Here is a 56,345-nt window from a genome sequence, read left to right as displayed (position 1 = left end):
TCAAAACAGGCGATGAGAGAATCTTCCACACATTCAAGATTTGCAAAAGAGAAAAACTCTCCTTTTGTATTTTGTGAGTTAAAGTCCAACAAAAGCCCATTTTCTAAAATCCCCAAAAATACTTCATTGTCAAAGCGTCCAACTTTATAGAGTTTTAAGCATCCTTTGCATAAGAAAAACAAAGAGGAAACGCGCGTTTGCTCATAAAGCACCATTTCTTTGGCGACAAAATGCTTGAAAGTTGTAATTTGGCTTAAAAGCATTAAATCCTCTTTGGCTAAAGCATTAAAAGGAGCGTAGGATTCCAAAGTATTAAAGGTTGGCAAAAATCACCCCATCAATGCCGCATTCTGCAGTTTTTTCAATTTCTTGTTCCTCTTGAATACAAAGTAAAATTTTTGCGTCAAAGAGATAGGTTTCTGCGAGTTTTTGCAAAGTTTTTGCAAGGTGGATTTCCCTGCAAAGCAAGAATCGCACATTTAAATTAACCAAAAATAAGGCTTCTTTGGTATTTCTAACAAAACTTGCATAAGCCAAAGTATTGCTATTACAAAAACGCGCAAGAGCTAAGGTTTGTGTAAAAGAATCGCAAGAAAGCAACAAAAAATCAGAGGGCAGAGAATGGGTGATTTGCTCTTGAGAAGAAATGCGGACGAGATTTAGGGGGTGAATACAAGGGTGATTCAAAATCAGCATTTTTTATCCTTTAAGCAAGTTTGGCACATTCTTTGGAGCAATAATATTTACCATCTTTAATAATTACTTCTTCGTTTGAAACATAAGTTCCGCATTGTGTGCATTCAAGCATAATAGAATCTTGCGTTGATTTGAAGTCATTTTTTGTTGGTTTTTGTTGGTTTTTGCGAAAGAAAAGTAAATACACGCCAACTAAGAATAAAATTAATAAAAAAAATTTTAACATTTTAAATTCTCTCCTAAAATGACAAGATAATGCAACAAGTCCCTTTGAAAATGAGTATATTTTAAGCCTTTTGGAATCTCATTTTCAAAGTTTGAGCCCTTATAGAGTAAGATAGTCGTTTCTTGCGAAATGTGCTTGCTGCACTTTTCTAAAAATTTTTTTATGTTAAAAGTTGCCCTTGAAGTAATCAGATTCGGCTTGATTTCTAACTCTAGCGATTCTATCTTTTTGCGTTGAATTGTAAAGTTTTTTAGGTTTAAATTCGCTTTAATATTTTGCAAAAAAGCAGCTTTTTTGGCGTTGGGTTCACAGAGAATCGTAGGAACCCCAAGCGCGATTCCAAGAGGAATGCTTGGGAAGCCGTTGCCGCTTCCAACATCTAATAGGTTGGTTTTTGTGTGTAGATTCAACTCTTCTAAACTCAAAGGATAGAGAGAATCTTGAATATTTTTTTGAATGCTTTGAATGTCCTTTGCTCCGCTTAAATTATGAATCGTATTCCAATGTAAAAGCAGATTCGCATAAGATTTTAAGAGAGCAATTTGTGAGGTTTGCAGATTTTTCATTGCATCTTTCCTATGTAGAATCTATAATATCAACATTCCATCGCCGTAGGAATAAAAGCGGTAATTTCGTGCTATTGCCTCTTTGTAGAGTCGCTGCATTGTATCTAAGCTTACAAAAGAAGCAACAAGCATTAAAAGAGTGGTTTTTGGTAGATGAAAGTTTGTTAAAAGCGCATTTGTTTTGCGAGGTTTGTTTTGGGGGTGTAAAAACAAATCACATTCGCCACGAAGCTTTCCATTTCTAGCAAACTCCTCAATCACGCGTGTGGCAGTCGTTCCAATAGCGGTAATATGAGAGGCTTGATAGATTTTATCTGCGGAATCTTGCGAGATAAAAAAATATTCTTTATGCATTTTGTGTTCTAAAATATTCTCGCTTTGCACGCCTACAAAAGTCCCAGCACCCACGTGCAATGTTATTTCTGTGTTTTGAAAGTTTTGCTTTAGATTCTTATAGGATTCTTCGCTAAAATGTAAGGACGCAGTTGGAGCGGCAATTGCTCCTAAATGTTTGGCAAAAACGCTCTGATAATCCTTTTTGTCTGCTTGCGTATCTTGTCGCTTAAGATAGGGAGGCAAAGGAATATGTCCAAAGTGTTCTAAAAATTCAAAAAACTCTTCACGATTCAAAGGAGATTCTAAGGTTTTGGAAAAAGATTGTAGATAATTTTGCAAGTTTTTTTGTGGAATCCTGAAAAATTCTGCTTCTTTAAATCCTGCGCCAAGCGTAGAATCTTGATTGTCTTTTAGGATTCTAGCAAAAATTCCTCCCTCAAAGGCAACTAAAAGCCCGACTTTCAAACGCCCTTTAAATTGCATTAGATAGACATTGGGTGTTATTTCTTTGTGGAAGAGTGCTTCAATTTTTGCACCTTTTGTGTTAGGGTTTTTAGAATCTTGCACAACTTTTGTGCCATAGAGCCTTGCGGGTAAAACCTTGGTATTATTAAAAACAAGCAAGGTATCTTGTGGTAGAAAGTTTGCAAAATCTTTGAAAGTTGTATGTGTTATTTTATCGCTTGCGCGTTCATAAACTAGCAATTTTGCCTCTTCCTTTGGGACAATAGGGTAGGTTGCAATGCGCTCTTTGGGTAAGATATAATCATAGCTTTTAAGTTGCAATTCACGCATTTATTCTCCTGCCTCATCGTCTTTTTCTTGTGATTCTTTGTAGGGATTTACCATTTTGGCAATCATAATAGACAATCCATAAAGCAAAACAAGTGGAATCGCCATTAAAAATTGTGAAAGCACATCAGGAGGAGTGAGAATCGCCGCAAGAACAAAGATAAAAACAATGGCATATTTGAAATATTCTTTTAATGTCCTATCGGTAATGAGCCCAATTTTTGCTAGGAAAAATGTAATCACAGGGAGTTCAAAAGAGATTCCAAAGCCAACCATTAATTTAGCAAAAAAGCTGACATATTCTCCTATGCTTGGAAGTGCGGTAAAAAGTTGGGAGCCAAAGTTGATTAAATATCCAAAGCCAATGGGAAAGGCAATGTAATAGGCAAAAGCACAGCCACACAGAAAGAAAAATGTTCCAAAAATCACAAAAGGAAGCACGAGTTTTTTTTCATTATCGTATAAGCCGGGCGCGACAAATGCCCAAATTTGCCAAAAAATTACAGGCAAAGCAAAGATAAATCCACTAAAAAACGCTACCTTAATAGCGGTAAAAAATGCTTCCCCAACTTGTGTAAAAATTACACTTTCGCGTCCCTTTGGAAGTGCGGAGCTAAGAGGAGCAACCATCCAATCTAGGATAAATTCCCAAAAATAAAAGGAGGCAAGGAAAGTAACAAGAAGTGCAAGAGTAATACGAATCAGACACTTTCGCAAATCCTGAATGTGAGGTTTTAAATCTTCAAACATTTTCATTCCTTGTTGTTTGGGTTTGTGATTGTTCTTCTGCTAAATTTGCACCAAATCTCAAAGTCGTCTTGTCAAGCTTATTGGGTTGGATTTCTTTGCTTTGAGAATGCGATGATTTTTCTAGGGTAGAATCTTTAGTGGTGGTTTGGTTTGTTTGTGGATTCTCCTTGGTGGTTTGTGAGGGTGAGGAATTTGGTTCAAGGTCTAAGTTGAGGTCTTTTAGCTCCAAATCTTTGCTTAGGGTTTGGACTTCTTGCGTAATGCTGTTTTTGTAGGCTAGGGCTTCTTCTTTGATTTTATTAAGATTGACTTCGCGCTCTAAATTTTCTTTTGCGTCGTCCATCGTTTTTTTGACTGCCCTAAGGAATTTTGCCATATCTACCAACGCTTTGGGTAATTTTTCTGGTCCTAAAAAAATAATTGCTACGACTGCAATCATCAAAATTTCAAAAAATCCCATTCCAAACATTGCGAAACCTTACCTTTTGCGAGTTTTTTGCTTGAAGTTTGCGATTTTATCCAATTTTGGAATAAAGTGTGCTTAGAGAAAGGTAGAATCCTATTTGAAAAAGGCAGACAATGAAGCAAAAAATTATCAAAAAAGCGTGTATCTTTGGCTATCTTGCGTGTGTGGCAGTATTTTTTGGTGGGTGCATTTCCCCTAAAACGGACGCATTTTTATTAGGTGCTGGAATCGGTGCTGGAGTGACAGCGTATTTTATGAAAGGTGGAGAGATTGCGGGATATAGTGCGCGCTCTTTGCAAAGTGCTGGAGAAAGTGGCAGTGCGCAATCTTTGCCTGATTCCTCTATTCCTTCGGATTTAGAATGGTATTATTTAGAAAAAGAAATTTTTTCTGATATGCAATTACAAAATCAAAGCAAAAGCTTCAGTATATTTTAGATTCTAAAAAGCACAAGGTATGGAATCGCAGGGATTAAGATTTTATTTAGTTTGGTTTATGCTAAAATATGGATTTGTGCTAATTGAGAGTGAATTGCCATCGTGGTGTATGCTACGATTTCTATGAAGCCTCACAAGCCCTTGCAATAACGCAGGCTACGAATTGCAAGGTGAGGTTAAAAGACAATGGTTTTATTGTTATAAACAAAAATCTTTTCTTCTAATGCGAGATTGAGTGCCTTAGCTAGCACGATTTTCTCTACATCGCGTCCGCTTTTTTGCATATCTTTCCAACTCATTGCGTGATTGACTTTTGTAATGTCTTGATAGATAATGGGTCCTTCATCTAGTGCGTTATTTACAAAATGCGCCGTTGCTCCAATGATTTTCACTCCGCGCTCGTAAGCTTGTTTATAGGGATTTGCCCCGATAAATGCAGGAAGAAAGCTATGATGAATATTGATAATCTTGCCCTCAAATCTTTTGACAAAATTTGGGCTTAAAATACGCATATATTTTGCAAGCACGATATAATCACTAGGGAATCTTTCTAGTACTTTTAAGACTTTCGTTTCGTGTTCCTCACGAGTTAGATTTTCGCTGGGAATGCAGATAAAAGGCAAATTAAACTTTTGGCATAAAGGTTCTAAAAGCGTGTAATTAGACACAACGGCCAAAATGTCTGCATTCAACTCGCCGCTATCGTAGCGAATCAGTAAGTCTCCTAAACAATGATTTTCTTTTGTGCATAATATCACGATTTTTTTTCGCTTTGCCTCAAAGACTTCTATATTTGCTTGTGGAGAAAGTAGGGCACGGATTGCTTTTTGCAACGATTTTATGGAGCAATCCCCCTCCATTTCAGAGCGCATAAAAAAGAGATTATTCTCCTTATCTACAAATTCATCATTTTTTAAAATATTTAGATTAAATTCAAAAATTACGCGTGTAATCTCTGCAATTAAGCCTTTTTGGTCTGGTGTTTTGATTTTTAGTATCATTTGCATTAGTTGCCCTTTAGCCAAATTTTGGATAATTGCTCTAATGCGAGCGCAATTCCATTTTGCACACCAAGTGCGATATTGTCCCCAAAGATTTTTTCCAAATAGATTTCAATTTTATCTTTTTCCTCTTTGTGCCACTTGGGATTTTGAATGTTGGCTTTTATGAAAAGTAACTCTTGCGCGTCATAAAGGCTGCCGATTTTATCAATTAACTTAAATTTTAATGCATTGTTGGCACTTAGGATTCTGCCTTGTGCGAAGTTTGGCTCTTCTTGTAGTGAAATTTTGCGTGCAAGGGTAACTTCTTGGACAAACATTTTATATTGTTCTTCAACTAAATCTTTTAACATAGCTTCTTCTTGAGGATTCCACTTTCTCATAAAAGTTCCTGCTTCTTTATAGATTCCAGCTTTGAGGGTTTGTGGCTTAATCCCGAGTTTTTCTGCAAGTTCGCTGATGTCTGCGCCATTGATGATGACACCAATAGAACCTAAAAGCGCGCCACGATTTGCTACGATAGAATCCGCCCAAACACCCGCTAAATAGCTTCCACTTGCCATTGTTCCTTGTGCATAGGCAACCACAGGGATTTTTGTGTGAATGCGTTTGATGGCTTCGGAAATTTCTACGCTTGGAGCAATTGCTCCTCCGGGCGAATCAATGACAAGTAAGATTCCTTGAATCTTTGGGTTTTGCTCTATTTTTTCTAATTCTTCTAAAAAAGTATCACTTTGCAAAATTGTGCCATAGAGATTGATTCTTGCGACATTTGCATCTTGCTTTGGCAAATCATCTTTTGGTGTGAAAATCAATCCAACCACGAGCAAAAAGATGAATACTTTTAAATATTTTGTAATAAAATCTAAAATTTTAGTGAATAAATGAAATATTTTCATAAAATACCTTAAAATGAAAAATCAAAGCCTAAATTATAGCATAGCCAAAAATATTAAGTGTAAATTTGCTAAGATTTTGGCTTCAAAATTGATGATTGAGGTTTAATTCTAATGGACGCAATGCAAAAGATTCGTAATTTTTCTATTATTGCACACATTGACCATGGTAAATCTACTTTGGCAGATTGTTTGATTCAGGCTTGTGGCGCAATTAGTGCGCGTGAGATGAGTGCCCAAGTAATGGATACAATGGAGATTGAAAAAGAGAGAGGAATCACAATCAAGGCGCAAAGTGTGCGTTTAAACTATAATTATAAAGGTGAAAATTATATTTTAAATTTGATTGATACGCCCGGACATGTGGATTTTAGCTATGAAGTTTCGCGTTCTCTTGCTTCAAGTGATGGCGCATTATTGGTAGTAGATGCAAGTCAAGGAGTAGAGGCGCAAACAATCGCAAATGTTTATATTGCTTTGGAAAATAATCTTGAAATTATCCCCGTGCTTAATAAAATTGATTTACCTGCGGCAAATGTGGAACGCGTGAGAAATGAGATTGAACAGACAATTGGACTAGATTGCACAAACGCTTTGCAAGTGAGTGCAAAGGCAAATCTTGGAATCACAGAATTGCTCAATAGCATTGTGGAGAAAATCCCTGCGCCAAGCGGTGATTCTAATGCACCCACAAAGGCATTGATTTATGATTCTTGGTTTGATAATTATCTTGGCGCACTTGCTCTTGTAAGGGTTTTTGACGGAAGTATCAAGGTCGGGCAGAATCTTTATATTATGGGAAGCGATAAGAATCACGAAGTTTTGGGGCTTATGTATCCGCACCCTTTGCGTCAAGAAAAAACAAAGGTGATTCAAAGTGGGGAGATTGGAATCGTGATTTTGGGGCTTAAGAATGTAACAGACATTGCTGTAGGGGATACAATGACAGATTTTAAGGAGCGCACAAAAGAGCCTGTGGCTGGGTTTGAACCCGCAAAACCTTTTGTGTTTGCAGGGATTTATCCGATTGATACAGACAAGTTTGAGGATTTGCGCGACGCACTAGACAAGCTAAAATTGAACGATTCTAGTTTGACTTATGAACCTGAAACTTCTGTTGCATTAGGGTTTGGATTCCGCATAGGTTTTTTGGGCTTGTTGCATATGGAAGTCATCAAAGAAAGATTGGAGCGCGAATTCGGGCTTGATTTGATTGCTACTGCTCCTACGGTTGTGTATGAGGTAAGCAAGACAGACGGAGAGATTGTTTATATTCAAAATCCTAGTGAATTGCCACCAGAGCAAAAGATTGCAGGGATTAAAGAACCTTATGTAAGAGCTACAATTATCGTTCCGAGTGAGTTTTTGGGTAATATGATTACGCTTTTGAACAAGCGACGTGGAATCCAAAAGAAAATGGAATATTTGCAAGAAACGCGTGTTTTGCTAGAATATTGGATTCCGACAAATGAAATCGTAATGGATTTTTATGATAAATTAAAATCCTGCACAAAAGGCTATGCGAGCTTTGATTATGAGCCTATTGGCTATCAAGAGGGAGATTTGGCAAAGCTTGATATTCGCGTCGCAAATGAGATTGTAGATGCGCTTAGTATCATCGTGCCAAAGTCTAAAGCCTACGAGAGGGGTAAAGAGTTAGTAGAGGCAATGAAAGAGATTATCCCTCGGCAATTATTTGAAGTAGCAATTCAGGCGAGTGTGGGCAATAAAATCATTGCACGCGAAACCGTCAAATCTATGGGTAAGAATGTTACTGCTAAATGTTATGGAGGAGATATTACGCGTAAGCGCAAATTGCTTGAAAAGCAAAAGGAAGGAAAAAAGCGTATGAAAGCAATTGGCAAAGTTGCTCTCCCACAAGAAGCATTTTTGGCTGTGTTGAAAATTGATTGATTTAATTTATTGTCTAAGATAAGATTCCACAAGCGGAATCTTATGGGAGATGGCTAGTTGGACTGCTCTTTTGGAGATTCTAGTGATTCGGTTTGTTGTAGAATTTGCTCCATATTCTCTTCTATTTTGACCGCAACAAAAATCATAACATAGAGTGAGCGTTTTGTATATTCTGTAAAAGCACTTTGTGCAGGGTCGCAGACTTCGCTGCAAATCAAATAATGTTTTTGTCCAATTTGAATAATTTTTTTGAAATTTTTTAGACTTTTGAAATCAAATGTATCACTTAAATTATAATTTTCAAAGTTGAAATCTGGTTTTGTGGTGGCTAAAATATTTTTTGCACTATCAAATGCAACACTGAATATTTCACTTTTTTCAGAAAGAATCGCAGATTCTTTAGGTAGGGAATTATCCAAGAATACTTGAATCTTTTCTAAATCTAGCACAAAAAGCAAGCCACCTAAGAATTTATTGTTATCTCCCTTAATTGCATCATAAAAAAGAATAGTTTTTTTGTTGTTATAGAATGCCGTTGGTTCATAGTTAGAAACAATGAGATTATTGAGATTGCTACTATTGAAACGGTCAATAATTCCGAGTTTTTTTGCATTGAATTGAATATCATCTAATGCGTTTTGTAAAGTATTACCCTCTTTGTCAAAAAGGATAATGTTATAAAAATTACTAAAATTTGTTTTTAAACGTTCTAAAAGTGTCTTGGTGCTTGCAAGCGTTTCAGGTGTAAGATTGCCTTGCATATGCTCATCTAAGTAGTTTTTAAATTCTATACCATGTTTTATCCATCTAGAATCTTTAACACATTCTCTAAAAAGGCTATCTGTAATTAATGCAAAATATTTGGAATAATAGTCAATCACATTAAAGAGGGCATTATAGATTCCTTTTTGTAGTTCTTCCGTTGATTGGACGCAAAGTGTGTTCATTTCTTCGCTTAAGATTCTAATATTATTTAAAATTGGATTGAGTGCATAAGAATGGCTTTTTGAGGCAATAATCTCACCATTGATAACAACATCTCCTAATTCTTCATTAATGTTTTCACTTTCTGCAATGACAATGTCTAAATCTTTTGTAACAAGCAAAGAATTTTCTAGTAAAAGAGGGTCAATTTTGTGGTTGGTTTGTTTTTTGGTATCAAATGCAACATAAAGCGGCACGATTCTACAAATGCGCCATTGCTCTGTAATGCTTGTAAAACCTTGTATGTTATTGATTTCTTGCAACGCAACCATACAAGCCTTAGAGCGATATTCTAAAAAAGTGTAATCTTTGTGTTCGGTTAAACTTAACAATTGTCCATTGGGAAACATACGCGTATTATCAGAAAATAAAATATGATTTTTTTGATTAATAATCACAAGATTAGATTGTGGTAAGCGATAGGGAAAACGTTCTAAAATCGTTTTAAATTCTTCTTGGACATCTACCACAAAAGTAAGCACCATAATAGGTGCTTGTTCTTTGTTTTGGCGCAAAGGAATGACGAAGAAGAATTCTGTTCTTTCTTCTTTCTCTTTTTCTTTGGTATCATAAAAATCAACTTTTTGATAAAACTCCCCATATTTTTCTATGTTGCGTGCTTCAAGAATAGGGGATAGTTTTGTAGCATAAGCAATAGCGTATTTTTTGCCTAAATCAATTGTTTGCAAAAGTGTGCCATCATTGTGATAAATCATAATATCTTTATAAACTGCGCTGCTAGTAGCAAATCTTTTAAGATATGCAACAATTGTTTCTAAAGCAACTTTGCATTGTTCTGGATTTTTATCTTTGTGGGATTCAAAGTTTAGACATAAATCTAGTAAATATTTACTTTCTGCGAGCGTAGAGATGTCTTCGTGGCGATTGTGAAAATAAAGCTTAAAGATTTCCGCAATGATTTTTGCAGAAGTGTTTGCTTCTTCATAGGAATTAAAAAAGGTTTGTTCTAAGATAGTTTCAATAAGCCTATCTTGAAGATTCTCAAACTTTTCTTGTGTCGTCTCCATATAATCAAAAAGATTTTCCGCAATATCTAATGAGCTAATTTTGCCTGTCAAAGTTGTTTTGCTAAGTAAGGTATTAAAAGATGAAAATTGCGATTGATAACGTTGCACCATAGGCATATAGTTGCTAAGAAGATTGATTGTTGAAGACTCCATATTAAATCCTGTATAAAAAATAGATTCTGCTATTATAGCAAATTTAAAATAAAAAGAATCAGGGTAAATGACACAAAAGATTTTTTGTGAGTTTAAAACTCTTTTTCTAGTTTTACGCCTTGAAAAAACTGCAAGAGATTATAGAATCTAGCAGCTGTAAGTTGTGATAAACTCAAAAGGATGCGGACGCGCTTCCCAAGGCCAAATTTCAGTTTCAAATTTATATTGTTTGTAGGTTTGAATAAACTCTTCACTAAAAACTTGCCCAACTTTGTAAAATTCCTTATCTAAAAGCATTTCTTCAATTGCACTTCTTAGGGTATGTGGAAGTTGCTTGATGCCTTTTTCACGAATCTCATCTAAAGTAAGCTCAAAAAGATTGACTTCCATTGGTTTGCCCGGGTCTATTTGATTGATAATACCATCTAGCCCCCCCATTAAAAGTGCAGCAAAAGCTAAGTAAGGGTTGCTTGAGCTATCTGGGAAACGAAATTCCATTCTCTTCGCTTTTTCTCCACTATTATAGGGAATCCGAATGCTCGCACTGCGATTCTGTGCAGAATAAGTAAGAATACTAGGTGCTTCAAAGCCGGGAATCAAGCGTTTATAGGAATTTGTTGAAGCATTTGTAAAAGCCGCAATGCTTCTTGCGTGCTTTAAAACACCGCCTAAAAAGTGCATTGCCATTTCGCTTAAACCCTCATAGGCATTTCCTGCAAAAAGATTCTTGCCTTTTTTCCAAATGCTAATATGCGTGTGCATACCGCTCCCATTGTCCCCATAAAGTGGTTTTGGCATAAAAGTAGCTGTTTTGCCATTCAGATGAGCAACCATTTTTACAACATATTTAAGCTTTTGAACATTATCTGCTGCTTCTAACATATCACCAAATTTAACTCCTACCTCTCCTTGTCCTTGCGCAACTTCGTGATGCACGATAAAAGTTTCTAGTCCTACTTGATTGAGCACCTTGACAATCTCTGCACGCAAATCTACCATAGAATCTACAGGAGCAACAGGGAAATAACCTCCTTTTGTGCCAGGACGATGTCCAAGATTGACTCCTTCGTATTCTTTAGAGCGATTCCATTCTCCTTCTTCTGTGTCAATTTCATAGTATTGACAATTCACAGAATCTTTCATCTTGATAGAATCAAAAATGAAAAATTCATTTTCTGGACCAAAATATGCCACATCACCGATTCCACTTTCGTTTAGATGTTTCATTGCGCGTTTGATGATACTGCGTGGGCATTTTTCATAGGGTTTGTTTTTGTAGATATCCCATACATCACAAAATACTACTATTGTCGTGTCGGCGGTGAAAGGGTCAATAAAATAACGCACGGGGTCTGGGATTAGAATCATATCCGACTGATGAACGGGTTGCCACGCAGGAAAGGAGCTTCCATCAAAGGGAATCCCCTCAAAGCTACTTTCATCAATAGAGCTTGCACTAAAGGAAAAATGATGCCAAATCCCCTTAATATCTGTAACGCGGAAGTCAATAAACTCAACTTCATTTTCCTTGCAAAAATCAAAAAACTGCTTAATAGCCTTTTTATCAACAGCCGGCTTTTCCATAAAATACCTTTTAAGAATGAAATTTTCGCGCAATTCTACAAAGTTTTTGTTTAATTGCGATTGAAGAGAATTAAAACTTAACTTTTTAAAAAACTTTAAGATGATATTAATTTTCATTATTCTATAATTCCGCTTTAAGATATTGACATTGATTACCAATTTTAAAGAAAGCAGAGTGGAAAAATTTATATTTAAAGAGGGTCAGGAATTTTCCATTACACCTCAAGACTTGCAGGTTTTTAGTGATTATTTTTCTATTATTCATCACACAAAGGGTAGAATCCGTTTGCGTGCAGATGCGAAATTGAAAAAATATGTGGAAAATAGTGCGGTAGATTTTCAGGCATTTTTGAAATTTTTAGAAAAAACTCCATTGATATCCACCATCAAGCTTAATGAATTAATTGGCTCATTGACGATTCAATATGACGCACATTTGCTAAATCCAAAGGTTTTTGAGGATTTAATGCAGGGTGAAAAACTAGAAGAGATTGCGCAAATAATCAATTATCATCTTCAAAGGAGATTAAATGAGGGCTGAAAATTTACTTTTGGCTTTAAACGATGAATACAAAGCTTATAGCTTTTATGCGTCTGTAAGCTCTTATGGGCAAGTCTTTGCTCATCTCCAAAATGCCGAACAAACGCATATTAACGCTTTGAGTTGGCATTTGCAAAATTTAGGTGTTGTAATTCCACAGAATCCTTACAATGCGGAGAGTTTTGCAAGTTTTTCTAGCATAGAGGAAATTTTACAGACTGCACTTATAAACGAAAATAAAAATGTAGAACTTTACAATACTCTTATTGCAAATGAGAAGGATTCGGAAGTGTTAGACACCTTTTATCGTCTCCAAGCTGCAAGCTTTAATAACCATATTCCCGCACTTATTCATACATTTGAGCAGGTTCAAGGTGTTGCACGAGATTCTACACAAAATCTCCAAAGCACACTTAAAGCCTTAAGTGAGGGTAAAGCACTCTTAAATGAGGCAGGTGAAATGGTTAATAAAATGCAAAATGGAGCTCTAAGTCAAATGGAGTTAGAAAGTTTTTTGCATAAATTCAACTATTCTCTCATTGGCGGGGTCATTGTTGGAGCATTGGGGGCGAGTTTATTAAACGAATTTTTAAATCAAAACAAGGAGTAAAAATGGCATTACCATTTGTTGCGGGGCTAGCAGTCGGGGCAGGAGTTGCGCTTCTCTTTACGCAGCGCAGAAAAATCAAAGAATCTTTTGAAAATCACACAATAAATGCAGATTTGCAAAAAGGCTTAGATAAAGGGAGAGAGGTTTCCCATAAGGCATTGCAATGTGTGCAAAGCACCCTTGAAAAAACCGCACAGAATTTAAAGGATAAGATAGACTCCAAAGAGGATTCTAAGGATTCTACGCAAACCACATAAGGAGTTTTTGAAATGATTATTAATACAGGTATGCCTCGCTCTATTACTGGACACGCATTAAGTGGTGGAGTAATTGCTTTGATATTGAGTGGAGCTTATGAGATTCTTAAGGTTCAAAAAGGAGAAATTAGCCAAAAAGAAGCTCTTAAGAATACGGCTGTTGCAACTTTGGAGGGTGGAATCATCACGGCTTGTGGAATCGCAGCAGCAAATTCTTTGGGAAACACACAATTACCATTGAAAAGTTTGCTAGAAGCCACAACATTGGTTGCTATTGGAGTAGTGAGTATTTATGGAATCCAAGCACTTGCAAATCCAAAAAAAGAATCTTAAAACTGAATCATAATTTATAAAAGGAGTTCTTAAATGTCTCAACCAAATCCAAATAATCCCTATATCAATTCTTTTGACACAAGAAATACACAAAACAATGCGCAATACGGAATCCCAAACTCTCAAAACCAAAACAATCCTTATACTACAACAGGATTTCTTGGAAATGAGAATACGCAAAAAGATTTTCTAAAAGGCGCACTTATTGGTGCAGTTGCAACCTTTATCTTAACTAATGAGAATGCACAAAAAGCGATTTTTAAAGGTTTTGCCAAGGTAAGTAGCTTGTTTGAAAGCGGAATAGAGGAGTTAAAAGAACGTTATGAGGACGCAAAGGCGGAAGTCAATGATGTTGAAATGGACACCTAAAGAGCATTAGGCAAAGCAATGCAACTTATTTTATTGCACGCAACCCAAACAAGAGCACGTTTTAAATATCATTGCAAATCTAGTTTCAGGGTGGATTCTCTAAAATTGCGTCTTTTGCTTGAATCTTGCGCAGAGATTTCCAATGCCCGTGTAAATGCAATTTTGGGCAATGTGATTGTGGTTTTCAGGGGTGAGTTAGAGGAGATTACAAGTCTAGTGCAAACAGCCTTGGAACAAGCAAAGGTAGAATCGCAAGGAGTCAATAAAAAAGAAAGCTATTTGGCTTTGCGTGATGAGATTCCGAGTTCTGCTGAAGTGGCGCGAGCGGGAAGCGCGTTTTTAATTTCTCCTTTTTTACAGAATCCCAAATTTCAATTAGGATTCTCTGCGATTGCCTCCGCTCCTTTGCTTTTTAGTGGAATTAAAGAAACCTTAACACACGGCATTAATTCGCGCACATTGGAAGCTATGGCGGTAGCCATTTCATTGTATTTAAAAGATTTCAAGACAGCAAACTCTACGAATTTTATGTTAGCACTTGGAGAATACATTGAAGAGATGACAATGTACAAAAGTGATGATTTGCTAAAAGAGCTTGCAAAGCAAAAGAGTGGGGAAGCTTGGGTAGAGAGAATCCAAGATGGCGAAAATGTGCTTTTGCAAGTCTCAAGTGAGGAACTGAAAGTTAGTGATATTGTTGTGATTGGTGCAGGAGATACAATTTTGGTAGATGGACACATCACACAAGGGAAAGCATTGATAAATCAAATTTCTATGACAGGTGAAGCAACTCCTACCCCTAAAGATTATGGAGATAAAGTGCTCTCTGGCACGATTGTGCAAGAGGGACAAATTAAGGTTTGGGCGGAATCTGTGGGGGAACAAACTGCAATGGCGCGTATAAAAACCTATATTAAAGAAACACTTGTGCAAAAATCCTCTCAAGAATTGAATGCTTCTAAAATGGCGGATTCTTTAGTGCCTATTACGCTTGGTTTATCCTTGCTTTCTTATTTTTTTACTCAAGACCTTATGCGCAGTGCGAGTGTGTTGCAAGCCGATTATTCTTGCGCATTGAAGCTTACAACCCCCGTTGCGTTTAAATCTGCTATTTCCAATGCGGGCAAGGAGGGAATTATTATCAAAGGTGCAAAAAGCTTGGAATCTTTGCAACTTGCAGAGGTGTTTGTATTTGACAAAACAGGCACTTTAACTAAAGGTGATTTAGAAGTGCTAGATGTAGTTTCTTTTGAGGAATCTTGGGATAAAGAAGCGGTATTGAATCTCGCCGCAAGTATTGAGGAGCATTATTTTCACCCTGTTGCAAAAGCAGTTGTAAAAGCAGCAAGAGAAAAGCATTTTAGGCATTTTCATCACGATGAAGTAACCTTTATCGTCGCGCATGGCGTCAAAAGTGAAATTAGTGGAAAATGCGTTATTATCGGCTCTAGACATTTTTTAGAAGACGATGAGGGAATCGTATTTGATTTTTATGAACAAAGAATCTCCAAACACTTAAAAAATGGTGAAATGCCTTTATTTATAGGTTACGACAAGAAGCTTTTAGGCGTTATTTTACTAAAGGATACTTTAAGAGAAAATGCTAAAAAAGCTTTATCGCGCCTGCGTGAAAGTGGCATTAAGGAAATCATTATGCTTACAGGAGATACACATCAAAAAGCCAAGCAAATTGCTTTAGAGTTGGGGATTGACCGCTATTATGCAGAAGTTTTGCCCACCCAAAAGGCTGAAATTTTAGAGGACATTATGCAAGAGGGCAAAAAAGTTGCTTTTGTCGGCGATGGAATTAACGACGCACCCGCTCTAATACGCGCAGATGTTGGAATAGGTATGCACAAAGGAGCAGATATTGCCAAAGCAAGTGCGGATATTGTGCTCTTGCGTGATGATATTGAAGTGGTGGCGGAGGCAAGGGAGCTTGCAGTGGCAGCCTTAAAGAAAGTGCATAGAGGATTTAAAATTGCTGTGAGTGTTAATTCGTTGATTCTAGCTTTAGCAAGTCTTGGGAAGCTTAGTCCGATTCAAACCGCCTTTATGCACAATGGAACAACGATTGCGCTTTTGCTAAACGCATTGCGACGCATTAAAATTTAAAGGATTATAAATGCAGATTTTATTACTTTTAACCACTTTTGCAAGCGGAATCCTAACAGCAAAAACATTACAAAATGCACAATTAAAAAGAAAAAAATACCAACAACACAAGATGAAATCAAAGACAAAAGGACAAATATGAAAGAAAAGATAGCAACGCAAAAAGAATCACAAACAAGCAAGCCTCTTGGAAAACGGAATCCAAAATTTACAAAAAGCTATATGGAAATGAAGAGAGAAATGGCGAAAATAGGTATGACAACGACTTTATTACTGACAAGCGGGAGTGCATTGTTTGTGAAAAATAGAGTAGCAAAGGCAGTGCATATAGGGGCAGGTGTGGCTTTGGTAGGGTTTTGTATTTGGCACGCTTCACTTTATCCCAAAGAACATAATAAGACAAATTAAAATTTCTATAATGTTGGCTTATAGCAAGCAATCCTCCAAAGAAAATTTCGTCTTTAGATTCCATTACTAAAAGATAATTTAGCAGAATTTATCACAAAAAAGACAAGATTTTGCTAAAGTTTTACTTTTGATTCGTTAAAACTTAAGGAAAACAATGCAAGAAACGATAGATTTGATTGCGAAATATGGCTATGCAATTTTATTTTTATACTCTCTTGGCGGTGGATTTGTCGCTCTTATTGGTGCAAGTGTTTTGAGTTTTGCAGGCAAAATGGATTTAAGCCTTAGCATTTTGGTTGCTTGTGTGGCAAATTTTTTGGGAGATTGGTTACTTTTTTATCTTGCGCGTTATCAAAAGGCAATGATGCAGCCTTATCTTGCGTCTCATCGGCGTAAATTGGCATTGGTGCATTTGCTTATGCGTAAATACGGCTCTCTTATTTTGATTTTCAAAAAATACATTTATGGCTTAAAAACGCTTGTGCCACTTGCGATTGCGCTAACCCCTTATTCTTTGATGAAGTTCAACCTTTATAATGCCATAGGTGCGGTGATTTGGAGTATTAGTCTAGGAATCGCTGGATATTTTTCAGGAGGAATTTTAATCAAAGGATTTGAGATGATAGGAGAGTATCCCGCTCTTGCCCCCGCGTTTATTGTTGTGTTGCTAGGTGGGCTTTGGCTTTGGCTAAGTCGTGCGACAAAAAGGATTTAAATGAAGATTCAAGAGTTATTAAACAAGCGCGTTTTGATTCTTGATGGCGCAATGGGGACGGAAATCCAAAAAAGAGAGATTCCAACTTGGGGAGAAAATAAAAGAGGTGAGAAGTTAGAGGGTTGTTCAGAAGCTCTAAACCTCTATGCTCCCGAAGTGATTACGGGGATTCATTCAAGCTATTTGCAAGCGGGAGCAAATATTCTTAAAACAAATACTTTTGGGGTAATGCCTTGGGTTTTGGCAGAATATGGATTGGAATCCCAATGCAAAGAGATTGCGGCTTTGGGTGTTTTGCTTGCAAAGTCTTGTATCAAAGCGCACAAGGCACTAGAGAATCAACAAAATGCGCTATTTGTCGCGGCTTCTTTGGGTCCTGGCACAAAGTTGCCAAGCTTAGGACATATTGATTATGACACAATGTTTAGCGGGTATTGTGAATGCGTGGAGGGTTTTAAGGAAGCGGGCGCAGATGTGATTTTGCTAGAGACTGCGCAAGACCCTTTGCAGATTAAAGCTGCATTGCACGCGTGTAAGGCGATTGCCCCTAAGATTCCTATAATGGTGTCTGTTACGATTGAGACCAATGGCGCAATGCTGATTGGCACAGACATTACGACACTTTTCCATATTTTAGAGCCTTTCTCTTTGCTTTCTTTGGGAATGAATTGTGGGCTTGGACCCGATTTGGCGCGACAACATTTGCTTGCTTTAAGTGAAGTGTGTAAATTTCCTCTCTCTATCCATACAAACGCTGGACTTCCACAGAATCGTGGAGGAATCACTTATTATCCTATGGAAGCAGAGGAGTTTAGTGAGATTCAAAAGAGTTTTTTAGAAATTGCGGGCGTTGCTTTGCTTGGGGGTTGTTGTGGGACAACACCAAAACATATTAGGCTTTTGGTGGAGAAAACAAAAAATGCGATTCCATTGCCACCAAAAGCTGAATATAAACCAAGCATTGCTTCGCTTTTTGGCGCAGTAGAGCTTCATCAAACGCCTGCTCCCTTGCTGATTGGCGAACGTTCTAATGCCACTGGTTCTAAGGCGTTTCGTGAATTGTTGCTCGCAGAGGATTATGAAGGGGCATTGGGTGTAGGAAGTGCGCAAGTGCGGAGTGGTGCGCATTGTTTAGATGTGAGCGTGGCATTTGCCGGGAGGGAAGAGGGCAAGGATATGCGAGAGTTGATTTCGCGCTATGCCACAAAGATTCCACTTCCTTTAATGCCTGATTCTACGCAAGTCAATGCGTTAGAGACTGCATTGAAGCTTATCGGCGGACGCGCAATGATTAATTCTGCGAATTTGGAGGAGGGAGTTGAAAAATTTGATAAAGTTGCGAGTTTAGCAAAGAAATTTGGTGCGGTTTTGGTGTGTTTGAGCATTGACGAGCAAGGAATGTGTAAAACTTTTGAGCGCAAAGTGGCGTGTGCGCAAAGAATGATGGAACGCGCAAGGAATGTGCATCATCTGCGCGAAGAAGATATTATTTTTGACCCGCTTACCTTTACGATTGGGAGCGGAGACGCAGAATATTTTACCGCAGGGATAGAGACACTAGAGGCGATAAGAGAACTCCGCGAACTCTATCCAAAAGCCGGAAGCACTCTAGGGCTTTCTAATATTTCTTTTGGTTTAAGCAAGGAGGGGAGGATTTGCTTAAACTCTGTTTTTCTTTATCACGCGGTTGTAAAGGGCTTAAGTAGTGCAATCGTGAATGTTGCGCATTTGATTCCTTATGCGCAAATGGACAAGGAGGATATTCAAATTTGTGAGAATTTGATTTTTAATTCTTCACGCACAAGCGAGCCTCTGTATGCGTTTATCAAGCATTTTGAAAAGAAAGCAGGAATGCGGATTCAAAACAGCAAAGAAGAAGAAAATCTAAGCGAAGAAGAGAGAATCGCAAAATATCTTATCAATGGGGATTTGAATGCGATGCAAGAGCTTTTGCCGCAAGTAAAAGAAAGAATCGCACCAGAAAAAATTATCAATACAATTCTTATTGACGCAATGAAGATTGTGGGTGAGAAGTTCGGCAAGGGCGAAATGCAGCTTCCTTTTGTGCTTCAGAGCGCGGAAGTGATGAAAAAAAGTGTGGATTATCTGAATGCTTTTTTGCCCAAAAAACAAAGTTCCCATAAAACTACGATTGTGATTGGGACGGTCAAGGGTGATGTGCATGATGTAGGTAAAAACCTTGTAGATATTATCCTTACCAACAATGGTTTTAATGTGATAAATATCGGAATCAAAGCGGAATTAGAAAGGTTTATAGAAGTGATAGAATCCCAAAAGGTAGATTGTATCGGTATGAGTGGTTTGCTTGTAAAATCTACCCTAGTGATGAAAGAGAATTTAGAGGAGCTTAAAAGACGTGGAATCACGATTCCTGTTATGCTTGGTGGTGCGGCACTTAATCGCAATTTTGTGGAGGAATATTGCAAGCCAAATTATGACGGAATCCTGTTTTATTGTAAAGACGCTTTTGATAGTGTGGCGGCAATGCAGAAAATCCAAAGTGGAGATTTGAGTGATTTGAGTTTGCCAAGTGATAAGGCGCGTTTGCGAGGAGAAAAGGTAGATAAGGCAAGCAATCAAGAAGTGCGTTTGGCAAAAAAACTCGCCAAAGATTCCACAAAATCCACAGATTCCGCTTGCGATTCTGTGTCAAAGCCTACAAAGTGCGAATTAAACTTTGATTATCTAAGTTATCAAGCACCCTTTTTTGGGCGCAAGTCGTTGCAGCTAAAAGAAAGCGAATTAGAAGAAGTCTTTGCGTTTGTGGATAAAGACTTGCTTTTTAAACATCGTTGGGGATATAGCAAGCTTAAAAAAGAGGAATATTTGGAGCTAAAGCGGAAAGAATTAGAGCCTTTGTTTGAAAGCCTTAAACAAGAATTGCTAGAACAAAGAATCTTTGAGCCTATTGTGCTTTATGGGTATTTTCACACGCGCACCAAAGAGCCTAAAGATTTGGAGGAGGGTTTGATTTTGGAGTTAAGCCCGGATTGTGCCTTTAAGGAATCGGAGATATTTTTGTTTCCACGAAGTCGCAAAAAGCCTTATTTGTGTTTAAGCGATTATTTTAATCCAAAGGGTGATATTTGTGCTTTACATTTGGTCTCAAGCGGGCATAATCTTGCGCCTTTTGAAAAGAAACTTTATGAGGAATCGCAATACCATAAATATTACTTGGTGCATGCTTTGGGAATGGATTTGGCAGAAGCATTGGCGGATTTCGTGCATATGCGCGTGCGTAAGGAGCTCGGGCTAGATTCTAAATGTGGAGAACGATATTCCTTTGGCTATCCTGCGTGTCCAGATTTGGCATTAAGTGAGGGGTTGTTTAGACTGCTCAATCCGCAAGAATTTGGCATTACTCTAAGTCAAACTTACCAAATGACGCCAGAAGCGACAACTTCCGCTCTGATTGTGCCACATTCTGAAGCAAAATATTTTGCGCTTTGATTGTGCGTCCTTTTTGGTTTAGACGATAGATTGCCACGAAAATTTTGCAAATTTTCTCGCAAGGATATATTGCCTCGTCCTTGCGAGGTGAAGCCAAAGCAATCCAAAATCTCGCAAAGACAAAAAGCTAACCACATAGAATCCAAAAATCCGTTAATTTAAGTATAATTTAAGTATAATTTAAGTATAATTTAAGTATAATTTAAGTAATCTCACGCCTTTAACAATCAAGGAGTCAAAATGAAATTTTTAAAACTTAGTTTAGCGGCGTGTGTCGCGGTATGTGGAATCGCAAGTTCTGCAAGTGCGCAGGATTTGGAAGAAGCAATCAAAGGAGTAGATGTCAGCGGAATGTTGCGTTATCGTTACAGAGACGACAGATACACCGACAGAAACTATGTCAAAGACAACTCGGATAAGGGAGCTGCAAGACATCAATGGCGTGCAGATGTGTTATTTAAAGTGCCGGTTGCAGATTATGTTGCAATGAATCTAGGTGTGCGCTATCATAACCCAGAACAAAATGTAAATCACGGAAACACTTATCCCGGTCTAGATAAGGGCTTAGGTTCAGGAAAAGATAGTAGCTTTGGTGTGGGAGATTTCAATGTCGTGATTACTCCAGATTTCACCAATACAACAATTAAAGCAGGGAAAATGATTCTTACCACTCCTCTAAACGACCCATTAGATGATAGAGGAACAGGGATTTTGGCGATGAATTCAGACATCAATCATTGGACATTTGTCGGAGGTGCGTTTGATTCTTGGAGTATTGATGATTTTCAACCGGGCTATGTTGGTGCAGCAGCAGGCAACAATACCGGAGGTTCTATCACTAAGCCACTCTATACGCTTGCAGCATTAGGAAACTACGAAACAAGTGTGGGAAATGTGGAAGCGCAAGTTTGGGGATTTAAAATTGAGGATATTTTAGATAGCGGAATGTTCTTACAATTAGGCTTTAATAACAGCCTTTTTCATATCACAGGACAATATGCGTTTGCAAACTTGGATAATGATAGAAATCATATTCTTGCAAATCCAGCAGTTTATGGCGACAGAGTGCGTGGCGGAGCAGACCTTTATACTTTAGAAGCAGGAGTGCGATTCCACGATTACAATGTGCCACTTGCATTAAAGCTAGGCTATATGGGTAATACACAAGATTCTTATGCAGTATCTTTGGATAATGAGGGAAGCTTTAATAAAGTAGGGCAAACTTGGTTTGAAAACAATGCCACAGGTATAAGCATCTCTACACTTCCAATTGAGGGACAATCAATGCCTAACAATCATCAAGGCAATTCGCTTAGTGTTTTCTATGGTAGCTTGAATTATGATATTTTGGATAATCTTAATGTTGGGATTGAATATGTCAATGGGACAAACGAGCTAAAATATAGTGCGACAAACAGAGGCGATATTGATTTCCAAGAAATCACTCCTGTGGTGCGCTGGCAATATAACAAAAACTTAGCTCTTAGTGCGTATTATGCAATGCTCACGACTGATAGGGATAAAAATGTAACGCCAAAGCATTCTGATGAGAATGGAAATAGTATTTTTGGTGATAGAGATTCTGAAGACAGAAACCGCTTGCAAGTGGAAGTGCGCTATACTTTCTAAAACCTGCCGAGATTCTATTTTCATAGAATCTCGCAATTCTACATACCTCACAACTCAATAAATCAAACCCTAATAACAGAATCTTATCTCTTAAAACTCGCCTTTAGAATTTCTATGTTAAAATTAATACTTTATTATTTTTTTGATTTAGGTTATTTATGAGTTTTGTAAAAGTTTTTTTAAGAATTTTGGTTGTTCTTGGGATTGTTTTTGGAATCGGAATAGTAGTTTTTGTGATTCAAATTTATTCTGAAATTCGCAACGATACAGACAAGATTATTAACTATCAGCCACCTATTGCCACGCAGATTTTTGATAGACAAGAGCGATTGGTTGCAAATCTTTTTGACAAAGAATTTAGATTTTATGCGACTTTTGAGGAGATTCCACCGCGCATTGTGGAGGCTCTTTTGGCAATTGAGGACACTTTGTTCTTTGAGCACCCAGGCGTGAATATTGACGCAATCATTCGCGCAATGCTTAAAAATATTAAAAATGCGCGCTATGCAGAGGGCGGAAGCACAATCACGCAGCAACTTATCAAGAATCTTGCCTTGACGCGTGAAAAAACAATCGAGCGTAAAATAAAAGAATTTCTTTTAGCCTTGCGTTTGGAGACAATTCTAACCAAAGAAAAAATTTTGGAAGTTTATTTGAATCATACTTATTTTGGGCACGGATTTTATGGAATCAAAACCGCAGCACTTGGATATTTTCGTAAAAGTATGGAGGATTTGACGCTAAAAGAAATTGCAATGCTCGTTTCTTTACCACGTGCGCCAAGTTTTTATGACCCAACAAAAAATTATGATTTTTCTTTGGGGAGAGCAAATAATGTTTTGCAAAGAATGTATGAAGTGGGGTGGATTTCACAAGAAGTGCTAGATTTGTCTTTGAGTGAGCAACCCAAGGTCTATAACGACACATTGACAAAAAATGTTGCCCCTTATGTGGTAGATGAAGTGCAACGGCAGTTAGTCGGGTTGGAGGATTTAAAAACTGCCGGATATAAGATTTATTTAAACATTGATTTGGATTATCAGGAGATTGCGCAAGAAGCATTGTATTTTGGGTATGAGCAGATTCTATCGCGACACAAAGAAGATGAGGCGTTAAAGGAAAAACTCAATGGTGCTTTTGTGGTGTTGGAGAATAAAACAGGGAAGGTTCTAGCACTTGTGGGAGGGGTGGATTATCAAAAAAGTAATTTTTCACGCGCGACACAAAGCAAACGACAAATTGGCAGTAGTGTCAAGCCCTTTTTGTATCTTAGTGCGATTAATTCCGGCTTGGCTCAAAATTATCAGATTCCTGATATTGCCCGCACTTATGAATATAGGGTGGGTAATGTGCGTAAAAAATGGCAACCAAAAAATTATGGAAGTTCTCTAAGCGGTTTTATTTCGCTTAAAACTGCTTTGACGAAATCACTGAATCTTGCGACGATTAATCTTGTGGAGGAAGTGGGATTTGATAGAATCTATCGGGAGATTTTGGATTATGGGTTTGAAAATGTGCCAAAAGACTTGACGATTTCTTTAGGGAGTTTTGGAGCTTCTCCGCTTGAAATGGCAAAAAATTTTATGGTGTTTTCAAACTATGGAAAAGTCATCACACCAATGTTGATTGATAGAATCGTGGATATGCAAGGAGATGTTGCTTATTTTAGCGGAGAGGAACGCGAATTAAGCAAACCCAAACAAAGCTTTTTGATTGTGGATATTTTGCGAAATGCGATTAATCAAGGCACAGGTAAGCGTGCCAAAGTAGAAGGTATTGAGCTAGCAGGTAAAACAGGCACGACAAACGATAATGTAGATGCGTGGTTTTGTGGATTTTCTCCTAGCATTGAAGCCATTGTTTGGTATGGCAAAGACGACAATACACCGATGGGATATAGCGAAACGGGAGGTGTCGCTCCGGCACCCGCCTTTTCTTATTTCTTTGACAAAATCTTAGAAATTGACCCCGGATTGGAACGCAAATTTATGATTCCACAAGGTGTGCAAAGTCAGATTGTAGAGGGAGAGAGAGTTTATTATACTGATGAATCGCCGATTAAATATCAACCAAAAGTTAATCACGACACGATTATTTTTTAGTATGAATTTGGCTATGAGCTTGAAAATTCATTGAAAGGAATCTTCATTTGAAACAATTTTTTAGATATTTTTTACCTTATGTTAAAAACTATAAATTATATTTATTTTATTCTATTGTTGGCACGATTCTAGTCGCAGGTGCAAGTGCTGCAAGTGCTTATCTTGTGAAGCCTGTATTAGACGATATTTTTATCAAAAAAGACACGACAATGCTTCAGATTCTACCTTTTTTGGTTGTGTTGGCGTATTTTGCCAAAGGTGCTGGAGCGTGGATTCAAAGCTATTATATGAATTTCGTAGGGCAAAACATCGTGCGTCAGCTAAAAGAGACTCTTTTAGAAAAAATTTTGACTTTTGAAATGGATTTTTTTAATCGCTATCGCAAAGGAGAGTTAATCTCACGCGTTATGAATGATGTTAGTGCAATACAAAATGCGATTTCAAGCTATCTAGTGGAGGGTGTTAAGCACGGGCTAACTATTCTTGGATTGGTTGGGGTGGTGATTTATCAAAGTCCGGAATTGGCGTTTTATGGTCTTGTCGTAATGCCTTTGGCTCTTTATCCTATATCACGAATCGCAAAAAGTATGCGAAAAAACTCTAAAAAATTGCAAGAAAAAAGTGCAGATTTGTCCTCTAAATTGATTGAGATTTTTAATAATATGGAGCTTATCAAGGCAAGCGCAGGTGAAAAAATGGAATGTCAGCAGTTTGCAAATTACAATAAAGAATGGTTTAAAATTTCAATGAAAACCGTGAAAGTCTCTGAACTCACTTCCCCTTTAATGGAGACTTTAGGCGCGATTGCGATTGCAGTTGTCATTGTAATTGGTGGGCATAAAGTCATTGAGGATGAGATTTCCACAGGGGCGTTTTTTTCTTTTGTTACGGCGCTTTTTATGCTTTATACTCCTTTTAAGGCTTTAAATAATCTTTATGGTAAATTTCAAATTGCCTTTGCTGCGAGTGATAGGATTCTTGAAATGTTGAATCGTCGCGCAAGAATTCAAGATGGCACAAAGGAGCTTACAACACAAATACAAAAGATTGCGTTTAAAGATGTGGATTTGTTTTATCAAGAGAAACAAGCCTTGCATAATATTAATTTGGAAGTCAAACGAGGAGAAAGCATTGCATTAGTCGGAAGCAGCGGTGGAGGAAAAAGTTCGCTTGTGAATTTGCTTTTGCGACTTTATGAGCCAAACTCTGGAGAGATTTGTATTAATGATGCAAATATTCAAGATTTTACACAAGCAAGTTTGCGTGCTAAAATAGCAATTGTAACACAAAGGATTTTTATCTTTAATGATAGCATTGCGCAAAATATTGCTTATGGGAGTGAAATTGAAGAAGAAAAAGTCAAACTTGCTTTGGAGCAAGCAAGGATTTTGGAATATGTAGAATCCTTGCCCGATGGAATCCATACAATCTTAAATGAGTTTGGTGCAAATTTAAGTGGCGGACAACGTCAAAGAATCGCAATTGCACGCGCACTTTATAAAAACCCAGAAATTCTTATCCTAGATGAAGCCACGAGCGCACTAGATAACAAAACGGAAGAAGAGTTTAGGGAAGCCTTGAGAGGATTATTAGAGGATAGAATTGTGATTATCATTGCACATAGATTTTCTACGGTTTCTCTAGCGCAAAAAATTTATTTTTTCAAAAATGGAAAGATTATCGCCAATGGAACGCAAGCAGAATTATTTGAAAAATGTGAATCCTTTAGAGAATATTACAAAAGTATCTAAAACTTTTATCCGCTTTATGTTATAATAGCGGAAATTTTTAAATTTAAGGTTTTGGAAATGTCAAATTTGTCCAATGTTGATCAAATAACCAATCTGCACAGAAACAACGAATTGCAGCTCCTATGCTTTCGGCTTGAAAAAGATAAAGATTTGTATGCGGTGAATGTATTTAAGATTCGTGAAGTTGTCAAATATCGTGGGGAAATTACGGTGGTCTCTCACGAGGGAAGTTCCTTAGTAGAGGGATTGATTACGATTCGTGAGCTTACGATTCCTTTGATTGATTTGCGTAAATGGTTTTATTATGATTCAAGAGATAAATCAAAAAATCTTGAACCCTATGCGATTAGACGCACTGCAGGTGATGATGAAGTGATTATGATTTGCGAGTTTTCTAAATGGACGGTAGGAGTTAGAATCTACGAAGCAGATAGAATTTTAAACAAAAAATGGACAGAAATTGAACAGAGTGCAGGGATTGGAAATTCTGGTTTAAATAGCAAGTTAGTCAGTAGGACGCGTTATTTTGATGGACGCTTAGTGCAAGTGGTAGATATTGAAAAAATGCTTGTAGATGTATTCCCGTGGATTGAAACCGAAAAGAATGATGAGATGAATAAGATTAAACAAATCATCACAAACAAAGAAGTTTTACTCGCAGATGATTCACCAAGTGTTATTAAGACAATGCAAAATATTCTTAAGAAAATTGGCGTTGCGTATAAATCTTTTGTCAATGGGCAGAAATTGCTTGATTATGTTTTTACCGAAGGGACAGATGTTTCTAAAATTGGAATTATCATCACAGACTTAGAAATGCCAGAAGCAAGTGGATTTGAAGTCATTAAACAAATCAAAGCAAATCCATTGACTTCCAAGATTCCTGTGGTTGTAAATTCCTCCATGAGTGGAAGTAGCAACGAGGATATGGCGCGCTCACTCAATGCAGATGAGTTTATTTCAAAGTCAAATCCGGTAGAAGTAGAGGACGCCCTACGAAGATTTATGCTAAAATAGTCATCTAACCTTTCGTAAGCCCTTTTTGGCTTATTTCTTTCTGCGCCACAAATATCCGATTAGAAAAATTTAGGCAAGGAATCTTGCAGGGCAAAATCTTTAAAAGGTAAGACTTGATAGGGTGTGCCTAGGTTTTCGCCTGATTCTTTATGGTTAAGCGATAGGATTAAGAAAGAATCGCAAAATTCACGTTCTTTGGTAATTTTGTGCAAACGAGATTCCAAAATATGGTGTTGAACAAAAGGCATACAAAGAATCCCAAGTGATAAATTAGGCAGATAGAAGTCTAATTTATCTGTATAAAATATTTCCTCTTTGAAATGATAAAGTAGCTCTAAAAAAACCATATTTTCAAACAATAATGCAAAATTGCGCTCATAGGAAATCGTATTTTTCAATGTGAAATCCCAAAAATATAATTTTTTGGGCGCAGATTCGTGCTCAAACTTGGTAAGCCAAAATAGTATTTTGCTTTCATTTAAGATTTTACAATATTCATAAAATCTATCTTTAGACAATTTTCCTTCTTTTTTAAGTTTGGTAAAAATTTGATGAATGGAAGCTTTTTGTCCTAAATGTAGAATGAGATTTTGCAAAATCCAAAAATTAATAGAATCTCCCGCGAGTATTTTTAGAAATTCTCCCTTTTTGTATTCGTTAAGATATTCCGCTTCTAGTAGATTTCCAAATTTTAAATAAGAATTTAAACTTTCATCAATAGGAGTTTTGTGAATCTTTGTAAATTCTTGAAAGGTGATGGGTGGAATCTCTACAAGATTGTAATTGAGATTTGTCAAAGGGGATTGCGAAATGATTGTGATTTGGGGTGTGGGAATGGAATCTAAAAGAGTAGGAGAAAAAAGAGAGGGGCTGAAATGGTCTAAGATAAAAATATCAATAGTTTCTTTTTGGAGAAAATCTAGAAGAGATTCTGAAATTTTACATTGGTTAAGATGAGAATCATTAAGGTTTAGATACATTTTTTTGGACGAGCTAAATTCTGCTTTAGCATAATGGTTAAGGATAATTTCTGTCTTTCCAATGCCCTTAGCACCATAAACACAAGTTTTATTATCCAATGTTAATGGCAGATGACGATGGATTTTGCTTAAATTTTTAGGATAGGATTCTAATATTTTTGCTAATTCCATACATTGCCCTTTTGATGTGATAGTAAAATTATATCGCAACCTCAATGAATTGAATCCATTTGCTTGTGGTATAATCCCTTGAAATAAAAGGATAGAAATGAAAGCAAAAGTTTTACTGCTTGAAGATGATATGGTGTTGCAAGAAATTATCGCGGAATGCTTAGAGGAAGAGGGATACGCAGTGGTGTGCTGTAGTGATGGCACAGAGGCTATGGACAAGGTCTATGAAGAACATTTTGATATTTTATTGCTTGATGTGATGGTTTCTGGACAAAATGGATTTGAAGCTTTGCGCTCTATTCGTCAAAGCGGCAAAGAGATTCCGGCAATTTTTATCACTGCTCTTAATTCTCTTAAGGAGCTTGAAGTTGGTTTCAAAAGCGGCTGTGATGATTATTTGCGTAAGCCTTTTGAGCTTTCTGAGTTGCTCCTTAGAATGGAAGCACAATTAAAACATTGTAAAAAGTTAGATATTTTTGAATTTGGTAATGGATATTGTTTTGATTGTGCGGAGGAGATTTTGTATTATCAAGGAAACATCGTTAATCTCCCCACCAAAGAAAGAGAATTGTTAAAGATTTTGTTGCAAAATGAGGGGCATTTTGTGGGTTTGGAACAAATTTATTCTGCACTTTGGAATTATGACAAAGAGCCAAGTGAGCTAAGTTTGCGTGTGTATATTAAGAATCTGCGTAGAATCATTGGCAAAGATAATATTCTCACAAGGCGCGGTGAGGGATATTGTTACCAACCTAGCAATATGAGAGAATAATGGAAGCAAGGAAAACAGCATTAAAGATTTTGGCACTTTATATCTCTACAAGTTTTGTTTTTTTAAGCATTGTTTTTTATGGTTGGTATCAGAAAGAAAAGGTTGCGATTTTGGAATCTAAGGCGATTGTATTGCGCGAAAATGCGCATACTTTGGCAATTAATTTTTATGAGAGATTGCAAGTGGATACGGGAAATATGCAAGATTTGCTGCATAGAATCGCAAAAGAATTTCAGATTCCTTTTATGGTTGTAACGCATAAGGGAGAAGTGGTTTTTAGTTCTTTATCCCGAGAAAAAAGCGAAGAGGAAGTTCAAGCAATTTGGCATACAAACGATTTAGATTTAATAAAGAGTAATCATCACGGCAGAATCGTTGTTGTAGAGGACAAAATCTATCTCATCACGCAAAGGGTAGGGGGGAGATTTTGGTATTTGTTTCATCAGAGAATGAAAGAAAAAGAGATTCAAAATCTTCATCAATTTAACCCACAAACAAAAAAGTTTTATTTAGTGCTTTTCTCTAATGGAATCAAAATAGAGATTTATAGGCTTTTGGGGCTGATGTTTGGAATCTTTTTGCTAGTATTAATTGCGATGAGCGTGATAGGATATTTTTTGGTATTGCTTAGCTTGAAGCCTTTGCGCAAAAAAATCCAATCTTTGGACGCGTTTATTAAGGATTCTACGCATGAGATTAATACGCCTTTGAGTGTGATTTTGATGAGTATTGAAAGAATTAAACCTAATGAATTGACGCCCTCACAATATCAAAAGTTTGAACGCATTAAGTTTGCGGCGCAAACATTGGGGAGAATCTATCAGGATTTGTTATTTTATAATTTTGATGAGGCAAGGGAATTAAAGCTTGAAATGATTGAAATGTCGCAATTAATAGACGAACGCATCGCATATTTTCAAGATTTTTTCAAGAAAAAAAATATTCAAATCGCAAAGAAAATTGAATTGCAAGACGCAAAAAGCTTACTAGAAGCGAATCGCAGTCATATTATTAGAGTGATAGATAATCTGCTAGATAATGCACTTAAATATACGGCAAATGGGGGATTGGTGAAAATCAAATTAACCCAAAAGAGTTTAAGCGTTCAAGACAATGGTTGTGGAATCAAAAAAGAGGATTTGGATAAGGTGTTTGAGCGTTATTATCGCAGCAATCGGAATCAGGGAGGATTTGGCATCGGGCTTGCCCTTGTGAAGCAAATTTGTCAAATCTATCATATTCAGATTGTTTGCAAGAGCCAAGAGGGAGAGGGAAGCGAATTTATTTTAAGCTGGAAATGAATCATTTTAGCTAAAATTTTATTTTCAAAGAAGATAAGATGTTAAAATATTATCAACATACGCACAATTTGCGCACGACTTATTTGTTTGGAATCCCGTTCTTTAGAAGGATTCGAAAGGTATATGGCGAGTCTGCAGGGGGGTATTTGTCCGCTATATTTATAAGTTTTTAAATTTTACATATTATAGGACACAGAGTGTTTTAGAGCCAAGTTTGCAAATCACTTTGATTAATTCGGAGTGGCAAAGAAGAATAATGAAGTTTTTGCTTGAATGCGAGGATTCTACACAGAAACTGCTTGCGTTTTGCAAAAACTTAGATGAAAAGAGTATAGAAAATGTGTTTAAGATTCTCTCAAGACTTAAAACGCACGAGGATATTACTACACTTACCCAGAAGAACGAGAGATTCGCCATAAGCTAAAAGAGGAATTTCACCCCCAAATCTTTGAGCTAAAAAAGGGCATTTTTGCCTATAATGGCTATTTCTTGCCTATTTATCACTTTGAAGTAGGGGTGTTTTATCACAAGCATAGCTTAAAAGAGGCGTTCTCTAAAGAAACTCTGCAAAGGATTAGACAAAAGGACATTATAGATGTCGGTGGTTTCATTGGCGATAGCGCCATTATTTTTGAGAGAGAATTTACAGAAAGAAATATTTATAGTTTTGAGCCTACGAGCAAGAATTACGCACTAATGCAGGAAACTTTAAGGTTAAATGATAGTAAAAGAATTATCCCCATTCATCAAGGGCTTGGAATAAAAAGCGAAAATCTAAAAATAAGATTTTTTGGCAGTGCTTCACATATTGATTTGCGGGGTCAAAGCGAGGATTTAGAGAGTATCTCTATTACAACATTAGATGAGTTTGTGCGAGAAAATAAGCTAGAAGTGGGGTTTATTAAGGTTGATATTGAGGGCTTTGAGCAAGAGTTTTTAAAGGGGGCTAGAGAGACGATAGAATCGCAAAAACCAGCAATGTTGCTTAGTATTTATCATAATGGAAGCGACTTTTTTGACATTAAGCCGATGATAGAGTCGTGGGATTTGGGGTATCAATTTAAGATTATAAAGCCCATAGATTATACGATAAGCATAGAAGCTGCATTGTTTTGTGAAGCGGTGTAGATTGTGGAATCTTAACCTAATATTTGTGTTTTTGTCGCATTTTTGCGTTTCTCGCTGCGCCATTATGGGTGTGAGTGGTGGTGTGTGGTAGGTATCTCCACCTCGTCATTGTGAGGAGCAACGCGACGAAGCAATCCATAATCTTGACAATGAAAAAATATTCAACTGCGAGATTCCAAATTATAGATTGCCACGACTTGATAAAACAAATCTCACAATGACAAATCCTAAACTTTGCTTTAACCTAGCATTATAGATTCCCGCAATTCTGCTCAACGCGGAATCCCGCAAGGGTAACTTGAAGTAAATAGAATCCTAAAGTCTAGGGTCGGCGATTTTTCCGATAATTGCGCTTTTTGCTGCGACAGCGGAATTTGCAAGATAAACTTCGGAATTACGCGCACCCATTCTACCGACAAAATTGCGATTCGTTGTAGAAACACAACGTTCATTGTCTCCTAGAATCCCCATATATCCACCTAAGCACGCACCGCAGGTTGGATTTGAAATCAGCGCACCCGCTTCTAACAGAATATCAATGTAGCCTAATTTATGGGCTTCTTTATAGATTTGTTGCGTGCCGGGTGTGATAATAAGGCGAACATCAGAATGCACCTTGTTGCCTTTTAAAATCTCACTTGCGATTCTTAAATCACTTAAGCGTCCATTCGTGCAACTACCGATAAAAACTTGGTCAATTTTCAAATTATCTTTGACTGCTTCAGAAATGCTTTTGCCATTACTTGGGAGATAAGGGTAGGCGATTACAGGTTCTAGCTTGCTAATATCAATGGTGAGAATGCGCGTATAATGTGCGTCAGGGTCAGAGAAAAATTCTTTTGGTTTGGCGCGTAAATTTGGACGATTCGCCAAAAATTCACGCGTAATGGAATCAGGAGCAATGATTCCATTTTTTGCCCCCGCTTCAATCGCCATATTGCAAAGTGAAAAGCGGTCGTCCATACTCAAATATGCGATTCCATCTCCGCAAAATTCAAGCGTTTGATAGAGCGCACCATCTACGCCAATTTGACGAATAACCTCCAAAATTAAATCTTTGCCATAGATATAGGGCGCAGGCTTGCCGACAAATTCAACCTTGATAGCACTTGGGACTTTAAACCAATTTCTCCCTGTAATCATCGCATAAGCCAAATCTGTGCTTCCCATTCCTGTGCTAAATGCCCCTAAAGCCCCGTGTGTGCAAGTATGAGAATCTGCACCGATGATGACATCGCCACTGACAACCAAGCCTTTTTCAGGCAATAACGCGTGTTCAATCCCCATATCTTTTTCGTCAAAATAATGCTTTAATTGATGTTTTTTAGCGAAATCACGACTAATGCGTGCCTGATTTGCGCTTGCAATGTCCTTTGTGGGAATGAAATGGTCCATTACAATGCAAAATCCATCGGGATTTGCAAGCTTTTGCGCTCCGCTTTGCTCATAAGCTTTAATAGAAAGTGGTGTTGTAATGTCATTGCCAATCACCATATCAATGGGAGAATCCACAATTTCTCCTGCATAAACTGCTTTTCCTATGTGGTCTGAAAAGATTTTTTCTGTAATCGTCTGCCCCATTTTGAACTCCTTTATCTAAGATTGAATTTGTGTTTTAAAAAATTTCTGAATCTCCAAAATTTCTAATTTTTGTGCATAAAAACTATTGGGATTTGCGACTAAATAAGCACTAATTTCCATAATTGTTTCATCAATTTTGAGGTTATTTTGGCGCATAGTATCTCCCGTCTCTACTAAATCCACGATAGCGTCTGCCATACCCACAAGAGGAGCTAGCTCAATAGAGCCATAAAGCTTGATAATCTCTACACTTATTGCCTTTTTGGCAAAAAAACTTTTGGTAATATTGACCATTTTGGTTGCAATTTTTAAATTTGGATTAGAAAAATCCAATGTGTAATGATTGGGAGAGCCAATAGCGATTTTGCATTTACCAAACCCTAAGTCAAGTAGGCGCACAAGCGAACTTTGCTGCTCTTCTAAGACATCTAATCCCACGACGCCAATATCTGCAGCCCCTCGCTCTACATAAACAGGAACATCTTGATTGCGCACAAGCATAAATTCAAATTTTTCTTTGGTTAAAATGAGTTTGCGGTCTTCAAAACAAAGCGATTCACCTATGAATTTTTCAAAAATTTGAAGTGTTTTGTCTGCGATTCTACCTTTGGGCAATGCAATTTTTATCATACATAAATTCCTTGTGAAGTGAAGTTTTCGTTGATGGCTTTTTGCATTCCTTTAAATACAAGTAAATCGTCATAAAAACAATCTTTGAAGAATCTTGAGAGAAATTTGCCATCTCCTCCCGTAAAGTGAATTTTTTTATTTTTGGAAGTATTTTTGAGCATTAAAAGGATAGAATTTAACATACCATAACTTACCGCATCCCTTGTATTTTGTGGAAAAGTATCCAAATCCACTCCCAAATTCATCTCGCAATCTAGCACAGAAATGCTACTAAACATTTTGCGATATTTTGCAATTCCGGGCATAATAAAACCTCCTAGATGAATGCCTTGCTGCATAATATCTACTGTAATGGCACTTCCTGCATCAACGATGACACCATCACTAATTGCCTTGCAAGCTGCGATTCTATCAATGCCTAAGCCTTTATAATTTGTATCAATGTTTAAATAAGGCGTCAAGTCAAAACAGCGAGGATGCGCATAAAGCAAGGTATTTGTAGAATCCTCATTGACGCTGATATACATAATTAGCTCTTTAGAATCCTTGGGGGTTAATTTGGTTTTTTCCTCTTTCCAAATTCTGCCGCGATAATAAAAGTGTAAAAAAGTGTTACCAATATCACAGAGAATCATTACGCCTCTATTCTACTTCTAAAATTTTGTTACCAATGAAAATTTTGCGCGTTCCAGAAAATATAGGATTTGTAATTTCATCTGGAAGTGTGAAAATAGAGCTATTTTGCAATTCATCGTCTAATGCGATGAGGTAGCCTCGTGTTTCTAAAATCACAATATTTCTTCCGTGATTTGCTGCAGTAAAATGTGCAAAAGGAAATTTGACGCGTCGTTTTTCGTTTAAATCTTGGTCTGTTAAGATGACTTCTCCCTCGCTTGTAAAGATAAAGATTCTATCCTCAAAAAACAAAATGTCTTTAATATTTGCATTAAAGGTGTTAATAACACTTGGGCTAACAGAGATAATGCGTTTAGGTGTGGCTGCAACCATACGATTTCCGATTGCTTCTAAGAAAATCACATTATTGAAATATTTATCGCCATTGACAACAATATTACGAATCATTTGCATATTGTTCTTGTCTATAATGACGAGTTTTCCATCTAAGGTTGGTATGACGACAATATCATTTAAAAAATATGGCGCGGCAATCAGTGTATTGTTGGTAGGGGCTAATGTGCTATCTTGCTTATAAGTGATTTGACTTTTATTTAAATCATAGAGTGCAAAAGTATTGTTATCAAAAATCACTGCGATGAGTTGTCCATACATAGAAGCACTGATAGGAGTGTTGTCAAATGCGATGGAAGTTTGCGTATGGTCTTCTTTGTTGATTAATAAAAGAGACTGATAGGCACTTGCTAAGTAATAATCTTCTGTTTGATTAAGATACCGCGCGTCTTTTGGGAGATAGACATTTGGGATTTCAGAATATTTTGTAATAAATTGTCCATTTTTTAAGGTTGCACCATCACGAACAAGAGAAACAATAGGGGAGGGAATAGAATCATTGAAGGAAATTTTACCTTTAATTTCTTCCTCTTTTGGCTCAAAATAATATTTAGAACCACACCCGCTAAGAGATAAAAATATAAAAAGACTCAAAAATAATAAAAGAGGATTCTTAAGAATATTACTTCTTGACATCATTGTTTCCTTGAATGCTCAAATGTTCTAGTGCATTGGCAAAATCTCTAATAGGAGAATCGTTTTGGATTTTGGATAAAATCACTTTTGCCTCTTTGCTTTTGCTTGCTTGAATCTCCAAAAATGCAGCTTGTAAATAACCAAAATCTCCAGATTCTTTGGAATCTAGTGTGTTTAAATCTTGATTCAAAGATGCGTTTTGCGATTTAGAAAATTGCGCGATAATAGGGTCTTTGCAGGATTCTAATTTTTTGAGAGTTTCTTTATCGTTGGATTCCAATGCCTTTTGAAAAAGATACAAATCATAAAGTCTGCTTTGAGAGTTTTTAAGCGAAATGATTGCATTTTCATCTCCCTTTAGAGCTTCTTCATAGAGATTAGAAAGTTTTTGTTGTTGATTTTCTTGATAATAATTGTTGCCCATATAGCCAAAAGCAAGCACAACAGTGCCAATCAATAATGCAATGAGTGGAATCTTGTAACGTTTAAACCACCCCTCAAAACGAATAAGGCTTTCTAGCATTTTTTCGTCGTTGCTCATTTCTTCTTTAATGAAATCTACATTTTGTTTTAGGCTCAAATTTTCTCCTTTATTTCAATCTTTTGTTATTTTCCTGTGCTTCCAAAGCCTTTTTTGCCACGTTTTGTTTTATCTAGTGTTTGAACAGCTTTGATTTTTGCTTGTTTGACTTTACAAAGCACCGCTTGTGCGATTCTATCTCCCGCATTAATCTTAAAATCTTCGTCGCCGAAGTTTATTGCAATGATTTTGATTTCTCCCCGATAATCTGAATCAATCGTTCCGGGAGAATTAAGAATTGTAATGCCATACTTTAAAGCTAATCCACTTCTAGGACGCACTTGGATTTCATATCCTTTTGGAAAGCTAAAACTAAGTCCGGTGGGAATCAATCCCCATTTGCCTTTTTCTAATATCAAATTTTCACTCGCGCAAAGGTCAAATCCCGCAGCTTCTTTGCTTTGATACTTTGGAATCACGGCATTTGGAGTCAAGGTTTTAATTTTTAAATTTGCCATAAGAGTTGCCTTAGAATTGAATCGGTTGATAAAAAATCTCTAAAACTTCGTAATCTACGCGCCCTTTTGGTAGAGTCATACTGACTTCATCGCCTGCAATTTTTCCTAAAAGCTGTTTGGCTAAAGGAGAATGATAAGAAATTAAGCCCTTTTCAGGATTGCTTTCTGTTGCTCCAACAATTGTATAGGTGAAAGTTTCTTCAGTGTCTAAATCTTCTAATTTGATGGTTGAACCAAAACTAATTTTGCTATGCTCTAGGGTAGAGGGGTCAATTACGCGTGCATCAGCGACAAGTTGTGTTAGTTCATTAATGCGTGCGTCCAAAAATAGCTGACGCTCTCTTGCGGCGTGGTATTCTGCATTTTCTTTCAAATCCCCGTGCTCTCTTGCAGTGTCAATTTCAATAATGTTTTTTGGTCGTTCAACTTCTTTAAGATTTTTGAGTTCAGAAATTAATTTATCATAACCATATTTGGTCATAGGTTCCATAGTTTCCCTTAAGAATAAAATAATTTAGATATAGTAAAGAAAATAGGGTTAAAAAGCCCTTTATTTTATAAATTTTTTGCAAAATTTTGCAATTTTTTCGCGCAGGATTCTGCACTGCCATGTGAAAGATATTGGAAGAGAGTCTTTTTTTGTTCAAAAAAATAGGAATAATTAAAATGAAGATACGCATTTTGCAGATTCTCTACATTTACGCAATCTTGTAAAAATTCCGGGTGAATGGGAAAAATAGAAGGGTTGGGATTGTTTTTGGGGGCATTGAAAAAATGAAATTCTAAAAAAATATTTGCTAAACCAATGTAGTTTAATTGAACCAATTTTTTGGCAATCCAATAATCCAATGTTTTGGCTTTATAGGCTAAAATCGTTGGAATCCCAAGCAATGTGGATTCTAAAGTTGCTGTGCCACTGCACACAAAGGCAAATTCACTTTGTTGTAATCCGAGATAAGTATCAAAGGAAATTTCAAATGCACTAATATCTCCATAGACTTTGCTTAAGTCTTGTGTTGCAAAAGATTTAGGAATAATTAAAATGGCACTTTTTCCTTGCGTTTTTAAGGTTTGAGCAAGTTGATTGAAAATAGGAAACAAAGCACGAATTTCGCTTTTGCGTGAGCCGGGCATAAAGGCAATTTTTTGGGTTTTTTGAGGTGTGTCAAAAGAATAAGGAATCTCATCAAGAAGTGGGTGTCCCATATAGGTGATTGGGGCGGTTTTTGGATAAAAGTTTTTTTCAAAAGGTAAAATGCCCCATAATTCATCACAAATTTCACTCAAAATATGCGCACGCTTAGGTTTCCAAGCCCAAACTTGAGGCAAAATATAATAAATAATACGAGGTTTTTTTTGATATTTTGTTTTTGAAATGAGTTTGCGAATTGTTTGGATTAAAGGAATATTAAAAGAAGAGGAGTCCATAAAAAGTGCTACATCGCAAGTCGAGGCAATTTGTGCAAGCTGATTTTTGAGTTTGAAAAATTTTGGAATGAGTTTAAGAATCCCAACAAATCCCATAACGCGAAAGGATTCGGGATTGTAAATGGTTTGGGAGAGAAAGTTAGAATGTATGGGGTTTGCATTGGGCTGAAAGATATTTTGCGATTCTTTTAAGGCTTGCTGAATCAATGCCTTATCAAAGATTCCATAAAGAACAAAAGGAGTTTGCGTTTGTTGCAGAGATTTGAGCAGATTGGCTAAATGAAGATTGGCAGAATATTCTATTGCGGAGACGAAAAGATTTAATGGCTGCATTGGTTTCAAATTTTACGAATTGTGCGAGGATTCGTCAGAATCTCTGGGGGGTTGATTGGGTTGGGTTTGCACTGATTTGCTTGAATTATCTTGTAAATGCTGGATTTCAGATTCTAGCTTTGAGTTTTCCAAAAGAAGCGTTTTGAGTTGGGATTGTATTTTGGTTAGGGTATCAAAAAGCAAAGTGGCGGATTCCAAAGGAACATATTCTTTGGCGGGGTTGGCAAGTAGCCGTTGATGTTTTTGATAGGAAATCTCTAATTTTTCTAAGGCTTTTGGGCGCACAAGGGAAGTATTTTTTAAAAATTTTTCTGTAGATTCTAAAGATTTTTTAAGATTTTGATATTGTGTTTCTAAGGCTGCCAAATCCAATGTTTTGGATTTTAAAGTATCAGGTGCTAAAGGGTGGGATTGGTTTAGAGATTCAAGTTGTTGCTCTTTGATAGCAATTTCATTTGTTAAGGATTTATTTCTTTGCTCTAGCTCTTTGTTATCTGCTAAGAGCAACGCATTTTTGGCGGATATTTCGTTGAAAGATTCCATTAAGGATTCTTTGTCCTTTTTGAGTGCATCAAATTCTTCATTAAAACGTTTTTTTTCTGCCTCAAAAATAGTATAAATTTGCCAAGATTCCTTGATTTCATTTAGTTTTTTGGTGAGTTCTTGGAGTGCAGAAAGATTTTGCATTAACAACCCTCAAAATTTTTAAAAAACCAAAGAAATGCGAACATTACACCAGAGGTTTTAGGGTAAGATTCGTTCAAAATAAAATCATAAGCTTCTGTTTTTGGAATGAAAACAACCTCAATATTTTCATCATCTATACCACCTCCTTGATTTTGACGACACGATTCATCAATTGTGGCAAAAAAAAGCGTTTGTTTGCTGCCTGCAAATCCAACAGAGCTATAAAATTCTGTAATTTTGTGGATATTTTCTAATGGAATCTCATAACCGCATTCCTCTAGGATTTCCTCTTGTGCGATTTTTTTAAGGGATTTTCCCGCTTTGTCTGTAATCCCAGCACAAAGTTCAAAGGTATAACCTAATTCCACTTTGAGATTCGGTGTTTTGCGGGTGCTTTCTTTGAGATACACGGCAGGGCGAAATTGTTTCACCATCACAAAAGAATCTTTTGGTTGATGATAAAGCAGAATCGCTACGCTATCGTGTGCTTCGATAATATCCCAACTCCGTTCTTTACCATTTTCGCAAAAGAGCATTCGTTTAGGCTTAATATATTGCGAATCGTGGCAGCTGCAAAAGCGAATATTAGAAATCTCTTTGAGTGCCATCAGTTTAAATTCTTATCCTCTGAATTAAGATAGACAATGTAGCCATTTTGGATTTTTCTAAATGGCGTTTGATTGTCAATTCCTTGAGTAAGAGCCGTGTTGAGAGCTTGTTGGTAATTTTTGGCAAGCATTAAAAATTCCTCTTTTTCTTTGCCTTTAAGTTTAGAATGTGCAATTTTTAAGTGTTTGATTGGATTAACTGCATTGCCATTTTTGTAAAGTCCAAAATGTAAATGTGGTCCTGTGCTAAGTCCTGTGCTGCCTACTGTGCCGATTTGTTTGCCTTGTGCAACGCTTACTCCTGCTCGAATCTTACGGTCAATTTTTTGCATATGTGCATAGAGTGTTTTATAGCCATTTTCGTGCTGAATAATTACGGTTTTGCCATAGCCACCTTTTGTACCTGCAAAAATTACTCTACCTTTCCCTGATGCACGGATAGGGGTATGACGAGGCGCAGCATAATCTGTCCCTAAATGCGGGCGTTTATATCCAAGAATTGGGTGTTTGCGTCCCATAGAAAAATGGGAAGAAATACGTTTATAATGAAGTGGCACTGTGAGTAAATATTTGCTTAAATTATTGCCTTTTAAGTCGTAAAATTGTCCATCTTCGTGACGCACAACATATTGATGTCGCTTGCCAACATTTAAAATGGACGCTTTAATATTAGGTGAGCCAAAGTTCTTACCCAAACGATATTTGCGTTCATAAATGATAGCTAATTTGTCATTTTTACGCACTTCGCGACGAAAATCTACGCTTCCTTTGTGGGCTTGGATAAAATCATTTGCCAAAAATTTATCCCCTGTGAGTTTGACGATATCGTTATAAAGTGAATTTTCAACAGAAAGAGCAATTGTTCGTTCTTCTGTGAAATAAGCCACAGGAATTGCTCGCATGCCATAAGAATCTTTTTCTTTGAAAATGTGTAGTTGTGAATTTTCATTGATAGGGATTAAAGCTTGCAGTAAAGTGGAATCTTCGTAAAGCGCATAAAATGTGCTACCGCTGATAATTTCATCGGCGAGTTCTTTATCCTCTGGAGCTAAATCATAATAAACTTTTAAAGGGATTCTGTTTTTTTCAAAAAATGTGAGCAGTGTTTGACCTTGTTCCCATTGGGATTCTTGAATATTTGCAGCATTGGCACAAATAGACCCAAATGCACCAAAAAGACAAAAGGTTTTTAAAGAATGTTTAAAGAATGTTGATTTAAGAATTTTAAAAAGTCGCATAGATTCGCCCCTATATTTAATGTAGTTTTGGGATAAAATTGTTTAGAGAAAGCAGATTATAGCACAAAAAGCGCGGTTTTCCTCAAGAAATATAAAAAAATTATAAAAATTTTTTAATTTCATTAAAAAACAAAATTTTGCTATACTTCTAATCTCTGAAAATATTATTTCAAGGAGCAGTAATGAAAGATTGGTTTGTGCCATCTATGGGATTTGGACTTTTTATTTATTTTATGCTCTTTGTGATTTTATATACAATTAAAATTGGAGGTCCTAATGTTCCATTATATGGTGATGGTCAGCAAATTGCTCCTCCAAAGTCTGATACAGAGAAGTTTTTACAAGATGTTTCAAAAAGTGTGCGGGAATCATTTTAGTTTTTTGAAAAATAGCCGATATTAATGGAAAGATTTTTTAAGAAAGGAGAAAATATGATTAGTCATTTGATGAGTAATTCGGTTTTTTCAAATGCAATGAATCAAGCGAATAATAAAAATACTTTGCAGATTAATAATGCAAGAAATGAATCAGTCAATGAAAAACCACAGGCAGAAAAAACTGCAAAAACCTCTAGCACTAGACTAGATGAAATTAAAGCCGCTATTAAAGATGGCACTTATAAATTAGATTTAAAGGGGAGTGCGCAAAAGTTGGCACAAGAATTGCTTAGATAAGAGATAAGTCTATTTTATAGGAGTTATCTCATGTCTTTGCAGTTCTTAAAAGATGCTTTAGAAGATATTAAAGCACTCATTGCAATTACAGAACAGGATATTGCGGATATTAAAATCGCAAATAACGAAGCCGTCTTTGCAAGGATTCCACAAAAAGAGGAATTAATTGCGTCTTTTATTCGCAAAAAAGAAGCTTACGCTAAAAGCATTGAAGAGCGTTTGCGTACAGAATATCCCAACGCTACTTTAGAGGATTTAACTTACGAGGACAAACAACATCTTTTGGGTGAGGGCGCAAGTGAATGCACTGCGGAGCTTCACGACCAATTAGAGGTTTTGAAGAATCTCAATTATCGTTTTGGTAAGATGTCCTTAGCGGTTTCAGAATTTTACAACTCTCTTTTAAGTAAAATTGTTCCCGTTGAAGAACGTGGTTATAAAAAACAATCCTTAGGCAATGCATCCTTTCTGCATACTGAAGTGTAGAGGAGGTGTGCTATGGGAGGATTGCTTTCATCATTAAATACTCCATACACAGGCTTGACTGGGCATCAAGTGATGGTGGATACAACAAGTAATAATATTGCAAATGCGAATAATGAATTTTATTCTAGGCAAATCGTCAGAAGTGCCGCAGAGACTCCACTTTGGAAACAAAACTATGCTTTAGGGCAAGGGCTTGATATTATGACGGTGGAGCGTGTACACGATGAATATACTTTTATGCGTTACAAAAAAGCCACTTCAGAAAAAACCTATTACGATACAAGTTTCGCAGGACTTAGAGAAGCCTCTTCGTATTATCCGGAGATTGACGGGGTAGGAATCTACAATGATTTACAAAACTACTTTAATGCTTGGAAAGATTTAGCTACTAAAGCAGGAGACCCAGCACAAAAAATTGCATTAGCAGAGCAGGCAAATACACTTTCTAAAAATATTCAAGAAACACGTAATTCCTTAGTATATTTGCAACAACGTTTAAATGACGAAGTCAAAGTTGCTGTAGAGGAAGTGAATCGCTTAGCAGAACAAATCGCAATGATTAATAAACAAATCAATGAATATGAAAATCAAGATTTATACAGAAAAGCAAATGATTTGCGTGATTTGCGCGACCAATATGAGTTTGAAATTAACAATCTTATCGGTTGCGAAGTTTTCAAGCAAGAAGTCAAAGGGAGTGCGTGTGTGAATAAAAATATCGCAGATTTTGACGAGGATTATACATTGACCATCGGTGGAAGGTCTATTGTAGATGGAGAATCTTGGCATCCTTTGACTTTGGATAATTCTCAAAATGAAAGCGGAATCTATACGATTAAATATCTGCGCAGGGACCACAAAGAATATAATTTAACCAATACTCTAAATGAAGGAAAAGTTGGGGCATTGTTGGATTTGATTCGCACCGAAGAGGTTTTTACTTGTCAAGGAACTTTGGGAAAATTGCAAGTGTATATCAATGATTTGGATACTTTTGCAAATGGAATCATTGAAGCAACGAATAATATTTATGCGCAATGCTCACAATTAGGAGCGCGTAGTGATAAGCTTTATATTAATACACAAGATGCGCTAACAACAAGCGGTTATAATATCCGCGAGGGAAGTTTCAAGGTTGTAATGTATGATAAACAAGGAAATGAATTGGGTGCGCGTGAGGTTAAAATAGACAATCTTACCAATATGCAAAGCATTATTGACCAGCTTAATGCGAATCTTGATGATAATTTAGATGGCAATGCTCTGAACGACTTTGATGACCGATTCCAAGCAACTTACAATAGTGACACGCAAACTTTTGCGATTACTTCTAAGAATCCCAGCGAGGAAATTTATATTTCTATTCAAGACAATGGCACAAATTTTGCTGGTGCATTTGGCGTCAATCGTTTTTTTGATGGAAATGACGCGAGTAATATAGAGCTTGCGAGAGCTTATCGTGATGACCCGACTTTGATTCGTGCGTATCGTGAAGCAGTCAATGGTAACTTTGAAGTTGCAAATATGATGCAACAATTACAATACGACAAAATTACTTTTACAGATGTCTATGATAGAGAGGAGCGACAAGAAACGATTAGCGGATATTTTCGCTATATTGCAAGCAAGGTTGCTTCACAAACAGAGGGAACACAAATAACGCAAGAAACCAAAGAAGCGGTGTATAATTCAATCAAGAAAGAATACAAAACCATTTCAGAGGTTTCCATAGATGATGAAATGGTAAATCTCATCAAATTTCAAACAGGTTATAGCGCAAATGCGAAAATGATTTCGGCTATTGATGAGATGATTACCACGCTTTTAGGTATTAAGCAATAGTTAAATTGATAGGGTTATACTAAAAAGGAATCTCATCATCATCTAGCTCTATAATGGGTGTTGCGCTATGTTTTCTTAAATTTTCTATCTTTTTAGTATCCTGTGGGCTAACATACAAATGCTGATGATTGGGTTGGCTTCTGTGGCAGACTGCACAGAGTGCTATTAGATTTGAATAGGAATTGTCGCTCTTTACGCCATTTTTGTGATGTACTTGTAATAAATATTTATATTGCGACAAATCTACTCCGCAAATCTCACAAACATAATCTTTATTTTTTCTATAATTTTCAGAAACTTGATTCCAATTATTTGCATAGCTTGGCTTGTATTTTGTTTGTTTTGGCAGTTGTTCAAAATGTGTTTCATAAGTGGCTAGAAATTCTTTGATGTCAAAGGAATCAAATATATCTTTTTTGTGATTTGGGCTGCTATTGGCGTAATTTTGGTAATTAATAAAATTTAGACAATACTTACAAACCCTTAAAACAACTCTTGCCTCTGTAATCATTCCTCTATCTTTGCCATCTATAATGAATTGTCCGCTTGTATCTATGGTGGCTATGTATCTGTTGTATCTTTTGTTGCGACTCATTTCTTGTAATTTTTCACAATTTGCAATGTGGAATTTGTTGCATTTTTCTGGATACTTTATTAATTCTTGCAGTGGAGAATGAAATTTTGAAGTATGGTCTGGAATATAGAGTAAGACTTGAAAACCTTTATAGCTTAAAAGCCCATTGCTAGTTTGATGTATCCATTCAAGTTCAATTTCCTTTCCAATCTCTAGTTGCTCTAATATTTTTAGCTTCTCATAATCCATTTTTTCGGGTGTAATCTGAATCGTGTCGGTTATTTTTACAAGTTTCTGGATTATATTTTTTGTTTTTGAAAACATTTAAATCCCTGTTAGAATTTTTCTGATTTCGCTATCTGCATTAGTGATGATACGAAAAGTAACTCTCCTTGAGCGTTTCTTATCCTCTATTCCGTTTAAATCAACGATTATTTTTGATGATGAAAAGCCCACAGCAACAAGGTTTGATTTTATCCATTCTTTTTGCTTTATGGATACTTGCGGGATATAGTAGGAATATTTTAAAATGCTCAAAGTTCTCTCTTGAGAGAGTTGCATATTTTTAAAATACGCAGTGTTTTGATTTTTTTCTTGCTGCCATTCTGATGAGGTATGTCCCTCTATGCGCACTTCTTGAATACTTGGATTGAATTGCTCCAAAGTTTTTAAAAAACGAGGGATAAAGTCTGATAGAATTTGTTGGAAATGACGATTTATCTCACTGCTTCCTGTTTTAAAAAGCACTTCAGGGGAATTAAATTCAAAAGATAAAGTTTCGCCATTGATAGAAGCGTTCCATTTCTTTAAATCCAACTTAAATTCCTCGTGGAGTGCTTTATGGATTGCTGTTTGGTTTTTTTCATAGGTAATGGCTATATTTTTAATTTTGTCATTTTCGCTTTCTTTATATCGCATAAATGCCATAGAAATAAACAGAAATACCACCATAAGCCCAGACATTAAATCCGATATGGTAAGCCAATATTCTCCGCTGTTTTCGCTAGAGTTTGAAGAATTATCCATCTTAAAGTCCTATCCATTATATTTTTGCATTTTGTTATATTCTGCTACGATTTTCTTGGCAATCTCCGCTAATGCTCCGCCTATGCTAGCCATAGAACTATCAATTTCTCTCTCCATATCTTCTTGTATGGTTTGATGAGATTCTCCTAGAGATTGCATTGATTTCTTTATTTGAGATTCCATATCCTTTTGCATAGCGGCAATAGAGTTTTCTACGAGGCTACCAAGTTGATTTTTGAAATGTTCAGTGCTTTCTCTAAAATGTTCTTGTATCTCACTGATTCTGCCTTGCAGGGCTTCATAATGATTGGTTGTTTTAGTAACGGAGTTTAAAATATCCTCTGTGATTTGATTAACTTTTTCTGAAATATAGGGCAGCGATTGTGTCGCCTTGTCTTTTATTTCTGCGAAAGCCTCTAAATCGTTTTGCAGATTTTCTACTTGCTTTTGCTGCAAGGTTAGTTGTCCCTTTTGAATCTCTAAAATCTCTGTTAGGGATTCCATAGTCTGTGGAATGTTTTGTGTTGCCTCTTGGATTTTTGAGATTGAATCTTTTGTTTCTAAGACAGCTTGTGAAGTTTGCGTTATTGTTTAGCTTTGTGCTAATATCTATTTCTAATAGCTTAATTTGCGCTACAAGGGCGGATTCTTGTGTTTTATTTAGAGTAATAATCTCTTGAAGCGCATTGACTTGCTGCGCTAAAAGAGGTAGGATATTTTCTTGTGTGGTAGCGGCAGCGGAGGGGGTAGATTTGTGGATAAATTTTGTCTTTTTAATGCTTTGATATAGGATAGAGGAAGCCATACCAGCAAGGCTAGTGTAAAATGCAGTTTTCATTCCTGCTAGTAAGTTTGCAATACTGCTATCAATATCTGATGGATTAAATGTCGCAAGTCCTATTGAGATTCCTATAAAAGTTCCCAAGATTCCAAGTGAAGTAAGAAGCATTGGAATATAAGAAGCAAAGGGGGAGTTTATTTTTAAAGATTCTAACCGAATACCAGCGATAAATAAACCACAGATAAGCACGATAAAAAAATTGTGGTAAGGTTTGCAAAGATTTCCACAAAAACTCCAATAAAATCCAAATAAAGATTTGCATTATAACAAATTTACAACATTTATCTTATAATAAGCATTTGTTTTAAGGATTCTTATCTATGCGTTATCCTAAACTCCCATTCTTTGATACGCCCTTAGAGATTGCCTACAACCCTTGGCACGGCTGTGTGCGTGTGAGTGAGGGTTGTAGGAATTGTTATGTTTTTGCAATAGATTCTATTGCTGGAAAAAATGCTAAGGAGCTTCATAAAACGCGCAATTTTCATTTGCCGATTGCTAAAAGACACAATGGAAGCTATAAGATTCCAAGTCATTCAAAAATTTGGTTATGTTTTAGCAGTGATTTTTTGTTAGAAAGTGCTGATAAATGGAGGGATTCCGTATGGAGAATGATTGCAGAGCGCAAGGATTGCACCTTTATCTTTTTTACTAAACGCATTGCAAGATTTAGAGAATGTATCCCTAGTGATTGGGGCAGGGGGTATCCTAATGTGATTGTGGGTTGCAGTGTGGAATCCCAAAAGGAAGCTAATGCGAGATTGCCTCTATTTTTGGAATCGCCTATTTTAATGCGTTGGATTATTTGCGCACCACTTTTAGAAATTATTGACTTAACGCCTTTTTTGGATTCTAGCAAGATTGCAGAAATTAGTGTGGGTGGCGAATCGGGATTGAATGCTAGAGTATGTGATTTTGCTTGGGTAGTTTCTTTGCAACAACAAGCAAAACTTGCAGGAATAAAATTTTGCTTTCATCAAACAGGAGCGAACTTTATTAAGGATTCCAAGCTTTATAGGATTCCAAAGAAGCTGCAAAGAATCCAAGCGCAAAAGGCGAATCTTGATTGGAATCCTAGATTTGGATTATTCTGAAATAATGCGATTGAGTTTGTAGCCCAAGCGGGAATGGTTGCGAATGAGGTCGTGATAAGTCTTGCGACGAATGCTATTGACGTGCATACGCAAAGAATCCATTGTCATTTGCTGCCCTCTCCAAATTTTTTTATGAAATTCCTCATAGGTTACGGGAAAGCCATCTGCATTAATAAGCAAATCTAAGATTTGGCATTCTCTATCTGTGAGTTCAAAGACTGCAAAGCCTTTCAAGATGGATTTATCTCTTTTGCGATAAAAGATACCTTGTCCCAAATCCACGGTTTGTTCTTTGTGTAATTGCTTGTTGATTCCTAGTAATAATACAAAGAGCTCCTCTAAATCCACTGCCTTTTTAATAAGCGAACAAGCATTTAGTTTAATCATTTCATTGATTTTTTCTTCATCGCTATAAGCTGTCATAAAAATGACAGGAATATTTGGATTGGTTTTACGCATAGTTTTAATCATAGCAATTCCGTCTATTTTACCCTCTAAATTGACATCAGTAATCACAATATCAATCACATTGTTTTTAAAATGTTTCAAGCCGACTTCGCCTTTTTTGGCAGTCAGAATCTTGCGACAACGACGCTCTAATGGAATTCTTAGCAAATCTAATGCAACTGGGTCATCTTCCACAATAAGAATCGTTAAATTGCCAAGAGGTTCAAGGAGGGCAGGTAGCATTCTTATCCTTAAATTAAAATAAAATATAATTTAGGAATAATTTTATAAAATTTAAATTTAAATTAAAATTAAAAGCTCCCATAAGGGCAATTTTCATTGCCAAATGTTTTCATAAATTCACAATAGAGACAACTTACACTTCGTTTAGCACAGATGACAGGAATATCTTTCTTTTTAGCTTCTGTGCGAAATTTTCGCATTGTATTGTGATTTAAAAAGTTCGTAAGCATTACAAGGCAACCAATATTTTGGGGCAAATCCTTGTGGTTAATACTTTCTCGCCTGCCGTCCCAATGTGTAATAGATTCACAACCTAAGTTTTTTAAAACAGCTTTAATGGGCGTAATTTCATCACCACCAATCACTAAAACGGACATCATTTACTCCTTAAAAATAATAAATTTTTTAATCAGAATTTATTTCATAAAATGATAATTAATATCAACTTAATATAATATAAAAATGATTCTTACTTTATATTTGATTTATTTTACAATATTTTGCTACAATTAAAAAGTTTTAAATTATATAATATCTTAAAAACGCAAGGATTTCATAATGAAAAAATATAAAGAATCTCTTAAAACAATTTTAGATAGATTGCATTTATCTATTAAAAAAAATAATCTCAAAAATTCTAAACAACGCGAATTTATACTCAAAGCACTTTATGATGATGGTGGGCATTTAAGTCCAGAGGATATTTTTGCAATCATTCGTAAAACCTGCACTAACGCAAGTATTTCTTCTATTTATCGCATTCTTTCGTTTCTTGAAAAAGAGGGATTTATCAATTCCATTGAAGTGGATAAAAGCGGAAAGCGTTATGAAATTGCAAGCGGTTTGCACCACGACCATATTATTTGTGTAGAATGTGGCAATATTGAGGAGTTTTGTAACAATGAAATTGAAAGATTGCAAGTAGAAGTTACAAATTCTTACAATGCCAAGCCTGTGGGGCACGATATGTTGCTTTATGTGGTTTGCGAAAAATGTCTTAAAAAAGTAGCAAATTAGACTTTTATTAATTGCGGGGATTTTAAAAGGTTATTGTTTGGAATCCCAAAGGCTTTGAGTATAACATAAAATCTCCGGGCGATATTCAAAATGCATCGTATCATAATGCCACCAGCGTCCGCCCCAAATAAAATTTTCACTTTCAAACGCTTCAATAATTTCTAATGGAATCGTAGCGACAGATTGCGAAGTGCTAAGTGCGTGCTTTTTTAAGTCCCATAACCAATAACGCGAATGGGCAACATTAATATCTATTGCGATTCCAAAACTATGCGCACTTAGATTTTGAGAGTTAGCGATTTTGCGCCATTTAAAAGTTCCCCCGATATTTTGTAAATAAGTTTTAAGGATGGGGTTGGATTCAATGAGGTTTTCTAAGCGGTTTTTGACGCGCTTTAATGCGTCATAAGCACCATTTTGAGTGTTGAAAAGTATTTCGGTATCATCTAGCCACACGAGAGGTTTTAAATGTTGTTTGACTTCCGCTTCGTTTGCCCCATAAATCGTAGAAAAAAATAATACATCACGAATCCTAGAACTATCTTCATAAGGTTTTTTAGCGAAACTTCCTAATGGATAAGGAAACACAAAAGAATCTATTAGTTTTTGTGTTTGCAAAGCCTCTGTCAAAGGAGTAATATTATTAGGCGTAAGATTCCAAGTGAGTGTTTGATTGTTGCGGAAGTTTATACTATTTTGTTCCTTGCTTTCTAACATATTATAATGTTGCAATAAACATTTTGTCGCAGCTTTGGAATCAAAAATAAGAGGAATTTCAGAAAGAGATTCCGCGTAAAGTAGGATTTGAGAACTTAAGACAACACTAAGAAAGATTGCTTTAGAGAACAAACTTAATCCTTGCATCGTGATGTAGTTTTGCAAAGATTGCATCACGTTCCTCTTGACTAGAGACAACAACTTCTATATTAATGCTGTGGTATTTGCCCTTGCTACTTTCTTTGGCGGGTGAGTAGATAAACTCTTTATCTATCAGCTCAAGCGCAGTCAAATATAATTCCTCTTTGCTATTCCCAATGATACGATAATGCCAAGCGCAAGGATATTGAATTTTTTGTTCTTGTTCCATTATTTTCCTTATTGTAGAGTGTTAAATACTTCTTGCGCCCACAAGGGGATTCTAGTAATTTTTTGGGATTGAGAATCCATACAAACAAGTGTAATTGTAGCAGAAAAAATTTTGGTAGGAATCTTTGGATTTGCAAGATAGATTGTTTGCAAAAGATTCACAGAAGCAGATTTTTGCTCCAAAATTTGCGTTTGCACTTCTAATAAATCTCCAAGTTTTGCTGGATGGTGGAAGTGGATTTGCATTTCTTTGACGACAAATCCGATGTTGTCTTGCAAGGGCGTAATTTTGGCTTTGAAAAATGCTTCACTTCTTGCACGTTCGCAATATTTTAAATAGTTTGTATGATAAACGATCCCACCGCAATCTGTGTCTTCATAATAAATTCTAATTTGCATAATTTTCCTTAAAATTTTTAATTTTTGCGCTGTTATTGTAAGTTGATTTTTGTAAAACTGCGTTGAAAGTTAGAAAGGGAAAAATGGAATCTTTTAAAGAATTTGAAAAAACTGGCATAAAAGAGTGAGAAAAAATCCCAAGAACAAAAAAGGCACAAAAGGAATCGCAAGGGCTAATGAGTTGATGTTGGGAAAGTATTTAAGGATTAATAGAACAAAAAGTGCGAAGCTTGCTCCAAAAAAGATTGCTAAGATTCCATTTCCACCAAGTGCCGACCCTAGTGTGCCAAAAACAATAATATCTCCTTCTCCCAAGACTTCTTTGCGGGTGAAACTACCCACAAAAAGCCGTAAAAAACTTGCAATCCCCATAAAGCAAAAAGCAAAGAGTAAAGATTCTGCCCAAGCTATACCAAGTAAATTTGCAGGTAACTCTCCTATACCATAGCTCACCCCAAGTGCTAGATTAAGGAAGTTTAAACTATCTGGAATCTCTAAAAAATGCCAATCTATAACGCTTAAAACATAAAAACACAGCAAAAGCCAAAAAAGAATTATCCCAAAAATGCCAAGCCAAACATAGCAAAAGATTGCTAAGATTCCACCTAATATTTCGCTGAAAAAATAATAAAATGGAATCTTAGCAAGGCAGTAAGGGCATTTTGCACGATAAAAAAGAAACGACAATAAAGGAATCTTATCTTTAAGTTTAAGGCTTTTTTGGCAGTGAGGGCAAAAAGAATTTGGAGTGATGAGGCTTAAAGAATGTGGAATACGATAGATTAGGACATTAGCAAAAGAGCCAAAACTCAATCCAAAACAAAAAACCAAAGCAATTTCAAACCATTCCAAATTCATTCCATTCTACATTTGTTTTTGCTACAATTTTACCTAAATTTAAGGCATTTTAAAAGCTTAAAAAGAGGTTTTGTTACAAAGGAAAGAGATGCAGCGCAAGTTTGCTTGCTTTGGTGGTTCTTTTGACCCACCACATTTTGGGCATTTACGCATTATAGAATCTGTTTTAAATGCAAAGGAGATAGATAAATTATTCCTCGTGCCAAATTTTTTAAATCCTTTTAAGAGTCATTTCTATTTTTCTCCCAAATTGCGCCTAGAATGGCTTAGGATTCTATGTAAAGAATCCTTGAAAGTCTGGGCAGACAAAATAGAAATATTGGACTATGAAGTGCGTCAAAATGCTCCTATTCCGACTTATCAAACTTTGCAATTTATCCAACAAACCTATTCTCTAACCCCAAAAGACAAAATGTATTTGCTTGTTGGTGCGGATAATGTAGAATCTTTGCATAAATGGCAAAATTTTGATTGGCTTCAAAACAATGTAGAATTTGTTATAATTCCACGCAAAGGCTTTAGGATTCCGCAAAATTTTCAAACTTTGCCATTTTGCGCAATGGATATAAGTTCCACGCAAATTCGCAATAAGTTAGCTTGTAGTGATTTTGTGGAGTTGTCTCGTCTGATTCCACAGCCTATTTTGGAATTAATATTAAAGGAAATAAATTGCAAGAAAATAGACAAAAAATGATTGCAGAAATTTGTCAAATCATAGAAGAAAAAAAAGGAGAAAACATTGAAGTTTTTAACCTTGAAAAAACAGATTATTTTGTGGATTTTGTCGTAATTGCCACAGCACTGATTGACCGACACGCAATGGCACTTTTAGAAGAGCTTAAAAAACAGCTGAAAGCAAAGGGTGAAAGTTTTTTCCATATTGATGAGGAGAATCCGGATTGGATTGTTATAGATTTGGGTGATATTATCATTCATTTATTTACAGAGAATCAACGCAAAAAATTTAATTTAGAAGAGTTTTTGCAAAAATTACTTCAAGAAAATGAAAGAAAAGAAAAAAATGTATAGAAAATTAACCAAAGAAGAACAGCGTGTGATATTACATAAAGGCACGGAAGCACCTTTTAGCGGAGAATTTGAAAATTTTTTTGAAACAGGAATCTATCACTGCAAACAATGCAATCAAGCCTTGTATGATTCTGCAAGCAAATTTCATAGTGGCTGTGGTTGGGCGAGTTTTGACGATTGTTTGCAAGGAGCAATTACAGAGCAATTAGACGCAGATGGCAGGAGAATAGAAATCACTTGCGCAAAATGTGGCGGGCATTTAGGGCACATTTTTGCAGGGGAAGGATTTACGCCAAAGAATATTCGCCATTGCGTCAATTCTATTGCAATTACTTTTGAAAAAAGCTCCCCCCAATAAATCCCATAATATTATTAGACGCATTGGTTTTAACAATATGGAATAAAATTTGCTTTATATTTTTTAATAAACTAAATTTTTAGAAAGGTTAATGTTATGCGAATCGGCACTAGCTCAAGATATACAACTATGCAATACCAACAAAACAAAACCCAAAATTTGTTGGATAGAACTTTGTCTCAGATGAATGGTTTAAAGATTCAGTATGGTTATCAAGGAACTTCTATTTTTAACAAAACTCTAGGATTGGATTATAATCTTACAACTTTGAGTCAAAGCCACGCTCTCGCAACGAATGCCTTAACTTATACAAAGCATACTGATACTGCTTTGAGTGATTTAACCAAGAATATGGACCAATTCAAAACCAAATTGGTGCAGGGAGCAAATAATATTCATAGTGAGACTTCGCGTCTTGCGATTGCAAAGGATTTAAAGTCTATCCGCGACCACTTTTTGACGCTTGCTAATACTTCTGTGGGTGGAGAATATATCTTTGGGGGCACAGCTACAACGCGAATGCCTTTTAATGCCGATGGAAGCTATAATGGTAATAATGCTACCTTGAATGCATTGCTTGGTTCTAACAATTCTGTTGCTTATAATATTACAGGGGCAGAGTTATTCTTTGGTTCGGATAATGATAAGAGTCGTATGATTTCAACGAATATTCCAAAGTTTAATCAAAGCAAACTAAATCCAGCAATTATGGACCCAAATCACCCAACGGGAGTGAGTGAAGAAGTGCATATTACAGCGGCGGATACTTTGCGTGATTTGGTGGGGGATAACGACGCAGATACAAGCAACAATCCACCAGAAGTTTTTTATATCACAGGACGTAGAGCAGATGGGAGCGCATTTAAATCCAAATTTTCTATGGATGTTGCATATACGGATAAAAATCAAGCTTCCACCGTGCAGGATTTGTTAGACAAAATCGGAAGAGAGTTTGGCAATACAGAGGTTAGCCAAGTCGTAGATGTAACGGTGAATAAATGGGGTGAAATTGAGATTAAAGACTTAACAGGCGGACGCTCAAATATTGAATTTTATATGGTTTCTAGTAGCTACCAAGACCCAGACAATGACATCAATGCAGTTCCGCCCGGAGATGGTGTAGGAACAGCGGATATTGACCGCTTACTTAATAGTGGTGTCAAGGTAAATACTTATGTGCAAAGTCCTTATCTCGGCACTTTTTCTAGCGAAAGTATTACTTCAGTAGAAGATTATAACGACCATCGTGTGCATACGATTCCTACGACTTTTAGAACGCATACAAATGAAATCGCCAAAACCAACACTTTATTGAGTGATATTTTTCCAAATGGAGTGAATTCCATTACTCTTAGCGGAACAGAAGGGAACACTGCACTAGACACAGCGGGTGCAGCCGTAGCACCTACAAACTTTGCAATTACCCCTGCAAGCACGGTGCAAGATTTGATGGACGAAATTAAGCGCGTGTATGGCGCAAATGGTGATGTAGATGTGCAATTTGCAGAAGGCAAGATTATCGTAGTGGATAATAATGTTTCCAAAAAGAATCCGCCAGATAAAGACGATAAAGAATTGCCTTATATTGGAACAAGCTCTCTTAGTGTTACTTTGACTGCTAATGACGCAGCAGGTAATCCTGTAAATGGATTCCGCAATGATTATAGCGTAGAATATGATAGAGTAGGATTCTCTCGTAGCGGTGGCACATTAAGCTCTAATGTCTCTCAAATCGTGCGCTCTACAAATGAATACGCGACAATGGAAACAAAGCTATCAGAAGTTGCTGGAGTGAGCCTTGATGGACACACTTATAACTTTGAAGTTAAAGATGTCAATGGAGTGGCAATTAGTGGTAGGATAGAGTTTAGAAATACAGGAAGCGTAATGATTATAAATTCTCCTGCGCAAATGAATGGGCAAAATATCGCAGGCATTGAGATTCCAATCTTGCAAGCAAATGGGAATCCTCCGCAAGTGGGTGGCAATGCAACACCTGCAAATGATGTAACTTATCAACAACTTGCCGATACATTGGGAATGGTAATGAATCTTAGCAATTCTAATCCGGGGGATTTAGCGGCAGTTTTCAATGCGGGGGCTAATTTCAACAATCCCGCTGAAAAAGTTGCTTATGAGACAATGTTAAGTCAGGCAAAAAATAATGTATGGATTGGTCTTGATGTCAATGGGCAGTTGCAGTTAAAAGATTTAAACCGCATACCTACACGAATGGAATTTATGCTCTATGATGATGAAAGTAGCAACTTTAGATTAGATGCAAATGGGCGTGTAGATACAAATACAACAAATCACCCCGCATTGACCTTTCAAGCGAATAATGCAGTGATTGGCGAAGACCCACATGTAAATTTCTTTCAACAAATTGATAAGATTATCCAAGCGCTAGAAGATGGCACTTATCGCCCGGGTTCTGATAATTATGATGATTCTATGCGGAATCCCGGAATCCAAAATGCAATTGCAATCTTTGACCATTTGGCAGACCATATCAATAAAGTGCATACCAAAAATGGGGCACAGGGCAACGCGTTTAAATATTCTATTGAACGCACAGAAGCTTTGATTGTACAAGTGAAAACCTTGCGCAGTGAGACGATTGATACAGATTTTGCGGAAACTTATTTGCAATTTTCAACGCTTGCACTTGGTTATCAAGCAATGCTTTCTAGCATTGGCAAGATTTCTCAATTATCATTAGTGAATTATGTCTAAGGTAAAAAATGAATGCAAAAGAAAGAATCATACACTCACGCTCTCTTATAAGTTAGGCTTTGCGTGCGTGGGCGGTTTGATTTCTTGCAGTGCAGAAAGATGGGATTTGTGCAATGGTATTAGTTCAAGCAAGATAAGGAGTTATTTAGATAGGCTTTCAAGAAAGTAAAGAATGTTTGGGGGAAATTTTGACTTGAAAAATTTTGAGAAAAAGGCAATTTGCATAGAATCCCAAAGGGATTCTTGAAATTATGCAAGAAGTTTTCCTAGAGTGTTTGAGTTGAAGCTTTTAAACACATTATCTTTGTTTTTTAGTGGGTCAAATATCAAGCGGTTGAGCTGCATAAATTCATCAAATCGCTTAAATGCAGATTCCATTTTTTCTTTCATTTCTTCCATTTTTTTGAAATTATCCTCTACCGCATTCCAAATTTTAGATGCTTCTTGACTGACGCCATTGTTGGCAGTTTGCAAGGAATTGAGGCTAAAAGACACTTTGACTTCAAGGCTTGTAAGACTAGCCATAGGGACGCGTTCAAATAATCCTGTGATTCCATTTCCTAACGCACTAAACATTGGGATAATACTATTTGGAGACAAATTAGATGCAGAAACGCCCATTCCTTGATAAGCTTTGTTTGCAAGGATTTGAGAAATGCTTTGTCCTCCATTTGCTAGAATCGCATCGTTTGTTGCTTGATTTAGCACCGCTTCGTCTTTAATTTTTTCGCTTACCAAATCAATGTGGTGGATTTGTCCGCTACTACCATCTTCACGCAAATAGTCTGCTGTTTTTTGTTTGATTCCTAATAAATCCCCATTTTCTCCCCTCATCATTTCTTGACTCTCTTGGGCGTTGAGGTAAATCACCCCGATTCCTTTTTCGCCCAATCCTACAAGTTGTCCTTCACCATTTGCATCAGGAGTC

Annotated in this window: 64 protein-coding genes (2 of these 64 cut by a window edge); 30 read left to right on the top strand and 34 right to left on the bottom strand. The window is 36.5% G+C overall.

Annotated features, from left to right (window positions below):
• The 7 genes in view from CQA43_RS05285 to tatB are tightly spaced (at most 21 nt apart) and all read right to left on the bottom strand, a layout consistent with a single transcriptional unit that may run on beyond the window.
• Positions 1-326 carry the 5' portion of a Crp/Fnr family transcriptional regulator gene (locus tag CQA43_RS05285; protein WP_245944229.1) on the bottom strand. 337 nt of this gene lie to the left of the window's left edge, so only the first 326 of its 663 coding nucleotides appear in the window; it begins with the start codon at positions 324-326; its stop codon lies off the left edge, out of view.
• Complete coding sequence (locus CQA43_RS05280; protein ID WP_115551566.1) at positions 313-696, bottom strand: hypothetical protein; 384 nt, start codon at positions 694-696, stop codon at positions 313-315. The genes CQA43_RS05285 and CQA43_RS05280 overlap by 14 nt, the downstream gene beginning before the upstream one ends.
• A 10-nt stretch (positions 697-706) precedes the next feature.
• Entirely contained in the window at positions 707-922 is a 216-nt protein-coding gene (locus CQA43_RS05275; protein WP_115551565.1) for a PP0621 family protein, read from the bottom strand.
• A complete protein-coding gene (rsmG, locus tag CQA43_RS05270) occupies positions 916-1,488 on the bottom strand; it encodes a 16S rRNA (guanine(527)-N(7))-methyltransferase RsmG (protein WP_115551564.1) in 573 nt (190 codons plus the stop codon). Before rsmG ends, CQA43_RS05275 begins: the two co-directional genes overlap by 7 nt.
• Before the next feature lie 21 nt (positions 1,489-1,509).
• Complete coding sequence (gene queA / locus CQA43_RS05265) at positions 1,510-2,619, bottom strand: tRNA preQ1(34) S-adenosylmethionine ribosyltransferase-isomerase QueA (protein WP_115551563.1); 1,110 nt, start codon at positions 2,617-2,619, stop codon at positions 1,510-1,512.
• Positions 2,620-3,366: a twin-arginine translocase subunit TatC gene (gene tatC / locus CQA43_RS05260; protein ID WP_115551562.1), complete on the bottom strand. Its 747-nt coding sequence runs from the start codon at positions 3,364-3,366 to the stop codon at positions 2,620-2,622.
• Positions 3,359-3,835: a Sec-independent protein translocase protein TatB gene (gene tatB, locus CQA43_RS05255; RefSeq protein ID WP_115551561.1), complete on the bottom strand. Its 477-nt coding sequence runs from the start codon at positions 3,833-3,835 to the stop codon at positions 3,359-3,361. The genes tatC and tatB overlap by 8 nt, the downstream gene beginning before the upstream one ends.
• Before the next feature lie 110 nt (positions 3,836-3,945).
• Here tatB and CQA43_RS05250 point away from each other — a divergent pair, with 110 nt between their 5' ends.
• On the top strand, positions 3,946-4,269 hold the full coding sequence (locus CQA43_RS05250) for a hypothetical protein (protein ID WP_181881631.1): 324 nt from the start codon (positions 3,946-3,948) through the stop codon (positions 4,267-4,269).
• A gap of 176 nt (positions 4,270-4,445) precedes the next feature.
• Here CQA43_RS05250 and purU read toward each other — a convergent pair whose 3' ends face one another.
• Together purU and sppA are read right to left on the bottom strand one after the other, a co-directional pair.
• Positions 4,446-5,276, bottom strand: a complete 831-nt coding sequence (purU, locus tag CQA43_RS05245) for a formyltetrahydrofolate deformylase (protein WP_115551560.1) — start codon at positions 5,274-5,276, stop codon at positions 4,446-4,448.
• The gene (gene sppA, locus CQA43_RS05240; RefSeq protein ID WP_115551559.1) at positions 5,276-6,169 is read right to left on the bottom strand and encodes a signal peptide peptidase SppA; all 894 of its coding nucleotides are present in this window, start codon (positions 6,167-6,169) and stop codon (positions 5,276-5,278) included. The genes purU and sppA overlap by 1 nt, the downstream gene beginning before the upstream one ends.
• A 120-nt stretch (positions 6,170-6,289) precedes the next feature.
• On the opposite strand from sppA, the gene lepA reads away from it, so the two are divergent.
• Positions 6,290-8,080: a translation elongation factor 4 gene (gene lepA, locus CQA43_RS05235; protein WP_115551623.1), complete on the top strand. Its 1,791-nt coding sequence runs from the start codon at positions 6,290-6,292 to the stop codon at positions 8,078-8,080.
• Between the two features lie 53 nt (positions 8,081-8,133).
• On the opposite strand, the gene CQA43_RS05230 is transcribed toward lepA, so the two are convergent.
• Both CQA43_RS05230 and glnA read right to left on the bottom strand, forming a co-directional pair.
• Positions 8,134-10,245: a cache domain-containing protein gene (locus CQA43_RS05230; protein ID WP_115551558.1), complete on the bottom strand. Its 2,112-nt coding sequence runs from the start codon at positions 10,243-10,245 to the stop codon at positions 8,134-8,136.
• A gap of 147 nt (positions 10,246-10,392) precedes the next feature.
• On the bottom strand, positions 10,393-11,829 hold the full coding sequence (gene glnA, locus CQA43_RS05225) for a type I glutamate--ammonia ligase (RefSeq protein WP_115551622.1): 1,437 nt from the start codon (positions 11,827-11,829) through the stop codon (positions 10,393-10,395).
• 175 nt (positions 11,830-12,004) lie between these two features.
• Here glnA and CQA43_RS05220 point away from each other — a divergent pair, with 175 nt between their 5' ends.
• The 14 genes from CQA43_RS05220 (at position 12,005) to CQA43_RS05160 (ending at position 27,147) form a co-directional block, all read left to right on the top strand.
• Entirely contained in the window at positions 12,005-12,370 is a 366-nt protein-coding gene (locus tag CQA43_RS05220) for an HMA2 domain-containing protein (RefSeq protein WP_245944228.1), read from the top strand.
• Positions 12,360-12,980, top strand: coding sequence for a ferritin family protein (locus CQA43_RS05215; protein WP_115551557.1), 621 nt, complete (start codon positions 12,360-12,362; stop codon positions 12,978-12,980). The genes CQA43_RS05220 and CQA43_RS05215 overlap by 11 nt, the downstream gene beginning before the upstream one ends.
• Before the next feature lie 2 nt (positions 12,981-12,982).
• Positions 12,983-13,237, top strand: a complete 255-nt coding sequence (locus CQA43_RS05210) for a YtxH domain-containing protein (protein ID WP_115551556.1) — start codon at positions 12,983-12,985, stop codon at positions 13,235-13,237.
• Positions 13,238-13,249: 12 nt separating this feature from the next.
• Positions 13,250-13,570, top strand: a complete 321-nt coding sequence (locus CQA43_RS05205; RefSeq protein WP_115551555.1) for a hypothetical protein — start codon at positions 13,250-13,252, stop codon at positions 13,568-13,570.
• A 33-nt stretch (positions 13,571-13,603) separates the two neighbouring features.
• Positions 13,604-13,939, top strand: a complete 336-nt coding sequence (locus tag CQA43_RS05200; RefSeq protein WP_115551554.1) for a YtxH domain-containing protein — start codon at positions 13,604-13,606, stop codon at positions 13,937-13,939.
• A gap of 18 nt (positions 13,940-13,957) precedes the next feature.
• Positions 13,958-16,054, top strand: coding sequence for a heavy metal translocating P-type ATPase (locus CQA43_RS05195; protein WP_115551553.1), 2,097 nt, complete (start codon positions 13,958-13,960; stop codon positions 16,052-16,054).
• 10 nt (positions 16,055-16,064) lie between these two features.
• Positions 16,065-16,196, top strand: a complete 132-nt coding sequence (locus CQA43_RS09890; RefSeq protein WP_281270105.1) for a hypothetical protein — start codon at positions 16,065-16,067, stop codon at positions 16,194-16,196.
• Positions 16,193-16,462, top strand: coding sequence for a hypothetical protein (locus tag CQA43_RS05190; RefSeq protein ID WP_245944227.1), 270 nt, complete (start codon positions 16,193-16,195; stop codon positions 16,460-16,462). Before CQA43_RS09890 ends, CQA43_RS05190 begins: the two co-directional genes overlap by 4 nt.
• A gap of 154 nt (positions 16,463-16,616) precedes the next feature.
• Positions 16,617-17,177: a DedA family protein gene (locus CQA43_RS05185; protein ID WP_115551552.1), complete on the top strand. Its 561-nt coding sequence runs from the start codon at positions 16,617-16,619 to the stop codon at positions 17,175-17,177.
• On the top strand, positions 17,178-20,648 hold the full coding sequence (locus CQA43_RS05180) for a methionine synthase (protein ID WP_115551551.1): 3,471 nt from the start codon (positions 17,178-17,180) through the stop codon (positions 20,646-20,648).
• A 240-nt stretch (positions 20,649-20,888) separates the two neighbouring features.
• On the top strand, positions 20,889-22,277 hold the full coding sequence (locus CQA43_RS05175) for a major outer membrane protein (RefSeq protein WP_115551550.1): 1,389 nt from the start codon (positions 20,889-20,891) through the stop codon (positions 22,275-22,277).
• A gap of 158 nt (positions 22,278-22,435) precedes the next feature.
• Complete coding sequence (locus CQA43_RS05170) at positions 22,436-24,379, top strand: penicillin-binding protein 1A (RefSeq protein WP_115551549.1); 1,944 nt, start codon at positions 22,436-22,438, stop codon at positions 24,377-24,379.
• Positions 24,380-24,426: 47 nt separating this feature from the next.
• On the top strand, positions 24,427-26,130 hold the full coding sequence (locus CQA43_RS05165) for an ABC transporter ATP-binding protein (protein WP_115551548.1): 1,704 nt from the start codon (positions 24,427-24,429) through the stop codon (positions 26,128-26,130).
• A gap of 57 nt (positions 26,131-26,187) precedes the next feature.
• The gene (locus tag CQA43_RS05160; RefSeq protein ID WP_115551547.1) at positions 26,188-27,147 is read left to right on the top strand and encodes a chemotaxis protein; all 960 of its coding nucleotides are present in this window, start codon (positions 26,188-26,190) and stop codon (positions 27,145-27,147) included.
• 59 nt (positions 27,148-27,206) lie between these two features.
• On the opposite strand, the gene CQA43_RS05155 is transcribed toward CQA43_RS05160, so the two are convergent.
• Positions 27,207-28,298 carry an ATP-binding protein gene (locus CQA43_RS05155; RefSeq protein WP_115551546.1) on the bottom strand — a complete coding sequence of 364 codons (1,092 nt, stop codon included), beginning with the start codon at positions 28,296-28,298 and terminating at the stop codon, positions 27,207-27,209.
• 97 nt (positions 28,299-28,395) lie between these two features.
• On the opposite strand from CQA43_RS05155, the gene CQA43_RS05150 reads away from it, so the two are divergent.
• The 4 genes from CQA43_RS05150 to CQA43_RS05140 all read left to right on the top strand — a co-directional run bounded on the left by CQA43_RS05150 (position 28,396) and on the right by CQA43_RS05140 (position 31,499).
• The gene (locus CQA43_RS05150) at positions 28,396-29,070 is read left to right on the top strand and encodes a response regulator transcription factor (RefSeq protein WP_115551545.1); all 675 of its coding nucleotides are present in this window, start codon (positions 28,396-28,398) and stop codon (positions 29,068-29,070) included.
• Positions 29,070-30,371 carry a sensor histidine kinase gene (locus CQA43_RS05145; protein ID WP_245944226.1) on the top strand — a complete coding sequence of 434 codons (1,302 nt, stop codon included), beginning with the start codon at positions 29,070-29,072 and terminating at the stop codon, positions 30,369-30,371. The genes CQA43_RS05150 and CQA43_RS05145 overlap by 1 nt, the downstream gene beginning before the upstream one ends.
• A 256-nt stretch (positions 30,372-30,627) precedes the next feature.
• Complete coding sequence (locus tag CQA43_RS09710) at positions 30,628-30,795, top strand: hypothetical protein (RefSeq protein WP_245944225.1); 168 nt, start codon at positions 30,628-30,630, stop codon at positions 30,793-30,795.
• A gap of 65 nt (positions 30,796-30,860) precedes the next feature.
• Entirely contained in the window at positions 30,861-31,499 is a 639-nt protein-coding gene (locus tag CQA43_RS05140; RefSeq protein WP_245944224.1) for an FkbM family methyltransferase, read from the top strand.
• Positions 31,500-31,814: 315 nt separating this feature from the next.
• Here the strand turns inward: CQA43_RS05140 and leuC are convergent, their stop codons facing one another.
• From leuC to CQA43_RS05085, 11 genes are all read right to left on the bottom strand, one after another.
• A complete protein-coding gene (gene leuC, locus CQA43_RS05135; protein WP_115551543.1) occupies positions 31,815-33,080 on the bottom strand; it encodes a 3-isopropylmalate dehydratase large subunit in 1,266 nt (421 codons plus the stop codon).
• Between the two features lie 15 nt (positions 33,081-33,095).
• Complete coding sequence (gene hisG / locus CQA43_RS05130) at positions 33,096-33,710, bottom strand: ATP phosphoribosyltransferase (protein WP_115551542.1); 615 nt, start codon at positions 33,708-33,710, stop codon at positions 33,096-33,098.
• Positions 33,707-34,345 (bottom strand): type III pantothenate kinase, encoded by a 639-nt coding sequence (locus CQA43_RS05125; protein WP_115551541.1) that lies wholly within the window; start codon positions 34,343-34,345, stop codon positions 33,707-33,709. The genes hisG and CQA43_RS05125 overlap by 4 nt, the downstream gene beginning before the upstream one ends.
• Positions 34,346-34,352: 7 nt before the next feature.
• Positions 34,353-35,375 carry a hypothetical protein gene (locus CQA43_RS05120; protein ID WP_245944223.1) on the bottom strand — a complete coding sequence of 341 codons (1,023 nt, stop codon included), beginning with the start codon at positions 35,373-35,375 and terminating at the stop codon, positions 34,353-34,355.
• On the bottom strand, positions 35,362-35,955 hold the full coding sequence (locus tag CQA43_RS05115) for a tetratricopeptide repeat protein (protein WP_115551540.1): 594 nt from the start codon (positions 35,953-35,955) through the stop codon (positions 35,362-35,364). The genes CQA43_RS05120 and CQA43_RS05115 overlap by 14 nt, the downstream gene beginning before the upstream one ends.
• A gap of 26 nt (positions 35,956-35,981) precedes the next feature.
• Positions 35,982-36,413 (bottom strand): dUTP diphosphatase, encoded by a 432-nt coding sequence (dut, locus tag CQA43_RS05110; protein ID WP_115551539.1) that lies wholly within the window; start codon positions 36,411-36,413, stop codon positions 35,982-35,984.
• Positions 36,414-36,423: 10 nt separating this feature from the next.
• Positions 36,424-36,903 (bottom strand): transcription elongation factor GreA, encoded by a 480-nt coding sequence (gene greA / locus CQA43_RS05105; RefSeq protein WP_181881630.1) that lies wholly within the window; start codon positions 36,901-36,903, stop codon positions 36,424-36,426.
• 65 nt (positions 36,904-36,968) lie between these two features.
• The gene (gene lpxB, locus CQA43_RS05100) at positions 36,969-38,174 is read right to left on the bottom strand and encodes a lipid-A-disaccharide synthase (protein WP_115551617.1); all 1,206 of its coding nucleotides are present in this window, start codon (positions 38,172-38,174) and stop codon (positions 36,969-36,971) included.
• A gap of 12 nt (positions 38,175-38,186) precedes the next feature.
• Positions 38,187-38,861, bottom strand: a complete 675-nt coding sequence (locus CQA43_RS05095) for a coiled-coil domain-containing protein (RefSeq protein WP_115551538.1) — start codon at positions 38,859-38,861, stop codon at positions 38,187-38,189.
• Positions 38,861-39,469 (bottom strand): NUDIX hydrolase, encoded by a 609-nt coding sequence (locus CQA43_RS05090; protein ID WP_181881629.1) that lies wholly within the window; start codon positions 39,467-39,469, stop codon positions 38,861-38,863. The genes CQA43_RS05095 and CQA43_RS05090 overlap by 1 nt, the downstream gene beginning before the upstream one ends.
• The gene (locus CQA43_RS05085; RefSeq protein ID WP_115551536.1) at positions 39,469-40,707 is read right to left on the bottom strand and encodes a peptidoglycan DD-metalloendopeptidase family protein; all 1,239 of its coding nucleotides are present in this window, start codon (positions 40,705-40,707) and stop codon (positions 39,469-39,471) included. Before CQA43_RS05085 ends, CQA43_RS05090 begins: the two co-directional genes overlap by 1 nt.
• Before the next feature lie 182 nt (positions 40,708-40,889).
• Here CQA43_RS05085 and CQA43_RS05080 point away from each other — a divergent pair, with 182 nt between their 5' ends.
• From CQA43_RS05080 to flgK, 4 genes are read left to right on the top strand one after another with little or no spacing between them, the layout of a single operon-like run.
• Complete coding sequence (locus CQA43_RS05080; RefSeq protein WP_115551535.1) at positions 40,890-41,084, top strand: hypothetical protein; 195 nt, start codon at positions 40,890-40,892, stop codon at positions 41,082-41,084.
• Positions 41,085-41,138: 54 nt separating this feature from the next.
• Positions 41,139-41,381, top strand: a complete 243-nt coding sequence (locus CQA43_RS05075; RefSeq protein ID WP_115551534.1) for a flagellar biosynthesis anti-sigma factor FlgM — start codon at positions 41,139-41,141, stop codon at positions 41,379-41,381.
• Positions 41,382-41,411: 30 nt separating this feature from the next.
• Positions 41,412-41,867, top strand: a complete 456-nt coding sequence (locus CQA43_RS05070) for a hypothetical protein (protein WP_181881628.1) — start codon at positions 41,412-41,414, stop codon at positions 41,865-41,867.
• A gap of 12 nt (positions 41,868-41,879) precedes the next feature.
• Positions 41,880-43,709, top strand: a complete 1,830-nt coding sequence (gene flgK, locus CQA43_RS05065; protein WP_115551533.1) for a flagellar hook-associated protein FlgK — start codon at positions 41,880-41,882, stop codon at positions 43,707-43,709.
• 19 nt (positions 43,710-43,728) lie between these two features.
• Here the strand turns inward: flgK and CQA43_RS05060 are convergent, their stop codons facing one another.
• From CQA43_RS05060 to CQA43_RS05050, 4 genes are read right to left on the bottom strand one after another with little or no spacing between them, the layout of a single operon-like run.
• Complete coding sequence (locus CQA43_RS05060) at positions 43,729-44,607, bottom strand: HNH endonuclease signature motif containing protein (RefSeq protein ID WP_115551532.1); 879 nt, start codon at positions 44,605-44,607, stop codon at positions 43,729-43,731.
• Positions 44,608-45,309 (bottom strand): OmpA/MotB family protein, encoded by a 702-nt coding sequence (locus tag CQA43_RS05055; RefSeq protein ID WP_115551531.1) that lies wholly within the window; start codon positions 45,307-45,309, stop codon positions 44,608-44,610.
• Between the two features lie 9 nt (positions 45,310-45,318).
• Complete coding sequence (locus CQA43_RS09395) at positions 45,319-45,765, bottom strand: hypothetical protein (RefSeq protein WP_147290086.1); 447 nt, start codon at positions 45,763-45,765, stop codon at positions 45,319-45,321.
• Positions 45,662-46,258 (bottom strand): hypothetical protein, encoded by a 597-nt coding sequence (locus CQA43_RS05050; protein WP_147290085.1) that lies wholly within the window; start codon positions 46,256-46,258, stop codon positions 45,662-45,664. The genes CQA43_RS09395 and CQA43_RS05050 overlap by 104 nt, the downstream gene beginning before the upstream one ends.
• Before the next feature lie 212 nt (positions 46,259-46,470).
• Between CQA43_RS05050 and CQA43_RS05045 the strand changes: the two genes are divergently transcribed.
• Positions 46,471-47,244, top strand: coding sequence for a DUF5131 family protein (locus CQA43_RS05045; protein WP_115551529.1), 774 nt, complete (start codon positions 46,471-46,473; stop codon positions 47,242-47,244).
• Here the strand turns inward: CQA43_RS05045 and CQA43_RS05040 are convergent.
• Together CQA43_RS05040 and CQA43_RS05035 are read right to left on the bottom strand one after the other, a co-directional pair.
• Entirely contained in the window at positions 47,236-47,934 is a 699-nt protein-coding gene (locus CQA43_RS05040; protein WP_115551528.1) for a response regulator transcription factor, read from the bottom strand. The genes CQA43_RS05045 and CQA43_RS05040 overlap by 9 nt on opposite strands.
• Positions 47,935-48,002: 68 nt before the next feature.
• Positions 48,003-48,311: a DUF2325 domain-containing protein gene (locus tag CQA43_RS05035; protein ID WP_115551527.1), complete on the bottom strand. Its 309-nt coding sequence runs from the start codon at positions 48,309-48,311 to the stop codon at positions 48,003-48,005.
• Between the two features lie 181 nt (positions 48,312-48,492).
• On the opposite strand from CQA43_RS05035, the gene fur reads away from it, so the two are divergent.
• Positions 48,493-48,951, top strand: coding sequence for a ferric iron uptake transcriptional regulator (gene fur / locus CQA43_RS05030; protein WP_115551526.1), 459 nt, complete (start codon positions 48,493-48,495; stop codon positions 48,949-48,951).
• Positions 48,952-48,981: 30 nt separating this feature from the next.
• Here the strand turns inward: fur and CQA43_RS05025 are convergent, their stop codons facing one another.
• The 4 genes from CQA43_RS05025 to CQA43_RS05010 form a co-directional block, all read right to left on the bottom strand.
• Positions 48,982-49,842, bottom strand: coding sequence for a M15 family metallopeptidase (locus CQA43_RS05025; protein WP_115551525.1), 861 nt, complete (start codon positions 49,840-49,842; stop codon positions 48,982-48,984).
• Positions 49,790-50,038, bottom strand: coding sequence for an HP0495 family protein (locus CQA43_RS05020; protein ID WP_115551524.1), 249 nt, complete (start codon positions 50,036-50,038; stop codon positions 49,790-49,792). Before CQA43_RS05020 ends, CQA43_RS05025 begins: the two co-directional genes overlap by 53 nt.
• A gap of 8 nt (positions 50,039-50,046) precedes the next feature.
• Positions 50,047-50,436 (bottom strand): YbgC/FadM family acyl-CoA thioesterase, encoded by a 390-nt coding sequence (locus CQA43_RS05015; protein ID WP_181881627.1) that lies wholly within the window; start codon positions 50,434-50,436, stop codon positions 50,047-50,049.
• A 93-nt stretch (positions 50,437-50,529) separates the two neighbouring features.
• Positions 50,530-51,288, bottom strand: coding sequence for a prepilin peptidase (locus tag CQA43_RS05010; protein WP_245944222.1), 759 nt, complete (start codon positions 51,286-51,288; stop codon positions 50,530-50,532).
• A gap of 94 nt (positions 51,289-51,382) precedes the next feature.
• Here CQA43_RS05010 and nadD point away from each other — a divergent pair, with 94 nt between their 5' ends.
• The 4 genes from nadD (at position 51,383) to flgL (ending at position 55,417) form a co-directional block, all read left to right on the top strand.
• Positions 51,383-51,988, top strand: coding sequence for a nicotinate (nicotinamide) nucleotide adenylyltransferase (gene nadD / locus CQA43_RS05005; RefSeq protein ID WP_115551521.1), 606 nt, complete (start codon positions 51,383-51,385; stop codon positions 51,986-51,988).
• Entirely contained in the window at positions 51,964-52,323 is a 360-nt protein-coding gene (gene rsfS / locus CQA43_RS05000; protein ID WP_115551520.1) for a ribosome silencing factor, read from the top strand. The genes nadD and rsfS overlap by 25 nt, the downstream gene beginning before the upstream one ends.
• Positions 52,316-52,681: a methionine-R-sulfoxide reductase gene (locus tag CQA43_RS04995; protein ID WP_115551519.1), complete on the top strand. Its 366-nt coding sequence runs from the start codon at positions 52,316-52,318 to the stop codon at positions 52,679-52,681. Before rsfS ends, CQA43_RS04995 begins: the two co-directional genes overlap by 8 nt.
• A 96-nt stretch (positions 52,682-52,777) precedes the next feature.
• Complete coding sequence (flgL, locus tag CQA43_RS04990; RefSeq protein WP_115551518.1) at positions 52,778-55,417, top strand: flagellar hook-associated protein FlgL; 2,640 nt, start codon at positions 52,778-52,780, stop codon at positions 55,415-55,417.
• A 249-nt stretch (positions 55,418-55,666) separates the two neighbouring features.
• On the opposite strand, the gene CQA43_RS04985 is transcribed toward flgL, so the two are convergent.
• Positions 55,667-56,345 carry the final stretch of an EF-hand domain-containing protein gene (locus CQA43_RS04985; RefSeq protein ID WP_115551517.1) on the bottom strand. Its footprint extends 842 nt past the window's final position, so only the last 679 of its 1,521 coding nucleotides appear in the window; its start codon lies off the right edge, out of view; it ends in the stop codon at positions 55,667-55,669.

Source organism: Helicobacter ganmani, from assembly GCF_003364315.1.
Classification (GTDB): Bacteria; Campylobacterota; Campylobacteria; order Campylobacterales; family Helicobacteraceae; genus Helicobacter_D; species Helicobacter_D ganmani.
The sequence above is the reverse complement of the archived record's forward strand: the minus strand, read 5'-3'. Positions and strand labels throughout refer to the sequence as shown.

Bases quoted from the DNA above. Each gene is read 5' to 3' on its own strand.
- CQA43_RS05280 (WP_115551566.1), bottom strand. From the start codon at position 696: ATGCTGATTTTGAATCACCCTTGTATTCACCCCCTAAATCTCGTCCGC.
- CQA43_RS05275 (WP_115551565.1), bottom strand. From the start codon at position 922: ATGTTAAAATTTTTTTTATTAATTTTATTCTTAGTTGGCGTGTATTTA.
- rsmG (WP_115551564.1), bottom strand. From the start codon at position 1,488: ATGAAAAATCTGCAAACCTCACAAATTGCTCTCTTAAAATCTTATGCG.
- queA (WP_115551563.1), bottom strand. From the start codon at position 2,619: ATGCGTGAATTGCAACTTAAAAGCTATGATTATATCTTACCCAAAGAG.
- tatC (WP_115551562.1), bottom strand. From the start codon at position 3,366: ATGTTTGAAGATTTAAAACCTCACATTCAGGATTTGCGAAAGTGTCTG.
- tatB (WP_115551561.1), bottom strand. From the start codon at position 3,835: ATGTTTGGAATGGGATTTTTTGAAATTTTGATGATTGCAGTCGTAGCA.
- CQA43_RS05250 (WP_181881631.1), top strand. From the start codon at position 3,946: ATGAAGCAAAAAATTATCAAAAAAGCGTGTATCTTTGGCTATCTTGCG.
- purU (WP_115551560.1), bottom strand. From the start codon at position 5,276: ATGCAAATGATACTAAAAATCAAAACACCAGACCAAAAAGGCTTAATT.
- sppA (WP_115551559.1), bottom strand. From the start codon at position 6,169: ATGAAAATATTTCATTTATTCACTAAAATTTTAGATTTTATTACAAAA.
- lepA (WP_115551623.1), top strand. From the start codon at position 6,290: ATGCAAAAGATTCGTAATTTTTCTATTATTGCACACATTGACCATGGT.
- CQA43_RS05230 (WP_115551558.1), bottom strand. From the start codon at position 10,245: ATGGAGTCTTCAACAATCAATCTTCTTAGCAACTATATGCCTATGGTG.
- glnA (WP_115551622.1), bottom strand. From the start codon at position 11,829: ATGGAAAAGCCGGCTGTTGATAAAAAGGCTATTAAGCAGTTTTTTGAT.
- CQA43_RS05215 (WP_115551557.1), top strand. From the start codon at position 12,360: ATGAGGGCTGAAAATTTACTTTTGGCTTTAAACGATGAATACAAAGCT.
- CQA43_RS05210 (WP_115551556.1), top strand. From the start codon at position 12,983: ATGGCATTACCATTTGTTGCGGGGCTAGCAGTCGGGGCAGGAGTTGCG.
- CQA43_RS05205 (WP_115551555.1), top strand. From the start codon at position 13,250: ATGATTATTAATACAGGTATGCCTCGCTCTATTACTGGACACGCATTA.
- CQA43_RS05200 (WP_115551554.1), top strand. From the start codon at position 13,604: ATGTCTCAACCAAATCCAAATAATCCCTATATCAATTCTTTTGACACA.
- CQA43_RS05195 (WP_115551553.1), top strand. From the start codon at position 13,958: ATGCAACTTATTTTATTGCACGCAACCCAAACAAGAGCACGTTTTAAA.
- CQA43_RS09890 (WP_281270105.1), top strand. From the start codon at position 16,065: ATGCAGATTTTATTACTTTTAACCACTTTTGCAAGCGGAATCCTAACA.
- CQA43_RS05190 (WP_245944227.1), top strand. From the start codon at position 16,193: ATGAAAGAAAAGATAGCAACGCAAAAAGAATCACAAACAAGCAAGCCT.
- CQA43_RS05185 (WP_115551552.1), top strand. From the start codon at position 16,617: ATGCAAGAAACGATAGATTTGATTGCGAAATATGGCTATGCAATTTTA.
- CQA43_RS05180 (WP_115551551.1), top strand. From the start codon at position 17,178: ATGAAGATTCAAGAGTTATTAAACAAGCGCGTTTTGATTCTTGATGGC.
- CQA43_RS05175 (WP_115551550.1), top strand. From the start codon at position 20,889: ATGAAATTTTTAAAACTTAGTTTAGCGGCGTGTGTCGCGGTATGTGGA.
- CQA43_RS05170 (WP_115551549.1), top strand. From the start codon at position 22,436: ATGAGTTTTGTAAAAGTTTTTTTAAGAATTTTGGTTGTTCTTGGGATT.
- CQA43_RS05160 (WP_115551547.1), top strand. From the start codon at position 26,188: ATGTCAAATTTGTCCAATGTTGATCAAATAACCAATCTGCACAGAAAC.
- CQA43_RS05155 (WP_115551546.1), bottom strand. From the start codon at position 28,298: ATGGAATTAGCAAAAATATTAGAATCCTATCCTAAAAATTTAAGCAAA.
- CQA43_RS05150 (WP_115551545.1), top strand. From the start codon at position 28,396: ATGAAAGCAAAAGTTTTACTGCTTGAAGATGATATGGTGTTGCAAGAA.
- CQA43_RS05145 (WP_245944226.1), top strand. From the start codon at position 29,070: ATGGAAGCAAGGAAAACAGCATTAAAGATTTTGGCACTTTATATCTCT.
- CQA43_RS09710 (WP_245944225.1), top strand. From the start codon at position 30,628: ATGAAGTTTTTGCTTGAATGCGAGGATTCTACACAGAAACTGCTTGCG.
- leuC (WP_115551543.1), bottom strand. From the start codon at position 33,080: ATGGGGCAGACGATTACAGAAAAAATCTTTTCAGACCACATAGGAAAA.
- hisG (WP_115551542.1), bottom strand. From the start codon at position 33,710: ATGATAAAAATTGCATTGCCCAAAGGTAGAATCGCAGACAAAACACTT.
- CQA43_RS05125 (WP_115551541.1), bottom strand. From the start codon at position 34,345: ATGATTCTCTGTGATATTGGTAACACTTTTTTACACTTTTATTATCGC.
- CQA43_RS05120 (WP_245944223.1), bottom strand. From the start codon at position 35,375: ATGTCAAGAAGTAATATTCTTAAGAATCCTCTTTTATTATTTTTGAGT.
- dut (WP_115551539.1), bottom strand. From the start codon at position 36,413: ATGGCAAATTTAAAAATTAAAACCTTGACTCCAAATGCCGTGATTCCA.
- greA (WP_181881630.1), bottom strand. From the start codon at position 36,903: ATGGAACCTATGACCAAATATGGTTATGATAAATTAATTTCTGAACTC.
- lpxB (WP_115551617.1), bottom strand. From the start codon at position 38,174: ATGCAGCCATTAAATCTTTTCGTCTCCGCAATAGAATATTCTGCCAAT.
- CQA43_RS05095 (WP_115551538.1), bottom strand. From the start codon at position 38,861: ATGCAAAATCTTTCTGCACTCCAAGAACTCACCAAAAAACTAAATGAA.
- CQA43_RS05090 (WP_181881629.1), bottom strand. From the start codon at position 39,469: ATGGCACTCAAAGAGATTTCTAATATTCGCTTTTGCAGCTGCCACGAT.
- CQA43_RS05085 (WP_115551536.1), bottom strand. From the start codon at position 40,707: ATGCGACTTTTTAAAATTCTTAAATCAACATTCTTTAAACATTCTTTA.
- CQA43_RS05080 (WP_115551535.1), top strand. From the start codon at position 40,890: ATGAAAGATTGGTTTGTGCCATCTATGGGATTTGGACTTTTTATTTAT.
- CQA43_RS05075 (WP_115551534.1), top strand. From the start codon at position 41,139: ATGATTAGTCATTTGATGAGTAATTCGGTTTTTTCAAATGCAATGAAT.
- CQA43_RS05070 (WP_181881628.1), top strand. From the start codon at position 41,412: ATGTCTTTGCAGTTCTTAAAAGATGCTTTAGAAGATATTAAAGCACTC.
- flgK (WP_115551533.1), top strand. From the start codon at position 41,880: ATGGGAGGATTGCTTTCATCATTAAATACTCCATACACAGGCTTGACT.
- CQA43_RS05060 (WP_115551532.1), bottom strand. From the start codon at position 44,607: ATGTTTTCAAAAACAAAAAATATAATCCAGAAACTTGTAAAAATAACC.
- CQA43_RS05055 (WP_115551531.1), bottom strand. From the start codon at position 45,309: ATGGATAATTCTTCAAACTCTAGCGAAAACAGCGGAGAATATTGGCTT.
- CQA43_RS05050 (WP_147290085.1), bottom strand. From the start codon at position 46,258: ATGCTTCTTACTTCACTTGGAATCTTGGGAACTTTTATAGGAATCTCA.
- CQA43_RS05045 (WP_115551529.1), top strand. From the start codon at position 46,471: ATGCGTTATCCTAAACTCCCATTCTTTGATACGCCCTTAGAGATTGCC.
- CQA43_RS05040 (WP_115551528.1), bottom strand. From the start codon at position 47,934: ATGCTACCTGCCCTCCTTGAACCTCTTGGCAATTTAACGATTCTTATT.
- CQA43_RS05035 (WP_115551527.1), bottom strand. From the start codon at position 48,311: ATGTCCGTTTTAGTGATTGGTGGTGATGAAATTACGCCCATTAAAGCT.
- fur (WP_115551526.1), top strand. From the start codon at position 48,493: ATGAAAAAATATAAAGAATCTCTTAAAACAATTTTAGATAGATTGCAT.
- CQA43_RS05025 (WP_115551525.1), bottom strand. From the start codon at position 49,842: ATGCAATCTTTGCAAAACTACATCACGATGCAAGGATTAAGTTTGTTC.
- CQA43_RS05020 (WP_115551524.1), bottom strand. From the start codon at position 50,038: ATGGAACAAGAACAAAAAATTCAATATCCTTGCGCTTGGCATTATCGT.
- CQA43_RS05015 (WP_181881627.1), bottom strand. From the start codon at position 50,436: ATGCAAATTAGAATTTATTATGAAGACACAGATTGCGGTGGGATCGTT.
- nadD (WP_115551521.1), top strand. From the start codon at position 51,383: ATGCAGCGCAAGTTTGCTTGCTTTGGTGGTTCTTTTGACCCACCACAT.
- CQA43_RS04995 (WP_115551519.1), top strand. From the start codon at position 52,316: ATGTATAGAAAATTAACCAAAGAAGAACAGCGTGTGATATTACATAAA.
- flgL (WP_115551518.1), top strand. From the start codon at position 52,778: ATGCGAATCGGCACTAGCTCAAGATATACAACTATGCAATACCAACAA.